Source organism: Moorena sp., assembly GCF_982860115.1.
In genome coordinates this window covers 14,279-71,949 of record NZ_CEYLVT010000005.1, presented here as the reverse complement: position 1 = coordinate 71,949, position 57,671 = coordinate 14,279, and the positions used below count along the sequence as shown (strand labels likewise).

Annotated in this window: 37 protein-coding genes (1 of these 37 cut by a window edge); 14 read left to right on the top strand and 23 right to left on the bottom strand. The window is 43.9% G+C overall.

Features of this window, described 5'->3' with window-relative positions:
- A protein-coding gene (locus AC4II3_RS01905) for an AAA-like domain-containing protein (protein WP_488006905.1) crosses the window boundary here: on the bottom strand, window positions 1-410 show its start. The gene continues 1,069 nt to the left of window position 1, outside the view; 410 of the gene's 1,479 nt are visible here — the first part of the coding sequence; its start codon is at window positions 408-410; the stop codon falls past the left edge of the window.
- A gap of 412 nt (window positions 411-822) precedes the next feature.
- On the bottom strand, window positions 823-1,572 hold the full coding sequence (locus AC4II3_RS01900) for a PEP-CTERM sorting domain-containing protein (protein WP_488006907.1): 750 nt from the start codon (window positions 1,570-1,572) through the stop codon (window positions 823-825).
- A 1,440-nt stretch (window positions 1,573-3,012) separates the two neighbouring features.
- Between AC4II3_RS01900 and AC4II3_RS01895 the strand changes: the two genes are divergently transcribed.
- A complete protein-coding gene (locus tag AC4II3_RS01895; protein ID WP_490722763.1) occupies window positions 3,013-3,252 on the top strand; it encodes a hypothetical protein in 240 nt (79 codons plus the stop codon).
- 131 nt (window positions 3,253-3,383) lie between these two features.
- Here the strand turns inward: AC4II3_RS01895 and AC4II3_RS01890 are convergent, their stop codons facing one another.
- Window positions 3,384-5,453 (bottom strand): elongation factor G, encoded by a 2,070-nt coding sequence (locus AC4II3_RS01890; RefSeq protein WP_488006909.1) that lies wholly within the window; start codon window positions 5,451-5,453, stop codon window positions 3,384-3,386.
- A 304-nt stretch (window positions 5,454-5,757) separates the two neighbouring features.
- Between AC4II3_RS01890 and AC4II3_RS01885 the strand changes: the two genes are divergently transcribed.
- Window positions 5,758-6,843 carry a tetratricopeptide repeat protein gene (locus AC4II3_RS01885; RefSeq protein WP_488006911.1) on the top strand — a complete coding sequence of 362 codons (1,086 nt, stop codon included), beginning with the start codon at window positions 5,758-5,760 and terminating at the stop codon, window positions 6,841-6,843.
- 995 nt (window positions 6,844-7,838) lie between these two features.
- Here AC4II3_RS01885 and AC4II3_RS01880 read toward each other — a convergent pair.
- On the bottom strand, window positions 7,839-8,018 hold the full coding sequence (locus tag AC4II3_RS01880; RefSeq protein WP_488006913.1) for a hypothetical protein: 180 nt from the start codon (window positions 8,016-8,018) through the stop codon (window positions 7,839-7,841).
- Window positions 8,019-8,292: 274 nt separating this feature from the next.
- On the opposite strand from AC4II3_RS01880, the gene AC4II3_RS01875 reads away from it, so the two are divergent.
- From AC4II3_RS01875 to AC4II3_RS01860, 4 genes are all read left to right on the top strand, one after another.
- The gene (locus AC4II3_RS01875; protein ID WP_488006925.1) at window positions 8,293-10,101 is read left to right on the top strand and encodes a hypothetical protein; all 1,809 of its coding nucleotides are present in this window, start codon (window positions 8,293-8,295) and stop codon (window positions 10,099-10,101) included.
- Between the two features lie 441 nt (window positions 10,102-10,542).
- The gene (locus AC4II3_RS01870; RefSeq protein ID WP_488006915.1) at window positions 10,543-11,805 is read left to right on the top strand and encodes an HlyD family secretion protein; all 1,263 of its coding nucleotides are present in this window, start codon (window positions 10,543-10,545) and stop codon (window positions 11,803-11,805) included.
- Window positions 11,806-11,996: 191 nt separating this feature from the next.
- Window positions 11,997-13,298, top strand: a complete 1,302-nt coding sequence (locus AC4II3_RS01865) for an FAD-dependent oxidoreductase (protein ID WP_488006917.1) — start codon at window positions 11,997-11,999, stop codon at window positions 13,296-13,298.
- A 94-nt stretch (window positions 13,299-13,392) separates the two neighbouring features.
- Window positions 13,393-14,520, top strand: coding sequence for an NAD(P)/FAD-dependent oxidoreductase (locus tag AC4II3_RS01860; protein ID WP_488029103.1), 1,128 nt, complete (start codon window positions 13,393-13,395; stop codon window positions 14,518-14,520).
- 91 nt (window positions 14,521-14,611) lie between these two features.
- Here the strand turns inward: AC4II3_RS01860 and AC4II3_RS01855 are convergent, their stop codons facing one another.
- The 9 genes from AC4II3_RS01855 to psaA all read right to left on the bottom strand — a co-directional run bounded on the left by AC4II3_RS01855 (window position 14,612) and on the right by psaA (window position 29,128).
- Window positions 14,612-15,592, bottom strand: coding sequence for a class I SAM-dependent methyltransferase (locus AC4II3_RS01855; protein WP_488007102.1), 981 nt, complete (start codon window positions 15,590-15,592; stop codon window positions 14,612-14,614).
- A gap of 57 nt (window positions 15,593-15,649) precedes the next feature.
- On the bottom strand, window positions 15,650-16,786 hold the full coding sequence (locus AC4II3_RS01850) for an ABC transporter permease (protein WP_488007100.1): 1,137 nt from the start codon (window positions 16,784-16,786) through the stop codon (window positions 15,650-15,652).
- A gap of 16 nt (window positions 16,787-16,802) precedes the next feature.
- Window positions 16,803-17,894, bottom strand: coding sequence for an ABC transporter permease (locus AC4II3_RS01845; protein WP_488007098.1), 1,092 nt, complete (start codon window positions 17,892-17,894; stop codon window positions 16,803-16,805).
- Between the two features lie 4 nt (window positions 17,895-17,898).
- The gene (locus AC4II3_RS01840) at window positions 17,899-19,863 is read right to left on the bottom strand and encodes an ATP-binding cassette domain-containing protein (RefSeq protein ID WP_488007096.1); all 1,965 of its coding nucleotides are present in this window, start codon (window positions 19,861-19,863) and stop codon (window positions 17,899-17,901) included.
- 109 nt (window positions 19,864-19,972) lie between these two features.
- Window positions 19,973-20,200, bottom strand: a complete 228-nt coding sequence (locus AC4II3_RS01835) for a hypothetical protein (protein ID WP_488007094.1) — start codon at window positions 20,198-20,200, stop codon at window positions 19,973-19,975.
- Window positions 20,201-20,968: 768 nt separating this feature from the next.
- Window positions 20,969-21,757: a DJ-1/PfpI family protein gene (locus AC4II3_RS01830; protein WP_488007092.1), complete on the bottom strand. Its 789-nt coding sequence runs from the start codon at window positions 21,755-21,757 to the stop codon at window positions 20,969-20,971.
- Window positions 21,758-22,024: 267 nt separating this feature from the next.
- Window positions 22,025-23,749, bottom strand: a complete 1,725-nt coding sequence (locus AC4II3_RS01825) for a tyrosinase family protein (RefSeq protein WP_488007090.1) — start codon at window positions 23,747-23,749, stop codon at window positions 22,025-22,027.
- A 764-nt stretch (window positions 23,750-24,513) separates the two neighbouring features.
- Window positions 24,514-26,730, bottom strand: coding sequence for a photosystem I core protein PsaB (gene psaB, locus AC4II3_RS01820; RefSeq protein ID WP_488007088.1), 2,217 nt, complete (start codon window positions 26,728-26,730; stop codon window positions 24,514-24,516).
- A gap of 175 nt (window positions 26,731-26,905) precedes the next feature.
- Window positions 26,906-29,128, bottom strand: coding sequence for a photosystem I core protein PsaA (psaA, locus tag AC4II3_RS01815; protein WP_488007086.1), 2,223 nt, complete (start codon window positions 29,126-29,128; stop codon window positions 26,906-26,908).
- A gap of 683 nt (window positions 29,129-29,811) precedes the next feature.
- On the opposite strand from psaA, the gene AC4II3_RS01810 reads away from it, so the two are divergent.
- Window positions 29,812-31,536: a hypothetical protein gene (locus tag AC4II3_RS01810; RefSeq protein ID WP_488007084.1), complete on the top strand. Its 1,725-nt coding sequence runs from the start codon at window positions 29,812-29,814 to the stop codon at window positions 31,534-31,536.
- A 220-nt stretch (window positions 31,537-31,756) separates the two neighbouring features.
- Window positions 31,757-32,041, top strand: coding sequence for a hypothetical protein (locus AC4II3_RS01805; protein WP_488007082.1), 285 nt, complete (start codon window positions 31,757-31,759; stop codon window positions 32,039-32,041).
- A gap of 45 nt (window positions 32,042-32,086) precedes the next feature.
- Here the strand turns inward: AC4II3_RS01805 and AC4II3_RS01800 are convergent, their stop codons facing one another.
- Window positions 32,087-32,245 carry a hypothetical protein gene (locus tag AC4II3_RS01800; RefSeq protein WP_229415370.1) on the bottom strand — a complete coding sequence of 53 codons (159 nt, stop codon included), beginning with the start codon at window positions 32,243-32,245 and terminating at the stop codon, window positions 32,087-32,089.
- Window positions 32,246-32,333: 88 nt separating this feature from the next.
- Between AC4II3_RS01800 and AC4II3_RS01795 the strand changes: the two genes are divergently transcribed.
- Entirely contained in the window at window positions 32,334-33,686 is a 1,353-nt protein-coding gene (locus AC4II3_RS01795; protein ID WP_488007080.1) for an RNA-guided endonuclease InsQ/TnpB family protein, read from the top strand.
- Between the two features lie 210 nt (window positions 33,687-33,896).
- Window positions 33,897-34,433 (top strand): retropepsin-like aspartic protease family protein, encoded by a 537-nt coding sequence (locus AC4II3_RS01790; RefSeq protein ID WP_488007078.1) that lies wholly within the window; start codon window positions 33,897-33,899, stop codon window positions 34,431-34,433.
- Here the strand turns inward: AC4II3_RS01790 and AC4II3_RS01785 are convergent.
- Entirely contained in the window at window positions 34,411-37,368 is a 2,958-nt protein-coding gene (locus tag AC4II3_RS01785) for a VIT domain-containing protein (protein WP_488007076.1), read from the bottom strand. The genes AC4II3_RS01790 and AC4II3_RS01785 overlap by 23 nt on opposite strands.
- A 139-nt stretch (window positions 37,369-37,507) precedes the next feature.
- Window positions 37,508-37,696, bottom strand: a complete 189-nt coding sequence (locus tag AC4II3_RS01780) for a CPXCG motif-containing cysteine-rich protein (protein ID WP_287295308.1) — start codon at window positions 37,694-37,696, stop codon at window positions 37,508-37,510.
- 221 nt (window positions 37,697-37,917) lie between these two features.
- On the opposite strand from AC4II3_RS01780, the gene AC4II3_RS01775 reads away from it, so the two are divergent.
- Window positions 37,918-38,406: a GNAT family N-acetyltransferase gene (locus AC4II3_RS01775; RefSeq protein ID WP_488007074.1), complete on the top strand. Its 489-nt coding sequence runs from the start codon at window positions 37,918-37,920 to the stop codon at window positions 38,404-38,406.
- Between the two features lie 119 nt (window positions 38,407-38,525).
- On the opposite strand, the gene AC4II3_RS01770 is transcribed toward AC4II3_RS01775, so the two are convergent.
- The 3 genes from AC4II3_RS01770 to AC4II3_RS01760 all read right to left on the bottom strand — a co-directional run bounded on the left by AC4II3_RS01770 (window position 38,526) and on the right by AC4II3_RS01760 (window position 41,981).
- Window positions 38,526-39,833 (bottom strand): RNA-guided endonuclease InsQ/TnpB family protein, encoded by a 1,308-nt coding sequence (locus AC4II3_RS01770; RefSeq protein WP_488007072.1) that lies wholly within the window; start codon window positions 39,831-39,833, stop codon window positions 38,526-38,528.
- Between the two features lie 274 nt (window positions 39,834-40,107).
- Window positions 40,108-40,251 (bottom strand): hypothetical protein, encoded by a 144-nt coding sequence (locus AC4II3_RS01765; RefSeq protein WP_488007106.1) that lies wholly within the window; start codon window positions 40,249-40,251, stop codon window positions 40,108-40,110.
- A 212-nt stretch (window positions 40,252-40,463) separates the two neighbouring features.
- The gene (locus AC4II3_RS01760) at window positions 40,464-41,981 is read right to left on the bottom strand and encodes a serine/threonine protein kinase (protein WP_488007070.1); all 1,518 of its coding nucleotides are present in this window, start codon (window positions 41,979-41,981) and stop codon (window positions 40,464-40,466) included.
- Between the two features lie 1,162 nt (window positions 41,982-43,143).
- On the opposite strand from AC4II3_RS01760, the gene AC4II3_RS01755 reads away from it, so the two are divergent.
- Window positions 43,144-44,520, top strand: coding sequence for a hypothetical protein (locus tag AC4II3_RS01755; protein ID WP_488007068.1), 1,377 nt, complete (start codon window positions 43,144-43,146; stop codon window positions 44,518-44,520).
- Window positions 44,521-46,062: 1,542 nt separating this feature from the next.
- Complete coding sequence (locus tag AC4II3_RS01750; RefSeq protein ID WP_488007066.1) at window positions 46,063-46,599, top strand: hypothetical protein; 537 nt, start codon at window positions 46,063-46,065, stop codon at window positions 46,597-46,599.
- Window positions 46,600-46,910: 311 nt separating this feature from the next.
- Here AC4II3_RS01750 and AC4II3_RS01745 read toward each other — a convergent pair whose 3' ends face one another.
- The 4 genes from AC4II3_RS01745 to AC4II3_RS01730 form a co-directional block, all read right to left on the bottom strand.
- A complete protein-coding gene (locus tag AC4II3_RS01745) occupies window positions 46,911-50,006 on the bottom strand; it encodes a hybrid sensor histidine kinase/response regulator (protein WP_488007064.1) in 3,096 nt (1,031 codons plus the stop codon).
- A gap of 46 nt (window positions 50,007-50,052) precedes the next feature.
- Window positions 50,053-53,499, bottom strand: a complete 3,447-nt coding sequence (locus AC4II3_RS01740; protein ID WP_488007062.1) for a GAF domain-containing protein — start codon at window positions 53,497-53,499, stop codon at window positions 50,053-50,055.
- A gap of 153 nt (window positions 53,500-53,652) precedes the next feature.
- Window positions 53,653-54,186, bottom strand: coding sequence for a chemotaxis protein CheW (locus AC4II3_RS01735; protein ID WP_488007060.1), 534 nt, complete (start codon window positions 54,184-54,186; stop codon window positions 53,653-53,655).
- Window positions 54,187-54,409: 223 nt separating this feature from the next.
- Window positions 54,410-55,480, bottom strand: coding sequence for a response regulator (locus tag AC4II3_RS01730; protein ID WP_488007058.1), 1,071 nt, complete (start codon window positions 55,478-55,480; stop codon window positions 54,410-54,412).
- A 1,327-nt stretch (window positions 55,481-56,807) separates the two neighbouring features.
- On the opposite strand from AC4II3_RS01730, the gene AC4II3_RS01725 reads away from it, so the two are divergent.
- Window positions 56,808-57,671: glycosyltransferase (locus AC4II3_RS01725; protein ID WP_488007056.1), on the top strand; the 864-nt coding region annotated here is incomplete at its 3' end.

Sequence of the window (57,671 nt, the reverse complement as noted above, 5' to 3'; positions counted from 1 at the left end):
TTCGCATCAGGAACATTTGAGATCTCTTCCCTAGCTGTAGATTGCACCTTCCCTTTATAGTAAGGTTCTAGTCCCTGTCTCAATACCCCAATCCGCTCCTGAGTATGACTCGATTCTTGATTGACCTGTCGTCTTTCAAGTACACTGCGGAAGTTGGTTTTACTGACTTTTTCCCCTAGTGCTTCTGAGAAAGTTTTCCATAATTTAGGGGCAACGGTCTGCTTGATATAACTTGCTGAATAGCCTAACTCTTGAGCGATTTGGTCATAGGTTTTGCGTTGGCCTTGCCAGGATTTTTGCAAAACTGCTCTTTGAATATCACTCAGATATTGCCCTGTGTTGGAAAACACTAATTGTTCAGCAAATCCTAATCCTTCCTGAATATCGATCAGGTATTGTAAGTTAAGCATGGCTATATACTTTGCACCCTAGATGATTCTTGGCGGCTAACCTGAGTGTGATATAACCATGGAAAACTGCTAGACTATCGGGTCAGTAATCAAAATTATGGGTAGAAGCCAACCAAACGATGATTGCCCTTTTGCTGAAATCCTAATTGCTTCGTTCTTTGGCTTCGCCTACTTCGTTATTCAAAATGATTAATGTCTCGATGGGGTAGGAGCTAGTCAAGAGTTCGCTGTGTTATATCAAATTCCGTTAGCCTACATTTTTAGTAAGGCTTACGAAAGTTTGCGATCGCGTTTGCAGAAGGTATGGCTTAGGTATAGATTCTGTACACTATATAGCAGTTCTCAATACCCAATTGAGAACTGCTATAGTTTAATAATTTGCTAAGATTGCTAATTTATTAAAACGGTGAGCTTAGGCTTGCTGTTTCTTTTTGCCCTTGAGGGTTGCACCAGCACCGAATGCACCCACTGTCAGCAGACCTAGCACTGAAACCGGTTCAGGAACAGATGTACTGTCTAGATTTGTAGTTTTTACGTTTAATGTAAATTCTCCGACCATGTCCAAGTAACGATTTGAACCTATACTATACGGACTAACACGGTCTTTCTCTTGAACATCTGATGCTTGATAGATATAGTCAGTGAGTGTCACGGTTGTTAAACCATCGATAAAGGACAGAGTTCCTGAGCCTGGTACAATACTGCCATCCAGTCCCCGAGTTGAACCACTACTATTGGCTGAAAAGCCTGGATTAGAGTCAGTGGACTTGGCTAAGGCTCCAAATACTGAAATCCCTGGATTGGAGATTTCTCCATTAAAAAACAAATTCAAACCGTAATGACTAATATTAGCAAGAGAGCTTCTCCCATCACCATAAATTGTAAATGTATGGATACCTTCTGTTAGTTCAAAGTCGATGTTGCGAGTACTTGGGTCATTAATGAATTCACCGTCTTCACCATCGCTGGTAACGAACAAGTCCCAATAGCTATCACCAGCACGGCTATTCCAAACAGCTAAACCTGTACTTCCTGATCCATTACTCGCAAATTCAATCACTCCAGTTAAGCTTGTTGCTTGTGCGCTGCTAGTAGTTCCTAATGTGACTAAGGTTAGGCTGGTGGTAGCAACTGTTAATTTGGTAAGTAATTTTTTAGTCATGCTATTTTTATCAGTCTATTTTTATGAGTGTTTTTATCAGGCTAAGGAATGATATAGGCTAGTCGTAAAGGTGCTTGTTTTGCGACATTTAACTGAATTAATTATTTTAAGTATGTCAATCCATATCAAAAAATAAAATATCTAAAAGTTCGTATAACTTCTTAAGTTGGTTAAATTGGGTCAAGCTCGATTAATTACGAACTTTTTAATTAACGATTTGACTAATTTTTAAACAAAACTAAAGTTTGCATTTGCGTTAGCTAAAGGTATGATTTATGTATAGGTTGTGTATAATATTCCGTAAAGCCAAGCTAAACTCAATGGCACTCCAATTGCCCTGAGATGAAGCTTGATAGCTTGATAGCTTGAAGACCAAAATCAAGCGAACGCGCCCCGCGTGGCCTACGGCCAATCGCTCTACTCCGACTCGACAAGGGATTGGCTTCATCGTTGCCAGGCTTTGCTGCTGTAGCACCATGGGATGGGACCTAGGAGCCGCTACTTGAGGTGCATCTTGAGGTGAATCAAACCAAGCCCAAGGTTGGAGAATTTAGGTCAGTATCCGAAAATCCCATTCTCGATCGTGTAGTCTCTAGGAGAAAAATCTGGGATCAAGTCCTGCTAATTGGCAGTGTTGGATGGTCAGCACCCCCCTCTTGCCTAGACAGGGCCACCTGCCTCACAGGCAAGGTAGCTGACCAGCCCAAGACCTGTATCGGTCTACGTTATCCGTAAGCCTTAAGGTTTCTATCTTCGAGTGCGTGCGAGATCCAACCTCTAGAAACAGGTCTTAAAACAGTGTCTTGATGCAATCGCTGATGGTTTGGGTGCTGTGTCCGGAACACCGCGATCGCCCACGGCAAACGTTAGGTTGTGTAGGATACACGTTTGACGGGATTACAAATAGGAATGGGTATCATTTATGCTGAAGCTTCCTCACTTAAATTGCTCTGATTATATCAGCAAGCCTGCTATTTATTGTCTTTTTAGATTAAGATTAAATAGGTCTGGAACTACACCTGTTCTACCTGGATTTATTCACTGTGAGGGGTTGCTCGCCCTACACCGTCGTTTTTACTCCGTGCTCTAATGTCAGACAAGATGCCGGACTTACTTCAGATGGGGCTTCCACACTTCCCGGGATTTTTGGGAAGACACAAGTAGAGAGTTATTTCGACCGAAAGCGCCACACCCTCTTTCTAAATGAGCTTCCGTTAAGAAGCTGTTACTTTTTCGGTGCTAGGCTTGGATCACAAATGCTAGGTAAAAAATTGAGTTGACCTGTCTTGGTCAAAGGTTTGCAGTAATTGCATCTATCTGCCTGACCCTACTCACCCACCAGCACAGATGTTTCGGTATCTATCGAAAATTATCAAGAAAATTATCAGGAAAACGATCACTGCCATGTTTTCCATAACCCTGATGCTAGGTTAGGCAATTATGGCGGAAAAAGTTGAGGTAATCATTATGCTTATACCCTTATCGATGACTTTAATGATCGCCTCAGTAGCCATTTACCTTTGCGTTAAGACTACTGAGGAAATCGTCAAAGTGGCTGCAGCTATAACAGCCTTACTCTGTCTGTTTGTCAGCCTATTTTTTGTTCCTTGGCCAATCAAACTACTGATTTTGATAGTTCCCTTTATTATTGAAAAACTCCAGCGGGTAGCCTCTCGCTAGGGATTAGCCATGATAGGTTTAGGCATTAGGCATGATCGGTAATGGTTTTAAGTACTAGAACCATTAACCATTAACCATTAACCCAACACCATTAACCCAACACCATTAACCTAACCCCTAACAGGATTAACCTAGCTCTTACCATTACCATTACCATTGCCAGTGGTTGCCAGCACCCGATCAGCTAGCTTACCTGGCACTTCCTGGAGATGGTCATAGGTCCACTTAAAGAAACCGATCCCTAGAGTAAGCGATCGCAATTCCATGATCAAGTTCTGCATTTCTGCCTGGGGGATATAGCCAGAAACACAATCCCATCCTGTCCAATCAGAACAGGTCTGATAGCCCAGGATTTGACCCCGATGACCGGTGATCAATTGCAGCACCTTAGACGTGAATTCCTGAGGTGCATAGACCCCAACAGACATAATTGGCTCAAGTAACATTGGCTCACAATTGGGCATGCCACCAGTCATAGCTAGCCGTGCTGCTTGTTTAAATGCCTGTTCCGAACTATCTACCGAGTGGTAAGAGCCATTGGTGAGAGTAACAGCCACATCTACCACTGGGAAGCCTAAGGGTCCATGGGACAAGTACTCCTTTACTCCGATCTCCACACCAGGGATATATTGCTTTGGCACCACCCCACCGACAATGGTTTCCGAGAAATTAAACCCTTCACCCCGAGACAAGGGTTGGATATCAAGGTAGACATCACCATATTGTCCATGACCACCACTTTGGTGCTTGTAACGCCCGTGAGAGGTAGTGGATTTGCGGATACTTTCTTTGTAAGGTACTCGGGGTAAATGAGTGGTCATCGGTAAGTTGTATTTGCGGCTCATCCGGTCTAGAGCAACCTGAAGATGAATATCTCCCTGTCCCCATAGGATGATTTCGTGAGTGTCTCCATGTTGTTCCCACACCAGAGATGGGTCTTCTTCCAACAGCTTGGTTAAGGCACCACTGAGCTTAACCTCATCTTTGCGCTTCTGAGGGGTAATGGCTAACGCATAGACTGGTTTGCTTGCCTCAGCTATTGGTAATTTCATCTCTGGATTACCCGTATCAGTGGTCAGGGTGTCACCAGTTTTAATACCCTCTAAGCGTCCCAGGGCAACGATGTCACCAGCAGATACTTGGGAAACTGACTGAGTGTGGTGACCAAACATACGGTATAAGCCTCCGGCGCGGACACCATTAAAGACCATGCCATCGGTTAGTTTACCTTGCCAGACTCGCACTAGGGAGAGTTTTCCACCTTGGGGAGTGTAATAGGTTTTGAGTACCTGTGCCACCGTGCTTGATTCATCACCAGCAATGTCCCGACGCTCAGCGGTGCTTTCTGGGGTTGGTGCTTCCCGCAGTAGGGCATCGATCAAGGGGCGAACGCCGTAATCTTGCTGAGCAACACCCATAAATACCGGTACAATCAAGTCGGCTCCCAATTCCATCTTCAGGTCTTGGACAATTTCTTCTTGGGGTGGCTCAATTTCTTCTAGTAGTTCTTCGAGGAGGTGGTCGTCAAAATCTGCTAAGGTTTCTAGTAATTCTGTGCGTGCTTGCTGTTCTGCCTCTTTCAATGACTCTGGCAGTGGGATCGGATCAGCTGGGGCATCAGGATGGTAAAGATAGGCTTGCTCGGTGACTAAATCAATAAATCCGGTGAGGTGTTCTCCCTTACCAATGGGGTATTGGTGCAGTACTAAGGGGCGAGTGGAAACTGAATTGAGGGCATCAAAGACGGACCGTAAGGAGTTACCATTAGCATCGTCGGTCAACTCAAACCGATCCATTTTGTTAATAAAGACTAAGTGGGGGATTTCCCAGTCGTCGAGAAATTTCAATAAGGGTGCTAGGGTCAGGACGCGATCGCTTACTGGTTCACAAACCACGACAGCCGCATCCACACCAACTAAGGCGTTGTAGGTTTCTTGAGCAAATTCAATGGAACCGGGACAGTCTATAAAATTGAAGCAGATATCTTGATACTCGGTGCTGGCGGCAGTTACCTCCACACTCATTTGGCGTTGCCTGGCCTCGGTGGCACTATCACCGACGGTGTTGCCTTCCTTTACTGTGCCTTTGCGAGAAATCGTACCAGTAACGGACAACAAACTTTCGAGTAGAGTGGTTTTCCCACTGAGATACGGACCAACAATTGCCACATTACGGGTGGCTTTACACACTTTGCCGTTCATAATTTACCCCCAAATTATTTCAATTGGACTTATGCATTGAAGCGGAGCATTAAGGGGATGATCTGCTAGGGAAGTGAGTTGGTTAAAACCTGCCATACGCCAACGCTTCTCTTACCTAATCATTTTACCTACTTATCTCCTGACTACTGATTTATGCATAAGTTTTGTTGAGATGGGATCAACGTTATCTGGTTGTGAGATTAACGTATTTTGGTCTGATCTAGATCGAACTTGCAATGTCTTGTAATGTAAACTACTAAAACTGTTAAGTAAGATAACTCTAGGTCACTAATTTTCAAAAAATATGAATACACGTAACAACTATAAAAAAAAATGTTTCAAAAATCTTAAGGAAAATTTGTTCCCATTAAACTTAATCTTTGTTAACACAAAAGTCACTACCAGAGGATATTTCTCCCTAGGAGTGAGTTGGCTGTTGGTGCTGACACAGCCACTAGTTTCCCACGCCCTAGGGGTTAACCCAGATAATCTGAATGATTCACCAGGGAGACTGAGTAGACATCATCCCCTGACTCGCCGTTACAGTTACAGTACTAGACTAATCGCTCAGTCTCAGTATCTGCCAGCACTCAAACCAACTCAACCCGCAGCCCTTGAGCAACTTAATCAAGGACTGGCATTAATTCAACAGAGTAAGGTATTTGAAGCGATCGTGGCGTTTGAAAAGGCAGCCCAACTCAATCCCAAGCTAGCACCAGCACACTACAACTTGGGTCTAGCATTGCGGCAGGTTGGTAAATTGCAAGCGTCAGCCGATGCCTTTTATCAGGCAACCCAGACCGATCCAGAATTTGCTCTAGCCTTTGCTAATTTAGGGGCTGCCCTGTTGGAAGGAAAGAATTTGTCTCAGGCACGGGAATATCTAGAAAGAGCTCTGGAACTTGACCCATTACTCGGTGTTGCTCACTATAACATGGGTCTAGTTATGTCCCAGTTGCGAACACCCCAACAAGCGATCGCATCATTTAAACAAGCAATGCAATTTAGCCGTAATGCTCCCGAACCGGCATATCATTTGGGACTGATTTATAGGCAACAGGGCAAGCTAGAGGAAGCAAAAAAGGCGTTTGAGCAAGCGATCAAAATCAATCCTAAATACCCCGAAGCCCACTACAATATCGGGGGAATTTTATTTACTCAGAGAGATTTGGATGGTGCTCTGGCAGCCTTCCAGCAAGCAGCGGTAGCTAACTCGAATTACGCTAATGCCTATTATGCTGCTGGTGTAGTATTTCTGCGCCAAAACCGATTTAGTGATGCTCTGCAAGTCTTGCAGTATGCTAGAGACCTTTACAATAGCCAAGGTAATCCCCAGTGGGGACGTAGGGCTGAGCAATTGATGGAGCAAGCCCGTAATTCGGGTTTTTAGTGGGGTGTGTACCATCAGCACTCGTTAGCTTTGACGACTCCCCACAGATAGATCTGGAGCGTTGCACCTGTAGGGAGATGATTTATGGAGATGGGGAAGATGGGTAAGAATCCAACCATTCTCCTGCTGATTTTTATCACGTTTCAATTAGGATTTATTGAACCGATTTTTTAGGATTTATTGAACCGGTTTTTTTTGAGTGTTTTTTATGGCGGGCTTTACCGAATATTTTTAATTATTAAAAAAATCTTTAATAAAAATTAAATAAATCTTTTTTTATAGTAAAATTATCCAACAAATTGGAATTATTATTTCCTGAATTGATTATTAGTTGTATTTTAACGATTTTTATAAAAATTTGATAGATATTGTTTTAGTGTTTAAAAATAAATCAAACACTATTATATCACATTTTAAGTTGACTTATAGGGCTACCAAACTTAAAAAGCTTAAAATGGATTTTCCTTTATATGGAAAACTTTAGGTATTTTCCAGGCTAATACTAGTATAGCTTGAATTTTTGGCAGATTATTAAAAGTGTAGTAACGTTGGGAGACTTTGAGTTGAGTGGATAAGACTGGGTAGGGAGGGTGAGCCTAATTTAGATATTATCAAACCCCGATTCCTACTCCCCACTACGCTCTCCTTCAATTACGGTTAAGACTACAGCATACTATAACTCATAAAATTTAGCCACACTGAATACAAAAAACCCCTGATGGGCGGTTGGGTGCCCCAGGGGGATGCAGCAAAAGGTTAAAACTACCATATACAAGAGTAATGGGAAATGACAGTAAACCGTATCCGCAAAATCTCGGAAATCTCTCAGCCACTCGCAATAATGGCCTACGAATAATTACGTACTTGCCTTATCCATGGTTACTATCGGTTTATTGTCTACTAATATCCACAGCCATCTGACAAACCAGTAACTTGGGTCGAACTAGGGAACTGGCTCCTATTCCACACCTAGTTCAGGGAATCTCAACGGAATTTCAACGGAATTGAGTTGCCTTGAGGGCAAATCCGACTCGAAGGGCGTGTTGCATGTGCTTTACCCTTTGGGGTTTTCCAGCGTTTTGATCCTGCCGATACAACTTGTCTAAGCTAAGAATGAACAGAGTGAGTATGATTAATGTAGTGGCCAAATTGCGAGCAAATACTAAATCAAACATGACTATATCCTGAATTTATCAATCCCTGGGCGTTCTGAGCCCCATTGCCCATGATTAAAAATTGTGAAGTGCCGATGTTTAATTTAGGGTTGACGCTCAGGTGTACAGTGTTGGTTCTTGTGTAAGAATTGAGACCAATCGCTACAATTGGTGAAATCTGGTGAAATCTCGGAAATCTCGTCACTTACTAGTAGCTTCTTTTGTCGCTGGTGCTATCTTGGGCTGTACTCACCAAGTTATACCGACCACACCAGCGTCAGAGGCTAAACCAGTTATTAGCAGATCTGTTACTGATCTAATTCAGATTCAACCCTTACCGATTGCGACTAAGTATAGGAATCAGTGGACTCCTGAATTGGAGTCAGAATTCTGGGTGCGAGCCAACCAGGCAATTCAGTACTACGGTGGTAAAGGTTATGGCAACAACTACGGGGAAAATGAGAAGCGGTCTTATCCCTATGCCATGTTTGATTTTATTGTTGGCAATCGGGAGAAAGCCCTAGAGTTTCTGCAGTCAGAAGATGCCCAAGCTCAAGATAACCAACACACTGAGGGTATTGACTACTATTACGCTTTCACCCTCAAGGGACAAATCCGAAAATACTTCTTCTTTGGGCAATTTCTCGACCCGACCTACAAACAGCGAATGTTTGACGGTGCTAAAACCTGGACAGAAACAGACCCCAAGGGACGTCCTCACCCCATTTATGGTAAGGGAAAAGGTGGTGATGGTTGGGGACCGGATGTGCGAGGAGGTTGGGTGGATGGACGCAACACCGATAATCTCCGGGCAATGCGAGAGATTGCCGTTTATCTGATGGCGGAGGAAACCGGGAATGAAGAGACTAGGCGTCTGTATAAAAAGAAAATTCAGCGCTATGTCTGGGCGCTATACAACATTGGTATGGGAGAGTGGGACTCAGAGACTTACCATGGTCACACCTTTGCGGCTTACCTAAATCTCTACGACTTTGCGAAGGAGCCGGAGGTGAAACAACTGGCGAAAGCGGCTCTAGATTGGATGTCAGCGGCGGCAGCAGTGAAATATTATCGAGGTGGTTTTGGTGGACCGACTAAGCGGGATTACGGCAAAAGTAATGTGGTATACGGAGCCAGTGCTGCCCGTCTGTTCTGGCTTTATTTTGGCGATGTTACCTTAGTCAATCCTAAGCCAGAACGGGATGTGATTCACGTAATTACTAGCGCCTATCGACCTCCCCAGGCGGTGGTCAAGTTAGCTCGTAAGCAGTTTCAGAAGCCTGTGGAAATCCTGGCGAGTAAACCAGTCTATGAAAATTGGAAACCTGGAGGTGAGGATAAACCAGGATATTGGGAAACCACCTTTTTTGGTCATACCTATCAGTTGGGGAGTGTGGCCGGTGAGTTCCCCGCTGGTGATGTCGGACCATTCAAGCTAATGGCATACAATCAAGAGCGGGGTGTGGATTATTTTGTTGCTAATACCGGTGGTGATTGGGTGAAGCCAGGAAAAAATCAGGGAGACCAAGTTGGGCAATACCGTAACCTAGTTCTTTGGTTAAGACCAGCTACGGATAGACCATTCTTTTTCCAATTACCTAAGACGGCTCAAGTAGAAATAGAAGACGGTATTTGGTTCTTTAAACTGGAGAAAACCTGGTTAGCGATTCGCTCAATTAATTTGGATACCTATACTGAGGTGGCTATACCGAACCAGAAATTCGCCCAGCTCTATAGTCAGGAAAAAACTCTGAAGGCAACAACCCTAGGCAATAGCTATGCTGGCTTTGCTCTAGAAGTGGGAGAAGAAGAATCTCATGGTAACTATGAGGATTTTAAACAGGCAGTTAAGACAAAAAGTAAGTTAGATTTACGTGAAATTGACCTAGGTAAAGTCCAGTGGATTGGTAGCACTGGTGAGAGTATTCAACTGACCTACAATCCTAAAAATGACTTGCAAAGTCTGACCCGAAATGGGAAAGAACATGACTGGTCAAAACACCTTGATCTCTACAAACCCGTTAATGATAATGAACCGATTTCTCTAGGTTGGAAAATAGGTAATCTCCGGGTTGACGCAGGGGATTTGGTGTTTAAAAATTGAGTGTTAAGTGTTGAGTGTTGATCCCTAAATATTCCGTAAGAGGATGTCTGAAGCCACTAGTCAGCACTTAAATGGTAATACAAGTCATTTTGGATTAACGGTTGATGATATAATTCATTGATTCTGGAATTTAAACTAACTGGTGTTGAAGGAGTTGTAATCCCTTCAGCGCATCCTCGTTGGTTAGGTCTGGTGCCCTGAGAAGCACAAGGTTAGTATTTTCAATCTTCATCGGTTAAGCAAACACCATTAGCACCCTACTAGAGTGACTGATAGGAAAATTGTCAGACATGTTATAGCGCTACGCGCAAGGCATGCTAGCAATAGTTTCCTAGAACAGCTTTTGTTGGTTGTATCAATGTCCTACCCTTAATGGTTAGTGCTATAAGTTAGGATTTTAGTTCCCATATATTTGTAATAAAACAAAAAAAATAACTCTTTATGGATAAATCTCTATTTTTATATCAAGAAAATCCTAAAAATCAGAAAACTATCAAGCCGAAGCGGCAAATTTATCCTTTACTACTGAGCCTATTGGGTTTAAGCCTAGCTGGGATAGCTGTGTCAAGCAAGTATTTTGTATCAACATCCCAAGATAGAACCATCCTACTAAGTGGTCGGATTGAGGGCGACGAAACTGATATTGGGACGAAAGTTGGAGGTAGAGTTAATTTTGTCGCTGTGCAGGAAGGTAAAGAAGTAAACAAAGATCAGAAGATTGTGCGCCTTGACGATCGAGAAATTCAAGCTCAGTTAAAAGGTGCTACTGCTCGTTTAGTTTCTGCTCAGCAACAGGAACTTCATGGCCGTCTGCAAATCAATTTAGTGGAAAGTCAAATTTTGGAGGTGCAGCTAAATCTCAAAAAATCACAAGAAGATACCAGAGGTCAAGTCTTACAAGCTGAGGCATCAGTTGCCGCTAATATTGCTCAACTTAATCAAGCGTTTGCTAAGTTAGAAGAAGCTCAATCTGAATTAAACTTAGCAAAAGCTAATCGCGATCGCTTTGCTCAATTGGTGGAGCAGGGAGCCGTAAGCAAACAACGATTTGACCAAGCTCAGACAACGTTTGAAAAAGCCCAAGCAACTGTTAAAGCAAGTCAAGCATCAGTTAATGCCATCGGTAAATTAGTAAACGTAGCACAGGGTAAGTTAGTACAAGCCCAAACCTCTACTCTCAACCCAGAGATGATCAACGCTCAACTGAGCAGATTACAAACTCAGTTAGCCCAGGCTCGTTTACAACTGGCTATGGTTCAAGCTGAAGTTGAGATTGCCAAAGCTTTCCAACAAGAAATTAAAAGCAAAATAAGTGATCTAGAAATTGCCAGTCCCATTGATGGTGTGGTTATTACTCGTCTGGTTGAACCAGGGGAAATAGTTAGTGCTGGTCAAACACTCTTAACGGTGATCGATCCCAACAATGTTTATCTACGAGGATACGTTCCTCAAGGAGATATTGGCAAAATTCGAGTAGGACAGAAAGCTAAGGTATTTCTTGATTCATACCCAGATCAACCTTTAAGTGCTACAGTGACTAGTATTGATAGTCAAGCATCCTTTACTCCGGAGAATATCTATTTTAGAGAAGACCGTGTAAGACAAGTCTTTGGAATTAAAATAACTATTGATAATCCTGGGGGGTTTGCTAAACCAGGAATGCCAGCAGATGCGGAAATTATTACTGAATTGAAGGCTAATTAAATTACTATTTATGCATGGCTGAAAATTATCATAGCATGAATAACTTTAAAACTGCTATAATTATCATTAAAAGTGCGGTATAGCATAAAATTAAATGGTTTATTGTGACGAAGATCAATGTATAACCTATAAATTTCAGTAAAGATCATGATGGAGGAATAGTTATCAAATAATTTTATAAAATAAACTTTATGAAAACTGTAATCATTGTTGGTGCTGGACCCTGCGGACTATTAATGGCTCACTATTTGTTGCAACGTGACAGTAAATATCGTGTCGAGCTATATGACAAACGCCCTGATCCAAGACTTAATCCCGTGTCAAGTGCTCGCTCCTACAGTATTTTGCTAGGATTCCGAGGACGAGCTGCCCTTCGTGAAGTCGGTTTAGAGTCGTTGGCAATAGAACGGGGAACAATGCCTTTGGGACAAGAAATCCGTAACTCCCGTGGAGTCGTTCAATCTATTTCACGAAAAAAACCTCGACTCCTGATCGAGCGCAATGTTCTCACTAATCTTCTTTTAGAAACCTTGACCAAACGCTATGATGCTAGTCGCTTAAAGATACACTTCAAACACGAATGCATAGCTGTGAATTTAGAAGCAAAATCGGCTGTTTTTCAGTCAGCTTCAGGCTATCAACTATGCAAAGCCTATGATTTGTTGATTGGGGCTGATGGGGTACGGTCTCAAGTCAGAAATATACTACAACATACAACCGGTCTTGAGGTCAAGCTCCGCAAAAGTCCAGTTGATCTTAAAGCTTTAACGCTATGCTGTCCTGAAAATCATCCTGAGTTGCAGTTAGATAGGAATAGTGTTCATATTTATTCTTTGGGATCGGCTGGAGCTCTCCTGTGTTGGCCTACACCCAATAGAAATTACAACGGTGTAGTTATATTTACTTGGGGGTATAATAGTTTATCTAGTATCTCATCAGGTTTAGATATTTCAACTTTCTTCCACAAACATATGGGATATTTCAGTCAGTTGATATCGCCAGAAGAAGCTGATGCTTTTGCCCAGAAGTCTTTCTCCCAAACCACAACGGTTATCTGTAGTCACTATCATTTTGGCGACAGTGTATTGTTGGTGGGAGATGCCGCTCATGCCGTTTCACCCATTATCGGCCAGGGATGCAGTGCGTCTCTTGAAGATGGTCTAGTGTTTAACCAACTACTAGATGAATATGATGATAATTTAACCCAAGCTGTCCCTAAATATACCCAACGCCGTCACCCCGATATGATCGCCCTAGAGCAAATGAGCGATAGCCTGATTCCTTTACATGGTTATCTAGCAAGTTTAATGTTGCTGAAACACATTGTTGATCGCACACTCCATCGCTGGTTTCCCAAGCTTTGGGCTTCCTCTTCAGTGGATATGATAGCAGAAAGTACTATCCCCTACCGTCATATTTTGCAAAGCCATTCCCGTTGGTTTAAAATGATTAATGCCTTAAATCAGCTAATTCTGTGGAAAGGAAAACATTAATTTAATTAGAAACTATTTTTAATAAATCTATTCACTGATAAATTTAAAGGTAAATATGATTGACCAGAACTTTTTAGTTAAACCGATGTGAGAGTTGTTCAAGTTAAAATTTAAATCGCGCTCAGTCCATAAAATAGTAAAAGGAAATTTTAAAATGGCAAAAATTGCGGTAGTAGGAGCAGGTCCATCGGGTTCTTCAACAGGATACCATCTAGCTAAAAATGGTCATCATGTAACCTTAATTGATAAAGAATCTTTTCCCAGAGATAAAGCTTGTGGAGATGGTATCACTGCTAAAGCAGTTAGGGCATTGACAAAAATGGGGATTGATTATGAGTATTTAAAAAAATTAGCTTCAGAGTATTATTTATGGAATTCTTCAATAATTAGTTATTATAGCCAAGAATATCACCAAGAATATAGTGATTGGAGTATTTGTATTCCTAGATATATTTTTGACAATATTATCTACGAAAAAGCTATTGAGGCTGGATGTATTAATCACCAACAATCTGTTAATAATATTTCTCAATTTAGATCTAATTTTAACCACGAATTTGATTATATAGTTGATGCTCGTGGAATTTTTGCTGGTGAATGTAATGTTATTGGTATTCGTGAATATTGGACTTTACCTATAGAGTTATTCCCTCATTATTATCATTCTAATATACAAGTTTATCTTGAACAAGAGTTAGGATCTCAAGAGTTAGGATCTAACGGATATCTTTGGATTTTTCCAGTGGGTTTAAATGATAAATTATTGAAGATTAATGTAGGACTTGGTTTGTCTCTCAAGGATTATGAGAGAAGAGGAACTAATTTGATTCGTTTCTTTGACGAATTTGTGGTCAGGCATCATGTTGCAGGTAAGTTTCTAGATAATGTAGTTACTAGAACTAGAAAAAAAGTATATCCATTAGCTACAACTAAGTGGAACAATAAAATTTATGAAAATAATATTTTTAAGGTTGGTGATGCTGCAAATTTAACAGATCCTGTTACGGGGGAAGGTATTCATAATGCTATTGCTAGCGGTTTTTATTTAGCCCAAGCAATTAATATGAGTGAAGATATTGAAAGTGTTAAAATTAATTATCAAAAATTCTACCAAAAATATTTTCAAAATAAACTAAGAACAAGACTATTGCAAGAAAAAATGTTGTCACTTCCTGTACTCAGAAATTTCTTGCTATACAAGATAGGTAAATTAAGTAAATAATATGTTCTTGTGAGAGCCTGTCAAGCACTTTTATTTTTGACATTCTTTTAGTACCCTAGCTGTTTATCTGCCTTTTAGCTGTTTTACCTTCCTATGTGCGGTTTAAGATGAATTGATAATATCCCAAAGCACCTTGGTTGATATTAAAAGTAAAAGGCATTAATAGACTGGGAACAGCATTTCTAACCAGGTATTTGGGCAGTAAAAAAGTGAAAAGTTTTGACCGCCAATAAGATTGAAAAAAAAGTAGTGACAGCGATTGCAGGCGTAAAATAGTCGGTTGTATGGCGAAGGTTAAGTCTTCTATTATTTCCACAGAAAAACCCACATTTCTGGCAACCTCAGTCCAATCTTCAACTTCAGAAAAACCATGTCGTATTGCCATGCCAATTTCAGTAAGTTGAGTTAAGGTTTGTAACTCTTGAGAAAAACTTTCCAGTTTAGCTTGACGATAACCATCAAAAACAACCAGTTTTCCCCCTGGACGGAGGAGGCGGAAAATTTCAGCTAAGGTGATATGAGGTTGAGCTGCGTGACATAGACACTCGCAAGCAAACACCAGATCGAATGATTGTGACGGGAAATTTAAGCAATTAAAGTCCCCAATTTTAAAAGTTAAGTTGGTCAAATCCCTTCCCTTGCGATTAGCTATGGCGATATGCGACGGTGTTAAATCGATGCCAAAAAATTTAACATTGGGATATTTATGAGCTAAAAATAGACTATTAAATCCTTTGCCGCAACCCACTTCTAGAACGTTCGTTGCACCCAGCTTATCGATTTGTTCAGCGACAAGTCGAGGTTGAGCTTGGTAGCCATCAACGTGAAAAACACCATCAAAATTTAATGCCATGTGAATGGCATCTTCAGCGGAATGATAGAGACGATAACCTAACTCGCTCTGGGTGTAGTAAGGAACTGTAATATCGGCATTAAATTCTTTTAACATGCGATCGCGACCAAAAAAGTTATCAATTTGAGCAATGGCATTTTCTAAGGATAGTTCTTCAGTTGGTTGATAAGAATTCTTTTTTAGACCTGCTGTCAGAAGTTTAAGAATTATTTTTTTCATGCTATTTCAATAAAAATCAGTGGCTAATCTATCTATATTACCGATACCAATTTCAGGTTAATTATGATACTTTTGCCACTTCAAAAGATACAAGCATAGGATAAACAATCCTACGGCTACTATCACCAGTAAAAGTAAGGGTTGCCACAACAGATCAAACCCAATTCCTTTTAGTAGAACACTACGCAGAATAAAGATGTAATAGTGCAGTGGATCTAGAAGGGTCAATCCTTGAAACAAAGGAGGCATGGCTTCAATGGGGGTGTAAGCTCCAGATAACTGCACTAGAGGCAAATTAATAAAAAGCGTGGTCAGAAATGCTTGTAGCATATTCTGGTTTAGCAGACCTAAGATTAGTCCTAGTTCAGATGTCAGCAGAATATAAACACAGGTGCTAGTCATAAACATTAGCCAACTACCACGAAATGGTAGGTCAAAGACAACTTGGCTAAAGCCGGTTGCCATCAGCACCATGACTAGGGTGATAGCCAAAAGGGGAAGCAGTTTGCCTAGAAGCACTTCCCAAGGAAGTAGGGGAGTAAGCAAGAGTTGTTCAAAAGTGCCATAGTCTTTTTCTGCTGTCATGGTGGAGGCAGCGGCAAAAGTGCTAATTGCTGTCAAAATTACCCCCAATACCCCCGGCACAAAATACCAACTGCTCACCAGTCCGGGGTTATATAAAATAGTTGTCTGTAGATTAATCAGGGAAGATTCAGGGGAATTGTCATTACGATAGCGATACTGACGGATGATTTGGCTGAGATAACCCCGAAGAATACCGACTCGATTAGCATCAACACCGTCAATCAGGACTTGCACCTCAGCTAAGTTACCTTGAGAGAGTTGGCGATCAAACTCTGGGGGAATTACAAGAGCAACCTTGACTTCTCCTGCGAGTAGCGATCGCTCTAAATTCTTTTCTTGTAAAGTTTGTACAGTGGGGACAACCACATCACTAGCAGTTAGAGTCGCCACAAACTCTCGACTGGCTGAGGATTGGGCATAGTCCACTACCCCTAAGCTAACCTGTTCAACACTGGGATTAAGGGCAAAGCCGTAAACTGTCATGTAAAATAGCGGTGCCAAGACAATTGTGATAAGAAGCTGGCGATCTCGGAAGATATTGGTCATGTCCTTGAGCACAACTGCCCAAACACCTATACCTGAGAAAAATCCCAGTTTCATCTTCCCCATGCTCAATTACGGTTTCCTATCTCTGCCGAATTCGCCACCACGATAACATGAACATTCCAATTGTGAGCAGGAATAGAATAGGAATAACGTGGCCAATACGAAGCCAGCCCGCACCTACTAGAAATGCGTCTCGGGTGAGTTCAATATAGTAACGAGCTGCCACGATATTAGCAACCAGTGACAGTGGCCAAGGAATATTCTTGACTGGATAGAGAAAACCTGACAGCCAGACAGCCGCTAATAGTCCAGTATTCATAACAGTTTGGACAGCAACCAAAGCTTGCTTGGAATAAACCCCAATGAGTAATCCATAAACCACACTGACCATCAAAAACAGCCCAGTGCCAACTAGCAGCGGCCAAGGATTTGCTACTGGCCAGAGGTCAAACAGCAACCCACCCAACCCCATCAACAGTACTGCTTCGCCGATGGCAATCACTACATAGGCCAAAGCCTTCCCGATCAGAAACTCCCAAGCACTAATCCCTGATGCTTTGACCTGAACCAAGGTACCTTGTTCTTTCTCCCGTACCACGGCCATCGCTGCCACTAGAGCAGGATAGGTAAACAAAACAATAGCGTAAACTCCAGGTACGATATAGAGGGATTCCCTTCGCCCCGGATTAAACCAGATACGGGTATGAGCGAAAACATCGGGACGCTGAGTCTGGAAACCCTGTTTTTCCAAGAAAAATTGAGTGGTAGCACGAAGGCTGTTCTGGATTACCCGAGCATTGTTCACATCTGTGCCATCGATTATGACCTGCAGGGCATTGATTTTTCCCTTTTTCAATTGGTGCGAAAAGTCGGGAGGAATCACCACTATTGCTTGAGCGATGCCCCGATCAAGCAAGTCCATGCCATCGGTTGTGGTAGCTGCTACAGGCTTAAACTGATTAGTGGCAAAAACCTGCTCAATATAGGCTCGACTGAGGGGGCTATTGTCAAAATCTCTGACGCCTAATGGTACATCCTTAATTTCAAGGCGAATGGCAAAACCAAAAATCAGCATGGTCATTAAAGGCAACAAGAATACCAATGCTGCCCCTAGGCGATCGCGACGAAATTGCGCCAGTTCTTTGATGCACTGAGCCAAAATCCTGTCCATCGCGCTACCTTTTTTGAGGATGTTGTGAAATGTTGAGAAACGCTGCTTCTAAGGAGAAGGGGATGGGAGTGATTTGGTGAGGCTGGACTTCTACCGAAGCTAGATAATCCTGTAGCTGGGACATATGTGACGGCTGATCCAGAATCATCTGGATGCGATCGCCCATAAATACCATGCGCCAAGGCTCAAACTGTTGTTCTAAGCTATAGAGGGTGTTTTTGGGAGAGGCAGACAAAATTTCTACGAGGGTACCGGTTTGCTGGGCTTTAATAGCGGCAGGAGACCCTTGCAGAATTAGCTCTCCCAACCGCATAAACAGCAGATTAGTGCAGTATTCCGCCTCTTCCATAGAGTGGGTAGTGACAACAATCGCTGTACCTTGGCGGGCAAACCCCTGAAGAATTTGCCAGAACTGCCGTCGCACCAGAATATCCATGCCACTGGTAGGTTCATCTAGAAACAGGATATCTGGCTCGTGTAGAATAGCAGCTCCAAAAGCGACTCGCTGTTTATTACCCCCAGATAGATTTCTAAGTCGTTGATGAGCCGACTGGGTTAAGCCAAAAGTCTGAAGTATCCAATCGATGCGAGCATTACGTTGCTGACGAGGAACTCCATAAGCTCGACCAAAAAAAGACAAATTTTCTAGGATGGTTAAGTCTGGATACAACGTCAATTTCTGACTCATGTAGCCAATTCTTTGCTTTACTGAGGGTGAATGGGGTAGCAAATGCTCAGATGTGTAGTAAATTTTTCCACTACTGGGGCGCAGTAGACCACATAGGAGCTTCATGAGTGTCGTTTTGCCAGCACCATTGGCCCCCAGCAGTCCCAAAATTTCACCTCGACTAATAGTAAAGCTTAGCGATCGCACGGCCTGAAAAGTACCATAAACCTTGCTGACCTGATCAACCTTCACTATCCAATTGCCATTAGAAGCTGAGTTATAGGGTGGTGAAGATCTCTGGGACACTTTAGAGAACAACCCTGGAAAACTTGCCTTTACCCCTGAAGATCGCTGCAAATGATTGGCCATTACATGCTCCAGTGTAGGATTGGCAGGCTGTATCCGAGCTGAGGGCAGTTGGTGAAGATGTAATATTTGTTGTATGGCCTCCTCTGCAGAGATAGCCTGTTTGCTCACAAAAACCATCATGCGATCCCCTAGGGGTTTGAGATCTACGACTGGAGTATCGTTACTAGCGATCGCATTTAGCAAAGCCTTTTCAGTTGCGGCAAAAATTGACCCCGATGCCAACATTGGATCCTCAGGCACCACCTCAAAACAAGATAAGTCCATACTGGCACGCAAATCTTCTGGAGGTCCTATTTGTTGAATAGTACCGTTGTGGATTAAGGCAACGCGATCGCAGCGTTCTGCCTCATCTAGATAATGGGTTGCCACCACAATAGTGGTACCCTGCTGAGCAATTTTTGCTAAAAAGCTCCAAATCTCACGGCGGAAGACAGCATCAATACCAGTAGAGACCTCATCCAACAGTAGAATTTGGGGTTGGGTAATCAATGCACAGCATAGAGCCAGCTTTTGCTTCATTCCCCCCGATAAATCTCCTGCTAATCTATCAGCAAAAGGCTTAAGGGCTAACCATTGGAGATATTGCTTTCGGCGAGATTGAAAGATTTCCTCGGGTAGACGACGCATTTTAGCGTAGTAACGGAGGTTTTCGTCTACACTCAAATCGGAATATAGTGAAAACTGTTGTGTTAAGTATCCTAGGGATGACCGCACCATTGCTGGTGGTTTTCCCATGACCCGAATCATTCCAGACGTTACTTTTTGTACCCCAGCTAAAGCTTTTATTGTGGATGTTTTACCAGCGCCGTTGGTACCTATCAAGCCAAAAATCTCGCCGGGATACACTTCAAAGTCAATGCCATTTACAGCAACATATTTATCGTAATACTGTCGTAATTCTTTTACTTGAATAATGGCTTGATTTTGTTTCATTCTGACTTTTTAGTTTGTTGAATCCTGTGCTAATACCCTGGGTGGCGACAATTATTAGTTAATTATTAGACTATAATAGTAAGCTATTAGCTAACTAAAAGTTCTAAAACTAATTAGAGGGTATGGGCAGGAAATCGTAAGCGCTGGAAGTGTTCGGATTCGGACGAATTTTTACCAGTTGGACTGAGCCATTGCGATCGCCTGAACGCAAAAACCGAATTGAACCAGATACTCCAGGGGCTAAAAAGTCTGAGGCTGATAGGGCTTCTTGAACACCAGCACGAGTAGGATTACGTTTGAGGGCTTCTATCAAAGCTTGGGTTCCATCGTAAGCCATGGCTGTGCGCCAGTTAACCTCGGCATTCCAAAGGGCTTTGGATTTACGGACAAAGTCTAATCACTTATAATAAAAGTGGAGAGTGCAGACCAATTTTCAGGTAGCTCATACCATGCATGACAATGAGGATTGACATGCAGTCACGCTACGGGAACGATCTTCCGTCGCAGACAAAGTAGTTGAACAGCCATGCCTTGAGTCGTGCCCTACAGTAGTGCCACCGCAGCCACGCTCGTAGAGCCGTTGGAGAGCTCGCCATTGCGGATGCGGGAGTCTTCGAGCTTCTTTGGCTCCCGACTTACTGTCGCTTAAATAATTCCTCAACCACTGCTAATTAAGGCACTCACCATCCAGGTAATGGTGTTTAGATGGCGCAGATCGAGGGTAGCTCGGGCAGTCAGCCTTTTGCCTCTTGCCTCTTGCCTTTTGCCTTGTCAACACCCACGGTTTATGAGACTTATGCAAAAGGTCTACTCTATGTCTGGTTTCGCTTCCCAAAAAGCTCGTGACCGCTACTATCGAAAGATTACCAACTCTGATGATTCAGGAATTTGATGTCTGCGCCTAAATGTAGTGCTAAATCTACAAAAAAAAGTGTCCGTCAGTCACATTAACAGGAGATACGCAAGCACGCTACATAGCCAAAATCTGTTGAACGCGCACCGGAGAGTCGCTCCTAATCGGGCAAATACAGCGCAGATGAATCGGTCCGTTGAGGGTGCAACTACCCCCCCTGAACGATTCCAACAGCTTTAAGGCACCCACTCATCATGCGCCCCTTTCCTGGCAATTTAAGTATTTCCGAAGCTTATCCCACTTATACATTTTTGACATCTGACGGCGGAGCTCATGGGCTGTTTCTGGTGCATTATCTGGTGTATAATTGAAACGCCGTTCTGGCCTGTATTCGAGAGACAGCTGCGTTCGCTTGACCTCCTCAAGGGCAAAGAACTTGGGGTCATAACTCTTGCTTTTGTCCTCTTCATACAGCTTGCTAAGGACCTCCAAAATCACCACAAGGGCAAAGTCCATGCCAGCAGTAACCCCGCCACCAGTAATCCGGTTGCGGTCGATGCACACCCGTTCATCCACCGGTGTGACATTGGGGTAGCAGTTGAGTAGTTCTGAATAAGCCCAATACGTTGCCGCCTTGTGTCCATCAAGGAGCCCAGCTTCGGCCAGGATAAACGCTCCCGTACAGACAGAGGTGACATATTGAGCGTTTTCGCCTTTTTCCCGAAGGAATTCGAGCGGGTTTTTTTGTTTGTATTTTTTGTCTTTTTTTTCTTTTTTTAGTTCTTTCAACTGGGACAATACATCGCCGGTACCGCCAACAACCAGAACGTCAATATCGGGACAATTATCAAACCCGTAGCATGGGAGCAGATCTATACCAGAATCGGCTGTTACAGGTTCGCCATCCTCTGAAAATGTAAAGTGAGAAAACTCGTCAACCGTATTGAAGAATTGCAATGGTCCATAAACATCTAGCATAGTGATATTCTCGTAGAGATAAATACCGACTTTTGTTTTACTATTGTCTTCTTTACGCATCATTTATTAGCTCCATTAATTATTTTAAATAGGCCAGTTGATACCCACTATATATTCCCTAGAATTTATTGTCAATAGAGAGTGCTAAAACGACCCCATGAATAAAATTACATGAACAGGGGTTTAATGCCGAGAATTATTGGGGTTTTGATTCTTAAAATTGCGGCTATCGCTCTCAGTTCAAGAGCGATAGCCTCGGGGCATTGAGCTATATTTAGGGTCTTTGCGTAAGTCCTGATTCAGAAAGATAGGAGGAAAGAATAGCGCCCGTTAATTCTGAGCGTAAATGACAATGCTGTCAACAGTTAGCCGATCATTCACACGTGTTTTATCCTGGTTAATCTCAATGGAAACAGAATGTGGATTGAACTGAGAGAAGTTATTAATTTGCTTATATAGAATATCAGAAATAGAAAATGTAAATTTTTTTGATTTAGGAATCTCGCTATCTAATACGAAGAAAGTCATACCACCCACAAGGTAGGTGTCAATCAATGTATTTTCGTCTTTCATTATCTCATTCTTTTCAGATTGGTCCTTGGGCAAATTGAGATAGATTTCGTAGAGACCGCGCGGTTTTCCTGTATAGGTGACGTTTACGTCCAACTTTAAACGAGGTGAAGTATACTTCTCACCATTATTAGGCTGCAATGATTTCAGTAGCTCGCGGTACAGATTGTTCACCTCAATCGTCAAGTTCAAATTTTTATCTCTTCCTATAGTTGTCGTAGTCTTATTCTCACCCAGGGTTGTTTTAGGGGGGGAACTAGCCTTTGTCTCTGACTTGTCATTATCAGAGTAATTCGGAATAGAGATATCATCGTAATTATAGTCTGTGTTGTATACAGCATGATGGACCTCCTGCATAGTGTAGCCTTTAGCCTCACCGCTTGTTTCAAAAAATTGATAAGGCCAACTAACTTGCTCCAATTCCTGTTGTGAAACATGTATATTTTTCTTCTTAGTCCATTGCGCCCACAGGCGGTCGATGTTCGCGTGATGGAGCCAAAATATGGGGTCAAAGCCCGCACTTTCCACACTGGCCATTAAGCCATACTGTGGGATTTCATTCTCCTGAAAATAGCGGTTAAATATTTTATTAAAAGGAATAGGCAGATACGATTTGTTCTTATAATATTCTGCAAACCCACCGCCAATATAAGTATGCATTTTCCCGTGTATACCCTTCTCTAAGAGACTGGAAAAATCCTTAAATGTCTGAGCATCCTTAATATTTTGGAAATCATTTTCTAACTGCCTACGAAAAATTTTAGAAAAATGAGGATCAATATCAATGGGTTTCCCATGATTCAAATTAAAATCTCGTCCCGACTCATAGAGGGAGTTGCTATTATCAGATTTGCTATCATCACGAGAGTGCTGAAACTCTTCGGGCATAGTGAGCCGCTCTATGAGCGGCTTAGTCTTAGGTATTTCATCATCGTCTAAGCTGATATAGTCCCAATAAGGAAGGCTGAAATTTCGATCGTCGGACAATTCGCGCACAATTTTTTCAAAATGATCCAAATAAAGTCGGTGCCAAGGCAAAAAGTGAATACCTGAACTCTGAGCAGCCTGATTGTTAGCATGGGTACAGTTATCCCAAGAAGCCCTCAATTTATCACTGCCAGGATAGCGACCGTTCAATGTCTTTTCATCAAACTTAAAATTGGAATACTCGGGACAAAGCTCATTCTTAGCAGCGATTCCTGATAACTCATTTCCTTTAGTCGGGACCCAGTGAATGGCACCTTGGTAATACCAGCTCAGTGGGTCTGTACATTTCTTATCTTTCATTATGCTGAGAGCTTTCTTGAGAGAGGCGAGGTTCCTTTTCCCATCCTCGCTCTTAGCGTCATAGCGAATATAAGGCTTTCTTACATTTGATGCGGTACTATCAGCAATAGCATCCTCAGTAAATGTGCTTACGGACAAAAAAACACATGCAAACAAAACAATCAAGATCTTGCGTAGAAAAGGACTGAAAAAATCCATAACCAATCTTTCACTATTCCAATTAGGGGGATGAATAGCAACTGCAAAACAACTTAAGCGCTTAGGGTAATCCCTTTTTCAGTAAGGCTTTCAGAGCTTAAGTATTGCTAACTTTTGCGTTCGATAACGATATATTAAGGGTCTGAGGCTTCGAATTCTCAGAGGGGTTAATTGGTAGTTTTTTGAAGAGTTTTTGGCACGGTTGCTATTCGCGCCCCAATTACTATTACAGTTTCTGATATAGTATTAACTTTGTCAAGACAAACAATTAATTTGTCAAGACAAACAATTAATTTGTCAAGACAAACAATTAACAGGACATACGCAAGCACGTTACATAGGCAAAATCTGTACTCAGTACTACTGTCGAGATGGTATGACAAGATTTAAGTAGAGCAGAGTTACCTGATTCTGGGTGAATCAGTCACAGAGCGAGATAGTTGTTCATTTAAATGATTCACTAGTTGTAGTGTTTACCACATTTTCTAATTTTTGTCAATACTATTTTGACTGATAATCACTGAGATGTGATATAGCGCTATAGTTTTGCGCCTGCCAAGTCATGGAATTCTATTCAGTAGACGTAAAACTAAAGAAATAATCAAGGTTTCAGCGGTTGTTTACCTGTTCGTAATCTCCGTTCCCGTAGCGTGACCTACGGTCAACCGCTTTTGGTAAACAACAAAAAATCCCCCACCGGAAGGCAGGAGATTTAAATTAATTACCTACAATTTAAATACCTAAAAAGCTAGTTTCAGCAACCATTAGCCAAATGCACCAGCTGTCGAGGCAATCAAGAATGCCGCGTAGGTAAGTATATAACCAACCGTGAAGTGGGTTAAACCAACCAGACGAGCTTGAACGATGGACAGTGCAACAGGCTTATCCTTCCAGCTAACCAAGTTAGCCAGAGGAGTACGCTCGTGTGCCCAGACCAAGGTTTCGATTAGCTCTTGCCAGTAACCACGCCACGAGATCAGGAACATGAAACCAGTTGCCCACACTAGGTGTGCCAACAGGAACATCCAAGCCCAGACCGACAGGTTGTTCGTAGCATAGACGTTGTAACCATTGATCAACGGAGCAGAGTTAGCCCACAGGTAATCCCGGAACCAGCCCATGAGATAAGTAGAGTTCTCATTGAACTGAGCCACGTTACCTTGCCAGACGCACAGATGCTTCCAGTGCCAGTAGAAGGTCAACCAACCTAAGGTGTTCAGCATCCAGAACATGGCGAGGTAGAAGGCATCCCAAGCAGAGATGTCGCAAGTACCGCCACGACCAGGACCATCACAAGGGAAGGCGTAACCGAAGTCCTTCTTATCGGGCATTAGCTTGGAACCACGGGCATCCAGCGCACCCTTGACTAGAATCAGGGTGGTGGTGTGCAGACCTAGAGCGATCGCATGGTGTACCAAGAAATCGCCAGGACCAATGGTCAGGAACAGGGAGTTAGCTCCGCTGTTGATGGCATCGAGCCAGCCAGGAAGGTAAGCTGCACCAGCGCCAGCAGCTAAGCTATCGGAATTGGACAGCAGAGTGTCAAAGCCGTATAGCAGTTTACCGTGAGCCGCTTGGATGAACTGAGCAAATACTGGCTCAACCAGGATTTGCTTCTCGGGGGTGCCGAAAGCAACCACGACGTCGTTGTGGACATAGAGTCCTAAGGTGTGGAAACCTAAGAACAGAGTTACCCAGCTCAGGTGAGAAATCAGAGCTTCTTTGTGTTCCAGCATCCGGGCTAACACATTATTCTTATTAGCCTCTGGGTCATAATCCCGTACAAAGAAGATAGCACCATGAGCGAATGCTCCAACCATCAAGAAACCAGCAATGTACTGATGGTGAGTATACAGTGCTGCCATCGTGGTGTGATCCTTGGCTATGAATGCATAGGACGGCATCGCATACATATGTTGGGCTACCAAGGAACAGACCACACCCAAACAAGCCAGGGCTAACCCTAACTGGAAGTGGAGAGAGTTGTTGATGGTGTCATATAGACCCTTGTGACCCTCACCTAACATGCCCCCAAAGGGAGTACTTGCTGGCGGATTGTGGGCGCTATGAATCTCCTTGATGCTGTGACCAATACCCCAGTTGGTGCGGTACATATGACCGGCAATGATGAAGATCACTGCGATCGCCAAGTGGTGATGGGCGATATCGGTCAGCCACAAGGACTCAGTCTGGGGATGGAAGCCACCCAAGAAGGTCAGAATCGCTGTCCCTGCACCGTCAGAGGTACCAAAGATGTGTCCAGCGGTATCTGGGTTCTGGGCATAGACTCCCCAATTCCCGGTAAAGAAAGGTCCTAATCCAGCTGCGTGGGGTTTGACACTCAGGAAGTTATCCCAACCAACCCGCTGTCCGCGAGATGCGGGGATAGCCACGTGAATCAAGTGACCTGCCCAAGCTAAGGAGCTAACACCAAACAAACCTGCCAAGTGGTGATTCAGCCTAGACTCTGCATTCTTGAACCAGCTCAAGCTGGGGCGGAATTTAGGCTGTAAGTGCAACCAACCTGCAAACAGTAATAGGGATGACAACAATAACAAGAACATGGCACCACCATGCAGTTGGTTATTGGTTGTCATACCAATGGTGTAAAACCAGTGGTAAACACCGGAATAGGCGATATTTACGGGGCTAGAAGCACCAGCTTGGGTGAAGGCATCAATTGCCCCTGAGCCAAATTGGGGATCCCAAATCGCGTGGGCGATGGGCTTAATAGTTTCAGGATCTTTAATCCACTCTTCAAAGTTACCTTGCCAGGCGACGTGGAACAGAGTGCCAGAAGTCCACAAGAAAATGATTGCAAGATGGCCGAAGTGAGAAGCAAAAATCTTTTGATATAGATTCTCCTCGGTCATGCCATCATGGCTTTCAAAGTCATGGGCTGTGGCAATCCCGTACCAGATTCGACGTGTTGTCGGATCTTGAGCGAGGTCCTGGCTAAATTTTGGAAATTTTGTTGCCATATGCTTTTAAGGAAATTCTCCTCGCTGACCTATGAGACTTATGCAATCATGCTGCTCATTGTTTTTTCTTAATTAACCCCCTGGAACCGAAGTTCCAGGTTGCTTAGGGTATCGACAGGCGAGACACAGGTTATGGTATCCCACTCAAGGTTTCGCATCGATTCCTGGTAAGCAGTTATCCCACTGACAGGATTCGTGCTATGAAGAATGACCAGGTAACGACGATTCCTCCCAGGAGGTAGTGAGCTACCCCCACAGCCCGACCCTGAGTGATGCTCAGAGCACGAGGCTGAATTGATGGGGCTACTTTCAATTTATTATGAGCCCAAACGATGGATTCGATCAGTTCTTGCCAGTATCCACGACCACTAAATAGGAACATCAGGCTAAAGGCAAAGACGAAGTGACCAGCTAGGAACATTATGCCGTATGCCGACAGAGCTGAGCCGTAAGATGTGATTACATTTGAGGCTTGTGCCCACAAAAAGTCCCGTAACCAGCCATTGATGGTGATCGCACTTTGGGCAAAGTTGCCATTGGCAATGTGAGACACAGTGCCATCCGGGAATACTGTTCCCCAGACATCAGATTGCATCTTCCAGCTGAAGTGGAAAATAACCACAGAGATGCAGTTATACATCCAGAACAAGCCTAGGAAAACATGATCCCAACCGGATACTTGGCAGGTACCGCCACGACCTGGACCATCGCAGGGGAAGCGGAAGCCTAGCTCAGCTTTATCGGGGATCAGACGTGACGAACGGGCAAACAGTACCCCTTTGAGCAGAATTAGTACAGTGACATGGATGGTGAAGGCATGGATATGGTGAACCATAAAGTCCGCAGTACCCAGCTCAATCGGCATCATTGCCACTTTACCGCCTACTTCTACAACGCCTCCGCCAAAGGCATAGCTAACTGTTTCCAAAGCATTGGGAGCAGTTCCTCCCGGCGCTACGTTGTGGATGTTTTGAATCCACTGGGCAAAGATTGGCTGTAGTTGAATCGCCGTATCAGAGAACATATCCTGAGGACGACCCAAAGCCCGCATTGTATCGTTGTGAATGTAAAGACCAAAGGAATGGAAACCTAACCAGATACACACCCAGTTCAGGTGAGAGATAATTGCATCGCGGTGACGGATCACCCGGTCTAGTAGGTTGTTCACATTCTTGGCTGGGTCATAGTCCCGCACCATGAAAATAGCACCATGGGCTGCACCTCCTACAATACAGAAGGCACCAATCCACATATGGTGGGTGAATAGGCACAGCTGAGTACCATAGTCTGTGGCAAGGTACGGATACGGAGGCATCGCGTACATATGATGAGCCACAATTATGGTCAGGGAGCCTAGCATGGCTAGGTTAATCGCTAGCTGGGCATGCCAAGAAGTAGTCAGGATTTCATAAAGACCTTTGTGTCCTTCACCAGTGAACGGACCCTTATGAGCCTCTAGAATTTCCTTCATGCTATGACCAATACCGTAGGAATTACGGTACATGTGGCCAGCAATGATGAACAGGACTGCTAGAGCTAAGTGATGGTGAGCAGTATCTGACAACCACAATCCACCGGTTACTGGATTCAGACCACCATGGAAGGTGAGGAAGTCAGAGTAGACGCCCCAGTTCAGGGTGAAGAAGGGGGTTATGCCCTGAGCAAAACTGGGATAAAGATCTGCCATAAAGCTCTGATCGAATAAGAACTCATGGGGCAGTGGAATCTCACTAGGAGCCACCCCAGAATCCAAGAGCTTGTTGATGGGCAAAGACACATGGATCTGGTGACCTGCCCAACCCAGGCAGCCGCAGCCCAGCAGCACGGCTAAGTGGTGGTTCATCATCGACTCCACGCTCTGGAACCATGACAGTTTCGGAGCTTTCTTGTGGTAGTGGAACCAGCCAGCAAATAGCATCAGGGCTGCCATTACCAGACCACCAATAGCTGTTGCGTACAGTTGGGTGCTATTGGTGATACCGGAAGCACGCCACAGCTGGAAGAAACCAGAGGTGATTTGGATGCCGTGGAAGCCCCCACCAACATCGCCATTCAAAATGCCTTGACCAACCACAGGCCAAACCACTTGAGCACTGGGCTTAATAGTAGTGGGATCACTCAGCCATGCCTCGTAGTTGGAAAAACGAGCACCATGGAAGTACATGCCGCTCAACCAAACAAAGACAACGGCTAGGTGACCGAAGTGTGCACTAAAAATTTTCCGAGAAACGTCTTCTAAGTCACTGGTATGACTATCGAAATCATGAGCGTTAGCGTGAAGGTTCCAAATCCAAGTGGTGGTTTTGGGACCTCTCGCTAGGGTTCGATCAAAATGACCTGGCTTACCCCACTTCTCAAAAGAAGCTGGTACCGGGTCGTTATCGACCTCGAGTGGCATGAGGAATCTCCTCTCTAGACAAGGAACGACTAATACCCCTAGGGGAGTTTTATTTTTATGGATAAGAAAGCATTTTTTTAATCACTGCTTTCTAACGGAAGCAAGGACCTGTTCTGAATTTACGTCAAAACGGATACCTCCCTTAGAAGATAATAGGTCTTGCTTCAGGCGCTTTTTGAATTCAGTTAAAAATAGTTAACAATTTTTTGGATAATCGTTAACTATTCTCAGTTAGCAGTATCAATAGGTATACCACTGTTTGTGTCTAAGCCGCCATCACCACAAATCAAAAGTAACTATAGAAAAAATCAATGATAATTTATTCAAAATGTTACAAAACGTAAAGAAATGCTAAATATTTTAAAAAAAGTGTCCCCAATCTATACAGACGACCCTCAAAGGTTGAACGTCCAGGGATATGGTTAATACAGAAGCTACATATTTATAAAAAAGCGGAAGACTTGAAACAGGGGTGCGACCCCGGGGAGATCCCCTAACCAAGGGAACGGGCACCAAGAGGGAAAAAGTTAAAACAGACTTGATCATCCTGCCAATAGGCAACCCCAACCCTCATAGACCAACACCATTAGACAAGCAGCAAGACTAGAGGTCAACCTGTAAGTTAAGATTAAAGGCTGGTGATCAAAGGAGATGGCTTGTTGGGTAGGAACAGCCAGATAATCATGGTGAAAAGACTTTTTTTCTTCCTAATCACAACGATTTTAGTTTGGGGTCTGGTGGCCTGTGGAAGCGATCGCATCAAGACATCGAAGCGGTTTGGCATCGATGCCAGCTCCCAAACCAACCAAGTTAATCAGTTATCAGAAGTAGGGCCACCCCTAGCTATTCAAGAGCTTAGTGAGAGCCTAGAGGCTTACCAGCCTCAAGTCATCATTGTCAGACCTGGTGATGACATGGTGCTCGAAGATACAACAGTATCAGTGAAATTTCAGGTTCAGGACTTGCCAATTTTCCAAGATCCCGATCTAGGTATAGGTCCTCATCTGAACGTCATCCTGGACAACCAACCTTTCCAAGCCATCTATGACCTAGACCAACCTCTAATCCTAGAGGATTTATCCCCTGGCACCCATACCTTGCGGGCATTTGCCTCTCGCCCCTGGGATGAAAGCTTCAAAAATAAAGGTGCCTATGCCCAGACCACATTTCATATCTTTACTAAAACTGACGAGAACAACCCAGATCCAGCCCTGCCACTGCTAACTTACAGCGTTCCAAAAGGGGAGTACGGAGCAGAGCCGATTCTGCTGGACTTCTATTTGACGAATACCCCCTTGAGTAATACCCCTCTCCAGGTAGTCCCTCAAGACAATCTCGATGATGATAGTGTTGATTGGCAGATTCGGGTTACGGTGAACGGTCAAAGTTTCCTACTCGACCGTTGGGAATCGATTTATCTGACAGGGTTTAAAGAGGGCAAAAACTGGGTAGAGTTAGAGTTTCTGGATGAACAGGGCAACCCAGTCAAGAATGTTTTCAACAACAAAGTACAGGTGATTAACTACCAGCCTAATGGTGAAGACACCCTTTCCCAGCTAGTACTGGGTCAACTCTCGGTTGAGGAAGCTGGTGGTATTGTAGACCCCAACTATCAGCCACCGCCAACTCCAATACCTGTACCAGAAGAGACACCAGCTCCAAGTCCATCTCTGACTACTTCGCCTACAGTAGAGCCAACACCAATACCCTCGGTTGTTCCTATAGTTGAAGAACCTCTCACCTCTGAACCGACTTCCCTAGAACAAGAAACTACAGAAGAAGAAACTACATCACCAGGGGAATTAGCCCCTACTGAAACAGAGCAAATACCAGAACTAGAGGAATCTGTAACACCCAGTGAACTGCCAATAATTCTGGAGGAAGCAACCCCTGAGGTTGAGCCCAACCTACCTGAGCTGGAAACAACTTTGGAAGCAGAAGAGCTGGTTCCTGCTAGTGAAACCCCAGCACCAGTTGAGGACGCAACTACTGCAGCTGAATCAGTAACCCCTCTACCTGAACCCTCAGAAAAGCCAAAATTAAACATTTGGAGTCGCTTTGGCAGTTTCTTCGGACGTTCTCCTGTCACCCCTAGCCCCTCACCTGAAGCGCGAGAGGAACTGGACATTACATCAGAGGAACCTGTGGTAGCACCAAGTGAATCTGAGTCCACTACTGTGGTTGAGGAGATATCGGCAGAACCGGGAGTAGAGACCGGGGAGTCTGAGTCCATTAGTGTGATCGAAGATAATTCTGAACAACCGGCGGTAGAAACCGGGGAGTCTGAGTCCACTACTGTGGTTGAGGAGATGTCGGAAGAACTGGCAGTAGAGACCGGGGAGTCTGAGTCCACCAATGTGGCAGAAGATAGTTCTGAACAACCGGCGGTAACTCCAAGTGAATCTTAGTCCACTACTGTGGTTGAGGAGATATCGGAACAACCGGCAGTAGAGACCGAAGGGTCTGAGTCCACCAATGTGGCAGAAGATAGTTCTGAATAACCGATAGTGGCCATACTTGAGTGCGATCGCACAGTGAAAACAGAGTGAGAACAGGCAGTTAGCCCATGGTTCGCTCAACTGTTTGAGCACTAAAGGCGATGCCTAACCCAGTGGGGATAGCTGGCCGATGCTAAATGTGCAGTTGGCACTGGCTCCCCTGTTCCCTTGCCCCATCGATTTCAGTACTGAAATCGATTTCTATCACTGTCTTGATGCAGCAAGGGAACAGGGGCAAACCCCCTGTTCCCTTGCTGCATCGCTTCCTTTATTAAGTTTTTTTGTACTTGTGCAAGCTCTCAGTATAACTCCCGAAACTTTTCCCGATAACGAGCCAACAACGATTCCTTATCTGCTAATTGATTTATCGAAAATAGGAGAGTTTGAGAGGGGAAAGAATACCCAGTCCTCTTAGGTCGGGGATGAATTTCCCCTCTCAAGTGGCGTAAGCCACAATCTGTTAACTAGGCAATACACCGGCTTTTCCCAACGCTTCCAAATATTCGGACAGACTTACACCGGCAACGGAAGCTAATCGCTTCAGTCCGTTCCATGCTGTATCCGTCACTCTAATGGTATGTGCTCCTTTGGGTTCCCCGTGAATACAGGGTCTTCCCATTTTTTTTGTTTCTGTTTTAGCCATTTCCTGATCACTTTACGATTCTATAATCTATAATTAAGATAGCACGGATAAAGAGGTCGATACCATGCAATACGGATACGTCTACAAGCTCATTCCAAGTTCTCAGCAGATGACTGTCATGAATCGGTGGCTGGATATGCTCAAAGCGCAGTACAACTATCTGTTAAGGGATAGGAATGATTCCTATGAGCAGGTTAAGTCACCTAAAATGGGGAATTACTGCGACTTGAGGACTCGTGGAGAGGCGTGTCCGTTGACTTGCTCGGTCAATAAGTCAACCTCTGTTGGTTATCCTTGGAAGAAAAGCCAGAAAAATCCTAGACGTAGTGTTTATGAGGTTCAAAGTTCTACTCTTCCGAGTTTAAAAAAAGAACGCCCTTGGTACAAAAAAATACACTCAACTGTCCTGCAACAAATGCTCAGACAGTTGGATACCGCCTTCTCAAAATTCTTTAAAGGTGAAGCAGGGTATCCCAAACCGAAAAGACCTTCTCGTTACCGGAGCTTCAAGTACTCACCAGGTCAAGTAAAACTTGACGGCAATCGAATTTACTTGCCCGGAATAGGATGGATGAGATTTTATAATTCTCGTCCTATCCCAACAGGTTTCACGATGAAATCTGTGACCGTGCGTCGAAAGTCACGGGGTTGGTTTGTCAGTATTCAGATCGAGGACAAATCAGTTCCGTTACCTCCGGTGAAAACTACTGATGAAATCAACCCAAATTATGTCAAAGGATGCGATTTAGGTATCAATAAACTTGTCAGTACTTCTGATGGCGAAACTATTGCAAACCCATCTAACACTCTTAAGTTCAAGCGTCAAAAAAGGCGCTTGAAACTAAGACAAAGAGTTGCGAGTCGGAAGCAGAAAGGCTCAAATAACCGCAAAGAATCTTTTAGTAAGGTTGCGTCGTTACACGAACGATTAGCCAACAAGCGTTCTGCGTACCATTGGGAAGTGGCTAAAAAATTGACCGATGGTACAGATGCCCTGGTTTTTGAAGATCTCAACATTAAGGGTATGAAGTCTCGTTGCAAACCCAAGCCCAATCAGGATGGTGGATATGATGGCAACGGACAATCTGCCAAAAGAGCACTCAATCGTGTAATATCTGAAGCCGCCTGGGGAGAACTAGTAAAGAAGGTAGAAGTCGTGGCTGGGAAGTCAGGCATAGCGATCATCAAAGTCAACCCTAAGCATACATCTGTTGAATGCCCGAAATGCCATCACATCAGTGCAGACAATAGACATGGGGAAAAGTTCCTCTGTACTGAATGCGGATATCACGATGATGCTGATGTGAACGGTGGTGTAAACATTAGGAACAGGGGTTTAAAACAACTGGGTATTGACCCCATCCAGCTACCCTCGGTGCGAGGGAAAGTTACGCCCATGGAAATAACAGCCACTTAGGTTGTGCCTGGGAATCCCCATCCCTCGTGATTAGTGGGGAGGTTCAATACCGATTAGCTATTATTAAAGTGTATCTATAAACTCTCTCTAAGAGTAGTGTTGGTTTAAGAGTTTCCCTGGGTAATCTAGGATTAGGCGATAATTAACTATTCAGCCTTCATGCTTCCTAAAAGTTTCTACTAATCAAAAATACTGGAGTAAATAAATCAGGTGAAACCCTATTTACCAATCCAACTATTAACAACATTATTTGTAATCACAACCAGCACCCTGACTCCTGCTGTTTCTAACGCTCAAATCGATTTACCTTGTTTCATGCGGGATGCCAATGGCAATCTGATTGACCTTGGCAAACTTTGCGGCATATCAAAGCAAAACAGTTCAGGGGTGATTACAATCCCGATCAAACGCCGAGTCTATAACACTCCTGTAATTGATGTCACTTTTAATGGTAAACGAACCTTTGAAATGGTGGTTGATACAGGAGCATCCGTCGTGACAATTACCCCAAAAATGGCAAAAGCTTTGGCATTGAAGCCAGAAGGAACTGCCACGATGGATACAGCTAATGGTACAGTTGATGTACCCCTGGGTCGCTTGGGCTCCGCTGCCGCAGGAGGTATTGTGGCTAACAACCTACTGGTTGCTGTTAGTCCATCCCTGTCAATTGGACTGCTAGGACACAATTTCTATCAAGATTATGATCTCACGATTAAGCAAGATGTCATTGAGTTGCACCTTCGGTAATCCGTAAGGTTAAACACACGCTCTTGACAGAGGTTTGGGGAACTCGCCAACAAGAAAGCGATCGCTTAATCAAATCAATCATTTGGAATTCCGTCAGGGTAGAGGCTGCTTCATCCCACATCACCCTGATCACGCGACCTCTACGCACTAGGAACTCGAAGACAATTTCACCAGCTACCCCTAGGGGTAGGTTCAACCGTTGCAGATGTTGGGTTAAACAAGTTGTCCCTATTTCATCTAATCCCTTAACTCTGACCAACTGTAACCTGTGATGGCTGATTGCCGCTGAGCTTAATATCTCTGACTTCACCTTTTGAATCAATCTAGGACAGACCAAGGTCAATTCAAAATTATCTGGTGATTGATTGGCTAAATAGTCCTCATTGATAATTTTTGATGCCTGATGGCTATAACATGGATTATCATTATGATTTTTTTTATCCTGAAGTCTCTTAGAAGTAATATAATCCTGAGGGATAATTTTTGATGCCTGATGGGTATAATAGGGATTATCATTATCATTAATTGGCTTAGATTCTTGGTACCTGTTTTGCCTATACTCTGACTGTTGAATCCAAGCTTTGGTTTTAACCCCCAATTTCCTATATTCACTTATTGGTAGGGCAGACCTTGGGATAGGAGAAGACCAGGTGTTGGGAGAAGACAAGGGAGAGAGGGAAAAAAGTAACGATCGGTTGATCTTAGAGTTCTTCGGTGTCCCCTTTTTCCCCTGCTCATGAGACAATAATTTGGAATTGATGTCAATTTCTGCTTGTCTGGTGCTCCCCTTATCCCCTACTCTCAACCCTGAACGCCACTTCTGTAGCCTGAGTCTATCCTGAATTGCACTAGCAAAAGTACTTTTGCTCATGCCTTCCCAGTTAACTCCTTCTGGGATTGTTACTGGTACTTGCATGGATATGAGGTGGCTTTCTCCTGCAACCGCTACCTGATCACTGACAGCAACAAAAGCAGTGTACTGGCACAATAGTTGATAACTTAACGCTGTTTCCGTCACTGCTTCTACCCCAGCTTTAGTTTCACAGCTCAACATTTGCTGCATCAGGTGTTTAATTCTAGCTCTACCCCAAAGCTGAGCAATGGCTGGATTGTTGGCTTGATCAAAATTGAGGTTAAATCTTTTCTCGTAGTAACTACCATCCGCCTTATTACCCGTAATCTTGAGAGTACCAGTAGGGGTTGTTCCGGTAACGTGGCCTTTTGGCCAAGGTTGGTTTGGGGTTAGGGTTAAAAGTTGTTTGGTTGTTCGCCTTTGGCCTTCGAGTCGGGTTGGTTGTTTGGTTGAAAGTTCTTCAGCTGTAGCCTTCGAGTCGGGTTGGTTATTCTCCAAACCTTTAACCTTCAACTTACTAAGCTGCAACTGTTCTGGCTGGAACTCTTGAATGGGAGAAATACGTCCACAGATAACCAAAGGCTGCTGGGTAAATAGATCCGGAGTGGGATTGGGATAAATTATCGCTTCCCCTGGGCCTTCCCAGGTAACGTGAATATTGGTTAGCACTGGGTTATTAATTTGACGGAAAAACTGTTCCGCTACTGCTTCAGTTGGTTCATCTTGACGCACGATTCTAGCTATTCCCCGTCCAATTTCAGCTAAGCGATTGAGCAGAAACCGGTTCGGAGAACTGCCGACACCAAAGCTATAGATGCGATTTCCAGGTTTAAGCTGTTGCTGTACTTCTGCTAATACCTGATTCTCATTGCTAATGTAGCCATCACTTAGCAGTACAATACTCCGTAGTCGTCCCTCTGGTGCAGTCGGTAAATTCAGCAAGTTACGAATACCTTTGAGTAAATAAGTCCCACCGTTGGCTTTTAATTGATTGATGTAGTTAATCGCCTTTCTACAGTTTTGGGGGGTATTCGATAAGGGTTTGGTAGATAGCTGGGTAGCCGTATCTGAAACATCAATAATGGTAAAGGTATCCTTGGGATTGAGTCCATTAATAAACCGACGCATCAATTCCTGAGACTTTAGCAGAGGATCCCCCATTTGAGAACCAGAGGTATCGATCACGAAGACCACATCCTTTGGCACAATCTCATGGGTGCTATAGTCCAACGCGGGGATAAGATACACAGCAAAATGATTGCCCCGTTGATCTGCGTGGGTAAGTACTGTTGTCTGAGTTTGCTCCTTGGCAATCCTATAGCGTAGAATCAGGTCTTTGTTGGGAATCGTGTCTTCCTGACTCAGTTTGACCCGCAGGATTTGCCCCTGTTGTTCAATGTTGAGTTGTTCAATGTTAATCTGATGGGAGGTAGAATAAACCTCTGTAATTGCTACTCCAGCGTCAATCTCGACAGTTACCCCAATGTCATGACCTGAGCGAATGTCTGGCGGAATCAAGGGTGGAGTGATCCGGGAAGCATCGGGAACGAAGTCAGTATCCCCACTCTCATCAATGGGAGTACCAGGGATGAAACGGGGGCCAACTACCATTGGGAAGACAAATTCATAATTACCCCCCTGGAACTGTAGCTGATCGGTATAGCGAAGGGTGACCTCAATTTGCTCCCCTGGTTTAATGTGAGCCAGAGATTGAGTAAAAATATTATCCCGTTCTTGCTCTAAGAGTGCCCCAGTCCGCCCCTGACTGCAAGCTTCCTCGTAGATAGTTTGAGCGTCTTCCCGTTTTTTGATATTGCCCTCAATTATGCGATCGCTTAATTTAATCTCCATCTGATCCACCGCCGCTTCATCCGGTAGTGGAAATATATAGACCGCTTCTAAGGGTTCGCTGAAAGGATTATCAAAGGTCTGTGTCACCTCTACCCGTGACATGTGACCGGTAATTTTGGCGTAAACGTCTGTATGTTTCAGAGGAAATACCGAGTGTTCCTCCTCTTCGTTAACGTATAGTCCCCCTAGCAACTGCTTGGAGCATAATAGTGCATGAGTGGGCATGGGCATTTACCTTAAGATTGAGCAAATGGGTGAGATTCGCTACTGTCCCTATCAGTAGCAAGGTCCTGGGTAGACGCACCATGCTAGCCACAAATCTAATGATAAATCCTTACCAAGAGTGAACTTGGGTCAATCTGCCTTTGAGTTAGCCATCATAATCGCTGTCAATCTCAATATCGAGAGTTTCTTGATCCACCCTTACATACAAAATGTTTGGACGACAGCACACTTGACAATCTTCGATATAGGATTGCTGTTCACCAGCGCTTAGATCTACAAAGGTCAAAATGGTTTCACCACAATAGGCACAGGAATATTGAGCAGTCTCTTGCATTCAGTCAGAATTTTCTTTGAGTGTAGCAATTATTGTATTGGGTCAGGACTGACGGAGATCACAACTAACCTATGAAATTGGTAACTGATAAATTGACAGGCTGACGGTTTGTTGTGGAGTGGTTTGTTGTGGAGTGGTTTGTTGTTGAGGTTTGACGGTTGACGGTTGACGGTTGACAGTTGATGGTCAACCATGAACAAACATTCAATTTACAACAGCTGATGACTAAACCATCTCCATCGTTACCACCAGGATGTATTTTCCGCCCTGCCTGTGCGAAGGATACCTGGGCAATTCTTAAATTAATTCTGATCGCTAAACTAGAGCCTACCCAGTTGCGTTGGACTCAGTTTCGGGTCATTGAATTTGAGGGGCGTGTGGTGGCTTGTGGACAATTGCGCAACTTTCCCGATGCCCAAGAATTGGGGAGTTTGGTTGTGGCACCTAAGTGGCGCAATCGGGGCTTGGGGAGTTATCTTATGGAAAATCTAATCAAAGAGGCAACTCAGCCTCTTTATCTCGAATGTATGGGTTGGCTGAGGCCATTTTACACCCGTTTCGGTTTTGTATCGGTATCCTGGCAAGACTTACCCAAATCCCTTAAATTTAAGTTTGGCTTGTCCAAACTCGCCACTACACTATTCCGTATTCCTCTATCCATCATGACCTACCAACCAAAGGATGAAGGCACCTCAAGTAGCGTGCCCTAAAAGCCAAGGCCAAGGCTGAATTTTTGGCATCGATGGCTTTTGTCTTCACACTTGATCCTTTGTATCGAGCTATTGTCTGCAGCTATAAAATAAGCAGTAGTGACTACTCCCACATCAAATCAAAGATTATGATGTGGGCTTCTCAAATTCACAAATGAGACTTGCTGTTCCTCAATATCCTGTATTGATTTACCGCAGCCATTGAGCGGCAGTCCAACCGCCAATAATCCACGATTCAAAATGTTAATCCCGCTATTCCAGTCGCGGTCAATTAAGACGTTACAACTAGAACAGCAATGAAAGCGTTCGCGCAGCGTCGGCTTCGCCGAATCACTTAAACTTTTTTTGACCCTAGAGCCACAATTAAAACATTCAATACTTGTGCCACGTGGATTAACTTCCTGGACTAACAAGCCGCGTTTTACCGCCACTACTTGCAATATTTCCAAGAATGCTCCCCAGGCTGCATCATGTATCGATTTTGCCAACTTAGTCTTGGCGAGTCCTTTGATATTTAGGTTTTCGTGAGCAATCAAGTCATATTTACTACACAGCCAATGAGCAACCTGATAATGAAATTCTTTTCTGCATCGGGTCAGATGAAGATGTAACAAAGCTACTTTATGTTTGGCTTTTTTCCAGTTATTTGACCCTTTCACACGACGAGACATTACTCCCTGAGCCTGAGCAAGCTTTTCCTGAGCCTTCCTGTAAAACTGCGGAATAGGTACCGCCTCGCCATCGGAAGTGGTCAAAAATTTTTCCAAGCCAACGTCAATACCGACGGCAGACTTGACTGAATCTATGGGTAGTAGTTCAGGCACAGTATCGTCTTTCAATGAAAGACAGCAGTACCAACCATCGGCCTTTTTGACAATAGTGCATTGCTTAAGGATAAAGCCTACGACCTTCGGGCAAGCTTCGCTAACAGGTAATGGTCGATGCATTATGACAGGCATTGATCCAATTCGGCTTAGTTTTAGAACACCATCAACTAAATGTGCCCCCGCCTTAGAAGTATTCACTCTAGGAAAAACAAACGAACGAAGCTCTCCAGGTTTTTTAAAACGAGGTCTACCTCCACGCTTGCCGCTAGCATCAGGTTTTCGCCATCTGTCCCACGCTTTGTTAAGACGTTGTAAATTTACCTGTTGGGTTTCTGCATAAATTTTTTTGTATTCGGGAAACAGTTTTTTGGTTTCTTTGAGGGCTGCCTGCTGAGTGTAATAGTTGACCGCTTCTGGAATAACACCTATCGGCTCACTAATCAAACTACATCTATCAATCGGTGAGCGAGTCCGATTGAGCCAATCAAGCCGTTGTCCTAGAGCATAGTTCCAGTGACGACGCAACAATTCAAGCCACCTTTCCATGATGGCTATCTGTTCGGGACTTGGTTTGATTTTGTAGCAGTACGTTAGTATCACAATGGGATTATACCACTTACGCTCGCACCTCAAGCAGGGTCGGCCTTTGGCCACAAGCGTGGCCTGCATGTCAATCGCACCTCAAGCAGGGTCGGCCTTTGGCCACAAGCGTGGCCTCTGGCCAATCGCGCAGCGTGACCTGCATGTCAATCTGTTAAGAACTTCCAGACACTGTCGGGCAATTCCCCTCCCGTTAAATCGGAGATTATAACGGGAGACCCCTTGCCCGTTTAGTTGGAAGCAGCCAGCCCCCTATGGCAACCGCCGCATTTTTTCAAGGTATATTAGGATGAGCTTCGAGTTTGGCATTCGGAGCCTTAGTTGGAGTTTTCTGGCAGCCGAACCGCACTGTTTCTGCTGCCATCATGGCATTTAGTAGTGGTACCTTAATTTGTGCGATCGCATTTGAAATCACCATTATTCAACTCCAATTACCCTCCCGTTATACCCAAAGGGTATAACGGGCGCGTTGCTGAATTTCGGTATTGATTGTTTTTCAATTGTTCCTTGGCCTTAAGGCCGTAGGCCACGCTGCGCGAACGGCCACGGGTGCGCGTTCAACTTTCAACCTTTAACCTTAAACTTTCAACCTTTAACCGTGGCCGAAAGGCCACGGTATGCGAACAACCTTCACCCTTCTGCATTTGGTGATGAATCACTAGATTTGACATCCAACCAAGCTCGGATTTCTTCAACTAACCAATTCAATTCAGCTTCTGGTAATTGTTCGCCAAAGATGTAGGTTTGGGATTTTTGACCAAAGGGTGATGGTCGTTCTACCTGAGTAGTGATCGCAATCCCCCGATGGTATCTACCTTGTGCATCCCGATAGGCAGTAATATAAACTTCTTTAATTTGTGAGTTTTCTCCTCGATCCCATTTTTTGCGGCTCAAGGATGCCTTAATAATTTCAAATTTTTTGTTATCAAAACAAATACGAACTGCCTCTGAAAAATCTTTTTCAGAGTTTAATGATGTTATCCACATCACTAAAAAAATTGGGATAGCTAAAGGCAGTAATGATACTGGAATTGCTAATAAAATTACTAATATTTGAAGAATAAGGTGCTTAAATAAATCCAATAAAATTGCTACAACTGCTCCCAAAGCAAGACCAACTACTAGCCGGCGTTGCCTAGACTTTTCTAAGGTCTTGAACCGCTGTAGTGAGTAAGAAAATACGCCCTTTAGCACCCCTCTAGCTTGTTTTAGGGTATGTTTGAGGGGTTTCATCACTATCATTTCCCAGTGGGAGGGGATATCAATGATCAGTTGTTCTGCTGATTTATGGATACGGACAACAGTGTCTGGCAGACCAGTTGGGGAGGTGTTGTTTGATCGAACCACTGGGTTACTGTATAAAGCTTCAGTAGCTTGTTTAGCATCACTGAAGCGACGCTCCACAGCTGGTTCTGTAATTTTCTCTAGCCAGTTCACTAAGCCAGGCTCAACCGTAGAACCGAGTAGTTGACGAAATTGAATCCGCAAATTTTCCTGAGGTAACTCAGCAGGTGCCACTCCAGTCACCAGTTCAATCAAGGTCACCCCTAAGGCATACAAATCAGAAGCAGGCACAGCTTGACCCCCGAACTGTTCCATCGGAGTATAACCATAGGTTCCCACAACTGTAAATGTGGCACCCGCAGTAGTTGGTTTAGCCTGCACTGCTCCAAAATCGATTAAATATACTTGCTCGTCCTCACCCCAAATTAGATTGCTTGGCTTGATATCTCGGTGTAAGACTGGGGGGTTGAGCTGATGTAAGTACTGAAGAATTTCTAAAATATCAGCTGCGATAGTATTTACCTGCTGCTGAGAGAATCTAAACCCTTGAGACTGTTGCTGTTTCAGGGATAGACCAGGGATATACTCCTGAACCAGTCCAAACCACAGGATACTCTCATCAAGGGAAAAATAATCCCGATACTTGGGAATCCGAGGATGATCCAGTTGTTTGAGAACTTGCGCTTCCCGCTCAAATAGTTTCAAATCGTCCCATTGTACGGGACCACCTAAAGCCAAAAGCTTGACTACGACTTGCGTGTCAGACTCCGAATCCTGCGCTAGCCAAGTCTGGCGCACTGGATTGTCATTCAGCTGCTGCTGGAGGTAATAGCGATTTTGGAGGACTTTCCCAGGTTCTAGCATAGTTTAGTCGGCGTTCAAGCCAGTTCTTTTACTATAGCTTTTGGTGAATACAACTTACTATAAAGAAAGAGCGTTGTGAATAAGAGCAATCAACCATGTCCTGTAGTAGTTACAGAAGTATCGGGGTTGTTGCTAATAGATTGTTTGTCCAAAAATTCTGATCCCCCTGAATACCTCTGTCTGAGTAACCCCCTTGCCTCTTCTTTAAAAATGCAGAGCTGTTTGAAAGAGTGCTAGGGAAGATATAAAAGACACAAAGCTCTTATTTTTTTAATTTGCTTTATAAACAGTAGTTAATTTATCTACAATTAAATTTTAACATATATGTGAATGATTAAACTATATAATAAATGCAATTTTTGATCCAAATAATATGACTAAATACCTGTTTTAATGGATAAATTGCGGATGATAAATCATAATTTTGACCAAGGGTAGCTATTCTCTTTACAAGGCACAACAACTTGACTTTAACTTTGTTTGATTTAAGAGAACAAGTTTGAAGTCTGGATGCTGTGTTTAGATAAACAACCCGTTTTGGAAATAAGTATAAAATTATAATGGCATTAACAGTAATCAATGGTTTGGTTTCACTATTGAAGTGGTTACAATTTCGATAAAATGATTTGGAAATTGTCAAACTAAGTTGATTACACTTAAAAAAAAATAAGATGTAATGATGAAGTTTGAACTATTTACAATAGTAGCTTTTTGGTGAGATTTATTTAACTATCCCATCGCTGTTTTTGGCGGAACGGTTTTTGAGCTGGTGGAGCTGTTGCTTTAATGGTTCTATCTGTTGCGTTCTATCTGTTGCTGCTGGGCGGAGATGTGTAAATCTAATTTAGATGTGTTTGCCCTGGGGGGAAAGCCAAACACACAAACAACCACCGTCACGGTGATTCAGTTTTTAAGGCGCGAAACCTTGCGACTTGTCGCTAAGTGTGATATTTTCCTTGAGTGCTTATCGATACTGATTGAAAGCCAGCAAATCCCACATCATTTACCCCAACATAACCTCTGGGGAATGTTGTAATTTGTTTTTACCTGCTAGTCGGTGTCGCACTGCTATCTTCAATGGCCTAAGACTTGGTTTCTTAGGAACCGATTCTTGTCGGGGTAGAGAAGACAAAGATACTGAAGACAATGTGAAATTATTCTTATGATTACTCAGTCACCACCCAGTAACTGGCGACTCAAGCCAGGTTATCTGAGCTATAGTGGCTCTCAGTTTGAGTCCGTTCACATTCTTTTGGGACGGTTTTTGGCCGATCGCCATTCCTCTAATCCTCTATCGACTGGCTCTTTACTGTCCGACAATCCCAGCTGTGAATGGGGCAAGGGGCAGCCATTCGAAAAAGTGATCGACTCTCCAGAAGCAATGGCTGCGTTGATAGCAAATCCTCAGTTGTTTCGACATGCGATCGCAATTATTGAACCCTGGAAACATGTGGGCTGTAACCCCCTAGGTGAGGAAGTCCGTGCCTCGGTTAATGTGGCTTATTTGGCGCAAAAAGTTGCTGACTGTGATTCAATTCTCTTTCCCTATTGGGCCTCAGGTCCGTTAGATTTAGAGCGACTGATCCCCGTCATCAGCTCAGGATTGGCAATTGTGGTAGAGGGGGGGGATCCATCTGTCCGGAATCCCTCTACCTTTGCAGGGGCAAGTTGCTCCCATCAGGATCTTCTCCGTCTATCTGAGCAGATTCTCCTCTCTCGGACTCCTGCAAGTGCACCTGCCATATTTATTTGTTTAGGGCACCAGCTTGCGGCTCAGGCTCACATCAGTCTGATTCGTCGGGCAGTCAGGGCAGTGTTGGCTCAAGATGTATTGGAAGGGGATGGCAATGGTAAGGCTTTGAGGGCTTTACAACGTGTCTGTCAAGAAATCCAGGCAGTAGGGCGGTCCCTGGTCATCAAGAAGCGAGATGGCCGTGTGGTGGCAGACAATTGGGAGCATCCGGAGTTTGCGGTAGCTCACAACGAAGCAAAAGAGATTGGTGATCGCCAGCTGCGCCAGTATGAATCCCCTGACCATGAGACCTCCGGTGTTCCTGACGCACTGATTGTTGCCCATGAGATTACCGCTGATGAGCATGAAGGGGTGATTGATACGTCGATTGCCTATGAGCATGAACTCAACATTGCCATGTTTCATTCGGACGAGGTCAACGAAGAGGCAATCTTATTTGCAAACTGGGCGTATCGGTTAATTCATGATGCTCTGATTCCCAGCCGTCACATTATAGCCAATAGTGCTTTGTCTTGGCTGATCCAGCTCCCTGATGCTGTTGAAATTTTGTGCTCAACGGCGGATGATGATGATCAGGTTTTGACAGAGTGTTCTGCGACTTGCATCAATTACAGAGATTTTGAAAGTAAAACTGTTCGGCGATCGTTTACCTGTCAGTTTCATCCGGAATTGCTGGCAGATCTGCGGGTGGTGGGCTTACGGCAGCCCCCTTCCTATGAAGAGCTGAAGCAGGATGATGGGGTACGGTTATTTGCACGTTTGTTGTATGCCGGGATGCAAGAATAGCGATCTCAATTTTACAGGCAGACAGTTAGATTGGTGTATTAGGAGCAGCATAACGCGCCCTAAGGGAGGCCGATCGAGCTGAAAAAGGGGTGGCTGTTCTAATTAGTAAAGTGTTAGGTTTCTTTTGATAGTGGCTAAAACGAACATGAACCAGGTAACGGTACCTGGTTCATGGCTATACTTATTCAACAAAATATCTAGCTAGGGTTTACAGAGTCTTACAGCCGACGCTCAATAAAAAAGTATCTTCCTCCATTACTTACTTTCCTGAGTGGTTTGGCTTTTGATGTTTTAACAGTTTGGCTAGCCTAAGACGCTGAACAAAGATGCTTCAGATCATTACCACTAGCTAGTTAAAACATCGACCAATTAGGGCTAGACATGGTTTTAGTTGTCTAGGGTAGGTGGGAATTAAACTGAATTACTCCCATTCATGCTGATTTAACGCCTACCTTACCCTACATGTCTTGTTAATCTCTACGACTAAGTTTCTAGGGCTGTAAGTTCTTCAGGACAGGAGGCACAGTCCTGAATTCCGATTGGTTTGTGTGCCTACCATGAATGTATCAACTTGGCTGAACTTTTGGTAGACTCTGTTCAGAGAAATTTGCTTAACTTAAACTTTGTTTAAAAAGCCTATGAATTCGTAATGTTCGACAAATCCTATAGGACTTACGGCGCAAACCCGGTTATTGAGGGTAATTACACCGATTTCAGCCTTTGACTTATAAGAGAAACCTGGTTTTAAGGGTCTTGCTGTGTAAGCCCTTTACTAATTATTGATTCGAGAATATCCCACCCTCAGTAACTATTCCGGAATCGAATTTGATCATGGGTATAGGGGTAAATGGATAAATTAGGGCATGGGATGATATAGATTTTCGTTTGATTCATATGTTAAGGATTTTGTTAGCTTGTATTAGTTGACCAAGGCTCTAAGGGAAAATCTGTCCAAATTTGATTAAACTTTCTCATCACCTTTACTAGGTAGTGCCAATGGTTAACTGGAAGTGGAAGGCACAGCCATTTGGCAAAATAAAAATGAGGGGTGACACCCCTCATTAAAACTGCTATATTGTGATTATTTAGATGCACCCTGATGATCAAGAGAGCTTGAAGACAGCTCTCTTATTTTTTTTTGGGGAAAGGGATCGATACAGGATATCTTAAAAGCCGTGTGTACTCATTCAAAAACAACGCAAAACAAATAACGCAAAATAAACAACGCAAAATAAACAACGCAAAAGTAGCGAATGCGATTGACCTTGGCCTTTAGGCCACGCTACGCGAATGGTCACGCTTCGCGATGAAGCTAAGCTTCCGCTAAAAGCGATTAGCCCGAAGGGCGTTGGCTAGCGAACGCATACTCTGTATATATCTGTATATCTAATCAGGTATGAGAGCATGGGGGGTGAGTTTTCTGATTCCTCCACCCCTGCTCTAGGTGAAATTTATCCTCTTGCGTAAAAAGGAAAGACTTGGGTGATAACTATATAGGTGCATCCCAGATTGACTTGAGCAAGTTGTGATGAGGAAATAAACATGAAAAAAGCACTATTAATCGGAGCGTTATTGGCCCAGACTACAACATTTGGTGCTAGTAAAGCCCTGGCTCAGATTCCTGATTGGGTGATGGATGGAGCAGGATGTGTTCCCATTGATTCTGCTATACAACAAGACCTTTATCTGATCACGGCGGGACGGATTAAGTTCAAACCAGAAAAAACCGGTTCAATTACTGTCATTTGTCCAGTGTCTGTTAATGTTAAAAATGCCAACACCATTAGTGTTTCCTACCGTGATTCGACGGGAAGAAGTACGAATGCTCGTGTCACAGCAGCACTACGACGCATTAGAAAGCGTGATGGTGCTGTTAATACTGTCTCTGGATTAGTTTTTAATTCGGATACCAGAAGGGAAACTGCTTATACCTTCGAGGGAAGTTCAACCAGTAGTGAATCAGGTCATACCTTTGACCATTTCAATTACTACTACTATGTGCAGACTGCCCTGGTTCGGAGAAGCTCAAGCAATATCGTCGAGTTTGGCGGAGTTGAGCTAGGAAGAGTTATTTTTTAAGTCTGATCTCAATAGCACCCTCGTTAACGCTGAAACTTTGACGAAATAACCCATTATCCGGTGAGACCCAGCGTTTTCGTGGGAGCTAAGCGTGAACGCGCACCAAGAGATTGGCCTAAGGCCACGCTTCGCGATGAAGCTAAGCTTCCGCTAAAAGCGATTAGCCCGAAGGGCGTTGGCTAGCGAACGAGTCCGGTTAATCACTTCGTCTTTAGGTAAATCGTTAATTATTAATCGTTAATTATTAATCGTTAATTGACGAACAACTAAAAATGATAAGTAGTCAACCGGACATTATATTACCAAAAATATTAAATCAATACGTCTTCTACAATAATTTCATTTAACGTTTTCAATAACTCCCGCTCATTGTAAGGCTTAGAAAAATAGCCAGATGCACCTAAAGTCATAGCTAGTTTCCGATGTTTAGAACCACTCCGGGAGGTGAGCATAATAATGGGTAAGGTCTTTAAGCTGGGCTCTCCTTTGACCCGAGTTAAAAAGCCGTAGCCATCCAGCCTGGGCATTTCGATGTCACAAATAATGGCTTTAACCTCTAATCCCCGAAGCAGTTTTTCTATCCCATCCTGACCATCTTTGGCGTGTTCTACAATATACCCAGCTTTTTCTAACCCCAATGCCAACATCCGGCGCACGTTAATCGAGTCGTCAATGATTAAGATGGTGTCTTTGGTACTTGGTTGTATCCCGATCGAGGGAGGTTGTTGCTCCACAAATCCCTTTGAGGTGGAGCCAAGTTGTGGGGATAAACTCTCTAGGTTACTGGTGCGCTGACAACTGATTATCCAGCGTACCATGGCATTGGCGTCTACCAGGGGAACCACTCGACCGTTGCCGAGAATGGTACAGCCGCTAAATCCATCAGGTAACCCTAGGGTTCCTTCTACTTGACGCACGGTAACTTCTCGCTCTCCCCAGGAGCGGTCTACACACAGGCCGATTAATTGCTCGGCTTGATTGATAATTAGAATAGTAGGTTCATTAATGCTCGGGGTTTCTTCTAGGGTGGTTACCCGACGGCGACAGTAAAATTTCAGCCACTTTTTCAGGCGAATCAGGGAGACCATTTTCCCTTGCCAGTTGATAACTTCGTTGCCTAAAGTAGTTAAGATTTGCTGGGATTTGAGCATCAGCATCTCTTGAATCACGTCGATGGGAAATGCCAATAGCATGCCGTTACTTTCCACTAACAGGATGCGTGCTACTGATAGGGTAAAGGGGACAGTGAGGGTAAAGGTCGTTCCCCAACCCGGTTGGGTATCGACTCGGATATCCCCCCGGATTTGTTTGAGGTTGTTGCGCACTACATCCATCCCCACACCACGACCAGATAGGTCGGTGACTTGATCAGCGGTACTAAATCCGGGTTCAAAAATCAGGGACAGCAATTCCTGGTCACTGGCGCTGGCGAGCAGCTCCTGGTCTAATCCCATTTCCTCTGCTCTGGCTCGGATTTTGCTTAAATTAATGCCTTTGCCATCATCACGGAGGGTAAGCTGGGTCTGGTTCCCTCTGTGGGTGGCTTTGATTTCAATAGTTCCCTTTGGCGGTTTCCCCATCGCCTGACGGGTGCTAGGGTCTTCAATGCCATGGTCGAAGGCATTGCGCAATAAATGCATTAGGGGGTCACTCAGGGTTTCCAGGATGGTGCGGTCAATCAGGGTACCTTTCCCCACTACCTTCAGTTCTACTTGTTTGCCATGCTCCACACACAAGTCCCGCAAAGCTCGGGAAAATCGTCCCACTAAATCAGATAAGGGACGCATCCGAACCTGAGTCAGATTGGTTTGCAGCTGCTTGGCAGTTTTGTTTAATTCATGGGCAATGCTATCAGTATCGTCTAGGGTCAATTCCAAGTCGCTGGTGACTTCTTCGATTTGAACAATGGTTTCCATCACCTCCCTTGATAGCAGGTGCAAGTCGCTGTAGGAATCCATCTCTAAGGCATCAAACCCTTGAACAGTAATAGCTAGGGAAGCAGGGGAAGTGTCAGAAGCGGCGGGAGAAGATACGGAAGATGGCAGGAAAAGTCCATCGGGTTTGTTGGTTTCCCCATCCCCCTGTCTTGCTGTCATTCCTTTTGGGGTGGCAATCTGGTCATAAGATGTGCGGAGCTTGTGATTGGAAGCTTCGAGAATCTTGACCCGGCGGCTGAGGTTGTCTACTAAGGTGCGCAGTCGTCCCAGTTGCAGCGAAAGACCATTGCGCTCGATAGTCAGTTCTCCAAACAAGTCATTGAGTCGATCCAACTGTCGCACAGGAATGCGCACAGTATTTTCCTGGTGTGGGTCTTTTGAGGAGTCTTCCTGATTGTTCTCCCTCAGGAAAATGGGTTCAGGGGAAGGGGGAGAAGACAAGGGAGGGGGAGAAGACAAGGCAGAGGGGGAAGAGATGTGAAGATTGCTATCCACCCATTGAAATACGTTGACTTCCCCTTGGTCTGGCTGGTCTGGCTGGTCTGGCTGGTCTGGCTGGTCTGGCTGGTCTGGCTGGTCTGGCTGGTATGCCTCATCCCCTTGTCCGACTAGTTCTGGCTGATCGGTTTCCAATTCCCCAACTAAGATAGCTTCCTCTGCCACCCCTGGCTCTGTAGATCCTCCTTGATTCTCTTGAAACTCCCTAGCTTCGAGGCAGCGGGGTAAATGAGTCAGTTGACCTACCAGTACCAACGCCTGGGATTGCCGCCATACCATTAGAGCTTGTTGGGCGATCGCTTCCACTTGGTCTGGGGCAGCTTCTAGCTGGTGATTGATGTCTTCGCACAACTGGCTAAAAGCCTCAAGCTGCAGCATTTCGCCTAACCCGCCTAATTCTTGAGCCATGATGGACACTTCTTCTAGCAAGCAGGGCTTTTCGGGGTCTGCTAACACCCCTTCTAGGCGAGCTAGACACCCTTCCACTTCTGTTTCAAAGAGCATGGCAGTCACATTAGTGCCATCCTCTGCTCCTAGCATAGTGCTAGCATCATCTGCGACCGGGTCCCCTAGAATCTCGTGAAGTTGATCAAATACTGGGTTAGCTATGGTTTCTAGCCAGTGGGAGTCTACCCGATTCCCCTGGCGGTTGATATCGAGTACCTGGCGCAGACAGTCTACCCCCTGTAGCAGTAGACTTTCGAGTTGGTTTTCGATTGCGATCGCATTTTTCTTAGCCTTGAGAACTTTAAATGAATCCTCTAAGCGGTGAGTTAGGTGACTCAAGGTGCCATATCCCATCATCCCAGCTCCCCCTTTGACAGAATGAACCGCTCGCAGAATCCCATCCATTTTCTGACTATCAATGGGAGCGCTGGCTAAACCCAGCAGCACCGATTCAATGGTATCTAAGTATTCCTTTGCCTCTTCGAGAAACTGTAGCTGAATTTCCAGTTCTTTGTCCTGTGACATGTGTAGTGGTTGTGGTTAGTGGTTAGTGGTTAGTGGTCAGTGGTCATTAGTCATAATTCTGATCAACTTTAAACTTGCCAACCGATGTTTGTAATTCTTCAGCAATACTGACAGTGTCTTGGAGGGAGTGGGAGATATGTTCTGTTGACTGGTAGGTGCGTTCTGAGATTTGGGCAATGTCTTTCATTACGTTTGTCACAGCGCTTGAAGTTTCGGCTTGGGAAACTGTAGCTTGGGATATGGATTGAATGAATTGGTCGATTTGGGTGGAGACGTTCAGGATTTCACCAAAACTGTCTTTGGCTTCTTGAACTAGATAGGTACCTTCGACCACTTGGGTAGTACCCAGTTCCATCGCTTCCACCACTTCGGAGGTGCCTTGTTGGATGTTGTCTACAATTTGTTCAATTTCTTTGGTGGCGGTGGCGGCGCGAGCAGCGAGTTCACCAACTTCTTCGGCAACCACGGCAAATCCTTGCCCCTCTTCCCCAGCCCGGGCGGCTTCTATGCCAGCGTTGATCGACAATAGGTTGGTTTGCAGGGCAATTTGGTTAATAAACGCCACCACTTGGGAAATTTGCTGGGAGGATTCCCCGAGGCGCTTGACTTTTTTTGCAGTTTCTGCTATCGTATCTCGCAATATTAGAATACTGACAACAGAGCGCTCAATAGCGTGGGTGCCGCTTTGGGCGGTGTTGGCAGCGGTATGGGCGACGGCAGCGGCTTGGCGGGCGTTGAAGGCTACCTCTTGAATAGAACTAGTCATTTGAGCCACAGAATCTAGGGTTTGGGTGATTTCCTGGGTTTGTTGGAGTGCGGCTTCAGACAGTTGAGCAATAGCTCCGGCATTGTCCCCAACGGACTGGTTTACCTGAGTGGCAGCAGTTTTAACTTGGGTAACAATCGCTCGTAGACTTTCGATTACGGCATTGAAGAAGTCAGCCACAGTGCCAATTTCCCCACTGAGGATCTCAGCCCTTACCGTTAGGTCACCTTGGGCAGCTCCTTCCACTTTATTGACCAGTTCTAAAAGTTGCAACTGTAGTGCTTCCCGTTGTTGCTGTTGTTCGTGGGAAACTACTTCTGCAGCAGTGCGGGCTTGTTTGAGCTGGTCTACTAGCTTGGCTTGCTCAAGGGCAAAGCCCAATTGAATTGCCATCTGCCTGAAAAAGTTGATGTCTGATTCTTGCCAATGCCGGGTACCGGAACACTGATGGGTCACCAACAGTCCCAGTAATTTGCCGTCCGCTAAGATGGGGGCGACTAGGTTAGCTTTGACTTTAAACGGTTCAAGTTGACCCAAGTAACACTCACTCAAGCCTGCCTGGTAAATGTTATCCAAGGCACTAACTCTACCCTGCTGATACTTTTCCACATATTGGTGGGCAAAGCAGGGGTCAGCAATTTCTGCTCCTAAGGATTTCGGCCAGCCATGACCTACGGATTCGGCGACAATAGTTCCTTCCCAATTTTCCTCAAACAGATAGACTACGACTCGGTCGGTTTTCAGAGCGTCTCGGATGCCACTGGTGGCTGACTGGTAGATTTCCTCGACTGTGAAAGATTGCCGGATACGGGAGGTAATCTCAATAACTTGCCCAGCTCGGTTCGCTTCAGCGGTCTTCACTGTGGCGAGACTGGCACCGCTTAAAGCTAGTCCTAAGTGGGTGGCTAATTCCTGTAGAAAGTTAATCTCATCGGTGCGCCATACCCGAGTCCTAGAACACTGATGAGCTACCAATAAGCCAATTAGATTATCGACCCCCACAATCGGGACAACCAGGTTTGCCTTCACTTGCAATCGGTTCAACAACTGCATATGGCCCGAGGAATATTTCTCTGCTTGGACATCACTGGTGGGCACAACCCTGCCCTTGCGGTAGGCTTCCAGCAATTTTCTGGGAATACAAGCATCGGTGATTTCGTGGGCGATCGCTTTTGCCCAAGGGGAGTCTACCGCTTCAGCCACAATGCTTCCCCGATAGCCTGGGTCAAAGCCATAGATCACCACCCGGTCGGCGGCTAACTTTTCCTTAGCAGCATTCACCACTAAATCAAAGGCATGGGCTTTCTCATCAGGTTTGGCAGCATGGGTGACAACATCAGCAAATAACTGCGCCTTGTTTAGGGAAGCTTGTTGGTTAGCAACTAGGGTCTGTAGCTGAGATGCCATGCGGTTGATATTTGACCCAAGTACCCCTAGCTCATCAGTTCCCACCAGCTCCAAACGGGTATCCAGTTCCCCTTCGCCGAGGGCTTTCACTGCGTTGGTAGCTGCTAACAGGGGACTGGTCAAACGGTTAGCGAGATAGACAGCTACTGCAGCAACTAATAAGGTGGTCAGGGAGGTTCCGAGGGTCAGGGTCAGGAGTAATTGCCGCTGGGGCAGAAATGCGTTCGCGTAGCGTGGCCAAGCGCCAATCGCATCTGGGGTGCCCATCACTACTACCCAGGGCAGGTCTGGTAAATCGTTGATTTTACTTAAATCGTTGTTTTTACTAAAGGGGGTATAGGCTAGCAGATCCTGATGTTTTTTGACCCGATTAGATGTGACTAGAGTATCGGGTTTATCAGCAGTTAGCAGTTCTTTGGCGTCCGGGAATACCTTGGTTAGGGGCTGATTAACGATATTGCTTTGGTTGGAGAGAAAAATTTTACCGTTGGTGGTATTGATTAAGTAAAGTTCTTCGCCTCCGCTGCCCATCAGGTTGATCGAATCTTGAAGGTATTGGATGGGCATCCGGGATTGGATAACTGCGACCAGCTTTTTTGTATTTTCGTCAAGTACCGGTGCAGCTAAGTAAAGGGATAACTGACCAGACGCATCCGAGTGTATCGGTTGACTAATCGCCGGTTGTTTGGTCTTGATCACCTGCTCAAAATAAGACCGGGAGCTGGGATTATCTACAAGAGTCTGACTAGATTTGGCAATCACTTTGCCCGTTAAGTCGAAAACAGCGATACTGTCGTAGACTTGGTAAATCTCTAGGTACCGGTTTAATAATAGGGCTTGTCTTTCCGAAAGGGAGGTGGTCTGCTGTTTACTGGAATTAGTGAAAACTGGGAGCGTAGCTAGAAATCGAATATCCGCATAGCGGTCTTGTATGATGCCCTTGAGGTTGTCTTCTAGGCTAACTACCCTGGCAATGTTGTTTTGGGAAATTTCTTGGGTAATAGATTGGTTGGCTAAGTGATAGGCAATAGAGCCAATCAGTAGTACAGGAATAGTGCCTAGGGTGATGAATAATGATGTTACTTTAGTTTTTAAGCTGAGTTTAAGACCCCCAAAGCTTTTGGAGCTGCTAGGTGGTTTAGTGGAGCCAATAAGCTCAACCCCATCCTGATTGGAGTTTTCGGTTACTTCTGTCCTAGTCACATTTATAACTGAGTCCAATTCGGCATGGTGACGATACCTGTCTTTGCTTACCCCCTGACTCGTTAAATCCTTATTAATTTCACTATTATATATTGATTTATCAAATTGTTTCACCATAAAAAAGCACCATTACCTGGCTACTAACTTAGTTTTTATAAAAGCATTGATATATCTATTATATTTTTAAAAAAATGGTCGGTTTTAGGATAGTATTAAATTAACAATCAACAATTAACAGCTGCCATTGATCTCAAGTCAATTCCCGTTAAATTAGGTGTTGTGTAAAAGAGATGAAGCCATAATTGCCAAACCATCTAGTACTAACAAAATTTCTTGCTCTTGCAAAGCGCATCCCCTTAAGTAGGGAACCAAACCCGATGACACTTGTCCCAGTGGAGATTGAATACAATCGGGTGTTAGTCGCAACACCCCTTCAATGCTTTGGACGGCAACCCCCAAAGACGCTGACTGATTACGGAGCGTCACTATGTTGTACTGTTGAACATTGGTTTCTAGCGTCGGTAAACCTAGCATTTGAGCTAGATCAATTACCCACAACACACGAGAACGCCGATTCATCAACCCCTGTACGTAGAAGGGCATATTTGGCATGGGAGTCAGACGCTCTTGGGGCAAGACTAGAACTTCCTGGGCTTGATGCATAGATATAACCGCAGGGGTTTGTTCATTTAACAAAAATTTAAGATAAGCATCCCCGATATTCTTGTGTTCTTCAGATGGTTTGGTTATACTAGCTAACTGAGACCAGGTCTGAGGGGTATGGGCAAGTGCTGGCGTATTCATTAATTCACAAGTTAACCTATGTGATCAGACCAATAATTGGTGAGTTTATAATTGGTGAGTGTCTCAAAGTATTGGTTAGGTAAACTATAACCAATAGAATAATCTATAATAATAACCTATAGAGGGATATGTATTTATAATACCACCCGAAATGTCTTAATAAATCAACACCGAATTCAGCTTTTTATCCTTCATAGATATAAGGGAGATAGTTCCCAAATGATTATTTGAGATGTTTAAACACTATCTTGAGGAGATCGGATTGGTTAAACGGTTTAGTCAAGTAACCAGATGCTCCAACAAGTTTAGCCTTAGCTCGGTCTAGGAAACCAGTATTGCCAGTTACCATAATAATTGGGGTATGTTTAAAAAGTGAATGCTTTCGTAACAGAGAACATAGCTCATAACCATCTAAGTTTGGCATGGCAACATCGAGCAAAATTAGGTCAGGCTTAATACGGATAATTTGCATTAATGCCCTAACTGGGTCATTAATCATGACAACAGAGAAACTTTTATCTTCCAAGAAGGAGTTGATGGCATTTAAAACACTTGTACTATCATCAATGCAAGCAATCTTGTAAGTTTTACTGGTAGACGTTGGTTTTTGATTAACCGATGTATTATACTGGAAGCTCTGCTCTAGTTGAGCCGACTTATTTAGAGAGGGTTCGTGAATTGAGTTCAATTGTGTAGAATTTCCGATGGGGACTACAGAATGAGAGCTATAGGGATTATTCATTGGCTTTGAGTTAGAAGAGTGCTGATGTTGTAACTGTTCGTAACAGTGTTCAACAATTGTGCGAAGGTCAAGCCTACAAAATTTAGGCAAATCCTCAGATGGATTAGTTTCCAGTAATTGGTAAGTTCCTTCTTTCTCTGACAGCAGAGAACCTATTACGTCTTCAGCCAATTCTTCGATCAGACTTGCTGCCTGAACGGAATTCAGATAATGTTGATTAACCAACCAACAAATTGCTTGGTAATCTGAAGGATAATTTGAATGACTGTTTAAGTTGGCTTCAAAGATCAGGCGAACCTGAACCCGAACGGCACTAACAAGGGTAGGAATTCTACGACTTAGACGAGATAAGTAATGATCTAGGCGATCAAATGGGTTGATGGAGTTTGAAGCATAGACTAATTTACCATTTTCTAGATAGATTGACCAAGAAACTGAACCACTAGATACTTGTAAACATCCATTGGCATGACGACTGGATAATTGAGCCAATAAGGAAAGGGGGTTTAGTTTTTTATCATGTCTGTAGCTATTGATGTAGGTGGAGTTCATTTTTCTCTAATCCGCTGTAAATCAATTGATGAAAAAAAATCAATACTAATGATTGATTGACTTTGCTTAATAGTTAGCTACATCCTAGCTAAAGGATATTCCGGAAAGTTTTCTTGAAGTGAAATTATTTTTTTAACTAAAAATCGATTTTCAAAACAAATAACAGCCATACCCAAACTCAAACTGTACAATAGGTCATGTGACTAGTAAAGATTACCTAATCAACTTAGGTAGTAGCTGCTTCCCTGAATTGGATATCTCAGAAATGAATGGGAGCTGAGATTCAAAAATTAAACGGTTTTAAGTTCTTTAAAAAAAAATGAGGGGTGGATTCTCATTTGCATTGCACCATGACATCCAAGAGTGAAGGGTAACTATAGTAAACTTGGATACACCCTCTAGGTACAGAAAAACTTTCCTAACACTAGATTTACCAAAAATTCACTCGTTGTCCATTATCTTAACAAGCTTGTCTATCATTATGTGTAAAGCTTACATAAATAGTTTTTTAAATGGATGAAGTTAGTGTAATTACTGAGTGACTATTTAGTGGCTGGGAGAGAATATTACCAAACAATGGGTCATGGGAAAACTTTCGTAATTTATCCTGATAGTCGGCAGTACTGGCCTAATAAATAAGAAGCTTAGCTTAAATTACTTTAAGATTTGGCTAATGACATTAACGACAAGTTAGTTAATATAACCAAAATTGCACTTGTCAATATCCTTATTTGAAAGTTATAATCGATGGAGCTCGAATAAGGTGTTACACACTTAACTTGCGCACTGAAGTCAGACTAGCCTAGGGCAAGTCGAAGAAAGCGTCTACGTTTATATAGCCCCTATATAACCCTACTATGCACAGGTTTGGGGGGCTAGTGCAAGATATGAGGTATATTAGTATACTACTATAATAATTACTTTGTGTGATTGCTAGCAAAGAAGTGGTTTCCATCAGCAGGGTGATTTGCTCAAGACGTTTTCCGCTCTACAGGGAGACGCCAAAAAATAGTTAGCTTATATAAGACGTTACTTCGGCAATCTACCCTGGGAGAAATTGTCCCCCACTCTAGGAATAACGTTAGGAATAAACTCATCGGGATCCTAGCTACCGTTAACAATTAACAATCAGGGATAGTAATGCTGCGATAGCAGTTCGTACACCGATATTTTATCGTTTTATCGATTGGTTAGACAAGTATGGGAAACTATTCATCCCTTACAAAGCCAGTTTAGGTTACATTTGGTTTCAATTTTTTTTCAAGTCCCATTAAATCGGGCTATAGCTATAAACTTCATTCAAAACGTCTTTTGCTGATCAAATATCATGACTCATTTTGGCATAATTTGTCCTGCTGGTTATAGTCATCTTAAGTCTATGACTACTTTAGGTTATGAACTGAAACAGCGTGGTAATCGCGTCACCGTATTAGGAATTGAAGACGCTCAACAACAAGTTTTAGCCGCAGGATTAGAATTTCAGTTGATTGGCAAGTCAGATTTTCCCAAAGGAACAATGAAAAAAAAGTTGACTGAACTAGGTTATCTCAGTGGTTTTAAGGCATTAAAATATACAATTAATTTGCTTTTAAGTTTAGTAAAAATCTCTCTTCGGGATGTTCCAGAAGTCATTAAATCAGCAGGTATAGAGCTATTGTTAGTCGATCAAACTTGTCCAGAAGGAGGAACTATCGCTGAGTATCTAGACATTCCTTTTGTAACTGTTTGCAATTCTTTAATGATGAATCGAGAAATAAATATTCCTCCCTGTGGTACGTCCTGGAATTATGACCCTTCATGGCGGGGCATTCTACGGAACAAAGTGGGTTTTGCACTGATTTATCCTCTGGTTTTATCTCTACGAAAAGTTATTGATGAGCATCGTAAGCAGTGGAATTTATATCCATATGATAACTGGAGTCAACTCTATTCCCAGTTGGCTCAACTTAGTCAACATCCTGCTGAATTTGAATTTCCTAGAACAGAACTACCATCTTGTTTTCATTTTACAGGTCCCTATAGCAACCCAAAGAGTCGAGAACCTGTATCTTTTCCTTATGAAAAGCTGACTGGAGAACCACTCATTTATGCTTCCATGGGGACTGTACAAAATCGGCTTCTCTGGATTTTTCCAAGGATTGCAGAAGCTTGTGTGGGATTAGATGCTCAATTAGTGATTGCTTTAGGTGGG

Coding starts and splice junctions, on each gene's coding strand:
- AC4II3_RS01825 (WP_488007090.1), bottom strand. CDS start 23,749: ATGGATTTTTTCAGTCCTTTTCTACGCAAGATCTTGATTGTTTTGTTT.
- AC4II3_RS01765 (WP_488007106.1), bottom strand. CDS start 40,251: ATGGTGATTTCAAATGCGATCGCACAAATTAAGGTACCACTACTAAAT.
- AC4II3_RS01850 (WP_488007100.1), bottom strand. CDS start 16,786: ATGGGGAAGATGAAACTGGGATTTTTCTCAGGTATAGGTGTTTGGGCA.
- AC4II3_RS01880 (WP_488006913.1), bottom strand. CDS start 8,018: ATGTTTGATTTAGTATTTGCTCGCAATTTGGCCACTACATTAATCATA.
- AC4II3_RS01780 (WP_287295308.1), bottom strand. CDS start 37,696: ATGCAAGAGACTGCTCAATATTCCTGTGCCTATTGTGGTGAAACCATT.
- AC4II3_RS01900 (WP_488006907.1), bottom strand. CDS start 1,572: ATGACTAAAAAATTACTTACCAAATTAACAGTTGCTACCACCAGCCTA.
- AC4II3_RS01805 (WP_488007082.1), top strand. CDS start 31,757: ATGCTAAATGTGCAGTTGGCACTGGCTCCCCTGTTCCCTTGCCCCATC.
- AC4II3_RS01750 (WP_488007066.1), top strand. CDS start 46,063: ATGAAAAAAGCACTATTAATCGGAGCGTTATTGGCCCAGACTACAACA.
- AC4II3_RS01775 (WP_488007074.1), top strand. CDS start 37,918: ATGACTAAACCATCTCCATCGTTACCACCAGGATGTATTTTCCGCCCT.
- AC4II3_RS01830 (WP_488007092.1), bottom strand. CDS start 21,757: ATGATGCGTAAAGAAGACAATAGTAAAACAAAAGTCGGTATTTATCTC.
- AC4II3_RS01865 (WP_488006917.1), top strand. CDS start 11,997: ATGAAAACTGTAATCATTGTTGGTGCTGGACCCTGCGGACTATTAATG.
- AC4II3_RS01810 (WP_488007084.1), top strand. CDS start 29,812: ATGGTGAAAAGACTTTTTTTCTTCCTAATCACAACGATTTTAGTTTGG.
- AC4II3_RS01755 (WP_488007068.1), top strand. CDS start 43,144: ATGATTACTCAGTCACCACCCAGTAACTGGCGACTCAAGCCAGGTTAT.
- AC4II3_RS01885 (WP_488006911.1), top strand. CDS start 5,758: ATGAATACACGTAACAACTATAAAAAAAAATGTTTCAAAAATCTTAAG.
- AC4II3_RS01890 (WP_488006909.1), bottom strand. CDS start 5,453: ATGAACGGCAAAGTGTGTAAAGCCACCCGTAATGTGGCAATTGTTGGT.
- AC4II3_RS01760 (WP_488007070.1), bottom strand. CDS start 41,981: ATGCTAGAACCTGGGAAAGTCCTCCAAAATCGCTATTACCTCCAGCAG.
- AC4II3_RS01730 (WP_488007058.1), bottom strand. CDS start 55,480: ATGAACTCCACCTACATCAATAGCTACAGACATGATAAAAAACTAAAC.
- AC4II3_RS01895 (WP_490722763.1), top strand. CDS start 3,013: ATGGCGGAAAAAGTTGAGGTAATCATTATGCTTATACCCTTATCGATG.
- psaB (WP_488007088.1), bottom strand. CDS start 26,730: ATGGCAACAAAATTTCCAAAATTTAGCCAGGACCTCGCTCAAGATCCG.
- AC4II3_RS01840 (WP_488007096.1), bottom strand. CDS start 19,863: ATGAAACAAAATCAAGCCATTATTCAAGTAAAAGAATTACGACAGTAT.
- AC4II3_RS01800 (WP_229415370.1), bottom strand. CDS start 32,245: ATGGGAAGACCCTGTATTCACGGGGAACCCAAAGGAGCACATACCATT.
- AC4II3_RS01745 (WP_488007064.1), bottom strand. CDS start 50,006: ATGTCACAGGACAAAGAACTGGAAATTCAGCTACAGTTTCTCGAAGAG.
- AC4II3_RS01845 (WP_488007098.1), bottom strand. CDS start 17,894: ATGGACAGGATTTTGGCTCAGTGCATCAAAGAACTGGCGCAATTTCGT.
- AC4II3_RS01835 (WP_488007094.1), bottom strand. CDS start 20,200: ATGGCTTACGATGGAACCCAAGCTTTGATAGAAGCCCTCAAACGTAAT.
- AC4II3_RS01855 (WP_488007102.1), bottom strand. CDS start 15,592: ATGAAAAAAATAATTCTTAAACTTCTGACAGCAGGTCTAAAAAAGAAT.
- AC4II3_RS01870 (WP_488006915.1), top strand. CDS start 10,543: ATGGATAAATCTCTATTTTTATATCAAGAAAATCCTAAAAATCAGAAA.
- psaA (WP_488007086.1), bottom strand. CDS start 29,128: ATGCCACTCGAGGTCGATAACGACCCGGTACCAGCTTCTTTTGAGAAG.
- AC4II3_RS01735 (WP_488007060.1), bottom strand. CDS start 54,186: ATGAATACGCCAGCACTTGCCCATACCCCTCAGACCTGGTCTCAGTTA.
- AC4II3_RS01740 (WP_488007062.1), bottom strand. CDS start 53,499: ATGGTGAAACAATTTGATAAATCAATATATAATAGTGAAATTAATAAG.
- AC4II3_RS01795 (WP_488007080.1), top strand. CDS start 32,334: ATGCAATACGGATACGTCTACAAGCTCATTCCAAGTTCTCAGCAGATG.
- AC4II3_RS01785 (WP_488007076.1), bottom strand. CDS start 37,368: ATGCCCATGCCCACTCATGCACTATTATGCTCCAAGCAGTTGCTAGGG.